Origin of the sequence: Bacillus sp. Hm123, assembly GCF_051842975.2 — a bacterium.
Taxonomy (GTDB): domain Bacteria; phylum Bacillota; class Bacilli; order Bacillales; family Domibacillaceae; genus Bacillus_CE.
Genome location: NZ_CM200277.1, coordinates 3433196 through 3490866 on the forward strand (window position 1 = coordinate 3433196; position 57671 = coordinate 3490866).

Sequence of the window (57671 nt, forward strand, 5' to 3'; positions counted from 1 at the left end):
CTGCATTATTCACTAAAATATCGACCGCCCCAAATTGATCAACCACAAATTGAAGGCACTCTTGTACTTGCTGTTCATTCGTCACATCGCAAGCAACCGCTGCTACGTCAAACCCTTGTCCTTTCAACTGCTCCGCCGCTGCTTTGGCCGCTTCTTCCTTTAAATCAGCGATCACTACTTTCGCCCCTTCTTTCGCAAAAGCACGGGCCACTTCTAACCCAATCCCACTCGCTGAACCTGTCACTAAAGCTACTTTTCCTGTTAACATTTTTCTTTCCCCCTTTACACTAATCCCGTTAAGCTATACATTGCGATAATAAAGAAGACCGCTACTGTTTTAATAATCGTAATGGCGAAAATATCACGATAAGATTGACGATGAGTTAAGCCTGTCACTGCTAATAGCGTAATAACTGCTCCATTGTGCGGCAATGTATCCATGCCTCCAGAAGCCATCGAGATCACACGATGCATTACTTCTGGTGGAATATTGAACTCATTGATAGCAGCTAAATACTTGTCTGCCATCGCACTCAAAGCAATCCCCATGCCGCCCGAAGCAGATCCTGTAACCCCCGCGAGAGCAGTCGTTGTTACCGCTCCATTGACGAGCGGGTTCGTAAACGTTTCAGAAATCCCTTTACTGATGACCGTAAAGCCTGGTAAAGAAGCAATCACGCCGCCAAAACCATACTCGGCTCCCGTATTCATCGCCGCCAGTAAAGCGCCTCCAATCGATGCATTGATCCCCGTTTGGAAATTAAGCTTGACTCGCTTCCAGTTATATAAAAGCGCCGCAATAATCCCCGTTACTAATGCCATTTGTACGGACCAAATCGCCACAACCGACGGCAATTCTACTTTTCCGAACGCCTCTAACCCAATATCAGCAAAATCAAAACCATTCGGATACCATTTCGGCAAAGTCTCTGTAAATACTTTATTCATCACCGCCACGAGAATGAGCGGAACAAATGCCAATACTCTTCTAGCAGTCGATTCTTTTTCGTTTGAAATCCCATCATTTGTTTCTTCTTCAACAATTTCATGATTGATTCCGTAATAACCTTCGCCAGCATTTACCGCTTTTCGACGACGGCTTTCAAGATAAAGCATCCCGATCATAAAAACAAAGATCGCACCAATAATGCCAAGAATAGGAGCAGCATAAATATCTGTTTTGAAAAAAGTTGTTGGAATGACGTTTTGGATTTGTGGTGTACCCGGTAACGCGTCCATCGTAAACGTAAACGCCCCAAGCGCAATCGTTCCTGGAATTAACCGCTTCGGAATGTCCGCTTCCATAAATAAGTTTTTCGCAAACGGATAAACCGCAAATACAACGACAAACAAGCTGACACCGCTGTACGTTAAAATCGCACACATCAGAACAATCGCTAGCATCGCTTGCTTCGCCCCAACCCACTGAACGATCGTCTTCGCAATCGACTCAGCAATCCCGGACATTTCGACCACCTTACCGAAAATCGCCCCTAACAAAAATACAGGGAAATAAAGTTTAATAAATCCGACCATCTTCTCCATGAAAATATTAGAGAAAAACGGAAGCACAAAGTTCGGATCTGTCAAAAACACCGCTAACAATGCGCAAATCGGCGCAAATAAAATAACAGAAAACCCACGATAAGCGACAAACATTAATAGTCCTAATGCCAACAAAATAATGACTAAATCCATTCCTCAACCCCCTTGTTTTTTAACCCTTGCTTTTAACTAAAAATGCAAATTTCGTGCCAAACGGAGAGGATATGTAAATAGTAACCATTTCGAAGTTTTTTCCTGTTTTACGGAAATACCAAAAGTTTATTTTCCAGAATAGCGGAAAATTCCAGAATAATGGAATGTAGAAGGAATCAAGTAACATTAGTTTGATCCATACAGAAAGTCAGACACAAATGACGATGAAGCAGCCTTGATGTTTATAAGAATGATAGATAGAGGGTTTAGATACTAGAGAGGAGAAAAGTGATTGAGGTTTACTGAATTCACCAATTTATACGTCACACATAAAGATAGAAGAAGGCATGATTATACTCTGCCTTCTTCTATGATATTCCTATAGAAATTCTGCTCCAAAAAGGACTTATTAGCCTTAAGAAACTACCTTTCTAAATCACTTAGTAAGCAGCTCTTTCCTTTGTTTCTTTTTCTGTGTGAATGCGTCGCTCAGTTTCTCCATCAAAAAAATGGGCCTTGTTCATATCTAATGCTAAAGCTAATTGTTGACCTTGTTTCACTTCTGTGTCAGCATCAACGCGTGCAACAAAGTTTTGGCCTTTAATATGGGAGTAAACTATGGTTTCAGCCCCCATCAACTCTGCCACATCTACTTTGACATTTATTTTTGTATCTCCTGACACATCAATGAACGCAGGATCATCACGGAAATGCTCTGGGCGAACACCTAAAATGATTTCCTTATTGACATAACCTTGATCACGTAATGCTTTCATTTTTTCTTCTGGCACAGCAATGCTTACTTCACCGATTTGGAAGCTCTCACCTTTTAGCTTGCCTTTAAAAAAATTCATTGCAGGAGAGCCAATGAAACTACCAACAAATACATTTTCTGGTTTTTCGTACACGTCTTTTGGTGCACCCACTTGTTGAATAATCCCATCTTTCATTACAACGAGACGAGTTGCCATTGTCATTGCTTCCGTTTGATCGTGTGTAACGTAAATGGTGGTAGTCTGTAAACGCTGATGTAATTTAGTAATTTCAGCGCGCATTTGGACGCGCAGCTTTGCATCCAAGTTGGATAAAGGCTCGTCCATCAAGAAAACTTTCGCATCTCGAACAATCGCACGTCCTAAAGCAACACGCTGACGTTGACCGCCGGAAAGAGCTTTCGGTTTACGATCTAAATATTTTTCTAGGTCGAGAATGTGCGCAGCATCTTTTACGCGGCGATCAATTTCATCTTTTGAAAATTTACGCAATTTTAAACCAAATGCCATATTATCATATACATTCATATGTGGATATAAGGCATAGTTTTGAAATACCATCGCAATATCACGGTCTTTCGGCGCCACATCGTTTACACGTTGCCCATCGATATAGAGATCACCTTTTGAAATCTCTTCAAGACCAGCAATCATACGGAGAGTCGTTGATTTACCACAGCCTGAAGGGCCAACAAATACAATAAATTCTTTCTCTGGAATATGAAGATTAAAGTCTGTAACAGCTGTAACATTTTTATCGTAAGTTTTATATATGTTTTTCATCTGCAATTGAGCCATTTTGTAATCCTCCACTTGAACTTCCTATAAATATACAAAGCAATTACTTTTTACGCAACTTGAAGAAGCCGAAAGTTTACATGCGTTAATTGCAATTCCCCTCTAATCTAACTACCCAAACTCCACTTGATTGCCATACACCCTATAAATGAATTATTATCAGAATAGAAAGAATATTAAAATGCCAGGAGGAGAAAAATGGACGTTTTTTCAAAAGAGTATGCGAAATCATTAGATCAGCAAGATGAGTTAGCGCATTTTCGTGAGGAGTTTTATTTGAAGGAAGGTCGAACTTACCTTGATGGAAACTCGCTTGGATTGCTATCTAAACGAGCGGAAAGAGCTGTGCTTAATTTGCTTCATTCATGGAAGGAGTATGGAATTGATGGCTGGACACAAGGAGAGCACCCGTGGTTCTATCTATCGGAATCTTTAAGTGAAAAAATAATCACGCTTACAGGGTCGGATGCTGAAGAAGTCATTATCACGGGATCTACTACTTCTAACCTTCACCAATTAGTAGCTAGCTTTTATCAGCCTGAAGGGAAGCGAACAAAAATTCTAGCCGATGAACTGACATTTCCAACAGATATTTATGCAATGAAAAGTCAACTGCAATTAAGAGGTTACGACCCTGCCAAGCATTTAGTGCTCGTTAAAAGTGAAGATGGGCGACTGTTGAAAGAAGAAGACATTATTGCAGCAATGACTGAGGAAATCGCTTTAATTATTTTACCAGGCGTGCTATATCGCAGCGGACAAGTGTTGGATATGGAGCAGCTAACGAACGCCGCTCATGAGCGAGGGATTTTGATCGGCTTTGACCTTTGTCATTCAATCGGTTCGATTCCCCATGAATTAAGTCGTTGGGGCGTTGATTTTGCTTTTTGGTGTAATTATAAGCACGTAAATGGCGGACCTGGCAGTACAGCGGCACTTTACGTTAATAAGAAGCATTTCGGTCAAGCACCAGGACTTGCTGGCTGGTTTGGCTCAAAAAAAGAGACGCAATTTGATATGACGCTAGATTTAGATCCCGCTGAACATGCCGGAGCTTATCAAATGGGTACACCACATGTTTTAAGTACAGCTCCGTTACTTGGAGCGCTAGAGCTATTTAATGAAGCGGGTATCGACCGTATCCGCAACAAATCATTGCAACTGACAAATTATATGATGGAACTAATCGAGCATGAGTTAGCGGAATTCCATTTCACAATTGCGAACCCTCGTAACGATCGTCAGCGCGGCGGTCACTTATTTCTTGAGCATATAGAAGCGGCACGTATTTGCAAAGCGTTAAAAGCTCATGAAGTCATCCCTGATTTCCGAGCACCTAATGGCATTCGATTAGCACCAGTTGCCCTGTATAACACGTTTGAAGACGTTTGGCAGACGGTGAAAATTTTGAAAGAAATCATGGAAAAAGAGCAATATAAGCAATACAAAAATGAACGGGATGTGGTCGCATAATGAGCGCAAAATGGATCGATATTACACAGCCGCTCAACAGCCGAATCGCTCATTGGCCGGGAGATGTGCCTTTTTCCTATGAACTTTCTTATACAAAAGCAGAAACAGGCTCTGTCAATATCGGAAGAATCACAACAAGCCTGCATACGGGCACCCATGTCGATTCCCCTTTTCATTTTGATCATGAAGGGAAACAAATCCATCAATTAGACGTTGAAATTTTTATCGGCAAAGCACTAGTGATTGATGCGTCTAACCTAGATTACATTGGGCCACAACAGCTAGAGGTTTACCGATTAGACAGAGCAGAGCGGGTGCTGCTACGGACAACTTCGAAGATCGTGCCAACATCATTTCCCGGGAAAGTGACTCCCCTTGATCCAGTACTTGGTCCATTCCTGAAAGAAAAAGGAGTTTTTTTACTCGGAGTAGATGTACCTTCAGTGGACGCATTGAATAGTAAAGAAATGGAGGTTCATCATTCATTGCACAAAAACGGGGTCCATATTTTAGAAAATATTGTGCTTGATCATGTCGAACCGGGCTTGTATGAAGTCGTTGCGTTACCGCTGTTCATTGAAGGCGCTGATGGTAGTCCTGTACGCGCTATTATTCGACCAATAGAAGAAGGAGGAATATTACATGACAATGAATGAAAAATCGATTCATACTGATTTCACGAACAACATGACCTACGGAGAATACCTTGGACTCGATCAGCTACTCAGCGCTCAGCATCGGTTGTCTGGTCATCATGATGAAATGCTCTTTATCATCATTCATCAAGTGAGCGAATTGTGGATGAAGCTGATCATTCATGAAATGGAAGCAGCAATTAAGCTTATTGCACAAGATGAGCTACAACCCGCTTTTAAAATGTTAGCCCGCGTGTCTAAAATTCAAACGCAAATTATTCAAGCGTGGGATGTCCTTTCTACGTTAACACCAGCTGAATATATGGAGTTTCGCGAAAAGTTAGGCCAAGCTTCCGGGTTTCAATCGTTTCAATACCGACAAATTGAATTTTTACTCGGCTATAAAACGGCGCACATTTTAACAATTTATGAAAAAGATCCGCAACTTCATGATATATTAGAAAAAGCTTATCATGCCCCAAGCATTTATGATGCAGCGATCGAAGCGTTGGCACGTGCCGGCTTTCCAATTAACCCAGACTTAATCGGCCGTGATTATTCGGGGACTTATACAGGTGACCCGACAGTTGAAGCGGCTTGGCTTTCAGTCTATGCCGATGTGGAAACATATTGGGATCTCTATCAACTAGCGGAAAAGCTAATCGATATTGAAGATTGGCTACAGCAATGGCGATTCCGTCATATGAAAACGGTTGAACGAATTATCGGCTGTAAAATGGGGACTGGCGGATCATCGGGTGTGCAATATTTGAAAAAAGTGCTCGATCATCGCTTTTTTCCTGAGCTTTGGGATTTACGCACAAAGCTTTAATAGAACAGGAGGTATTTTATGGAAAATAAAGAGCAATGGTCCTCACGTATCGGATTTATCTTATCATCAGCAGGAGCGGCCATCGGTTTGGGAGCGATTTGGAAATTCCCGTACGTAACTGGACAAAGTGGCGGTGGTGCCTTTCTGCTTCTCTTTATATTATTTACGCTTTTAATTGGCTTGCCCATGTTAATTTCAGAGTTTATCATTGGTCGCGGCTCTGGAAAAGAAGCGGTCAGTGCTTATAAAAAATTAGCGCCAAGTAGCTTCTGGACGTTGACCGGAAAATTGGGTGTCATCGGCTGCTTTCTATTGCTATCGTTTTATAGTGTGGTTGGTGGCTGGGTGCTCACCTACACGGTCATGTCACTTGGTGGAAAAGTGATTGGAGACGGTGCCGACTACGGGGCAATGTTCGGACAAATTACTAGTTCCCCCATGATTACGATCGGTGGATTGGCGGCGTTTTTACTCATTACTATCGTTGTCATTGCATCCGGTATTCAGAATGGGATTGAAAAAGCGAGCAAATATATGATGCCGCTATTATTTATCTTCTTTATCGTGCTCGTCATCCGTTCACTGACATTAGAAGGAGCAATGGAAGGCGTTCGCTTTTTCTTACAGCCAGACTTTTCGAAAATTACCGGTGAAGCGGTACTTTATGCGCTTGGACAATCCTTCTTCTCATTAGCGGTTGGATTTTCGTGTATGGTGACGTACAGCTCGTATTTAAATAAAAACGTAAGCATTCCAACGTCTGCCGGATCGGTCGCACTCATGAATATTTTCGTATCGGTGTTAGCAGGGCTTGCTATTTTTCCAGTTGTATTTGCGTTTGGCTTTGAGCCGACAGCAGGACCAGGCCTTCTCTTCATCGTCTTGCCGTCTGTCTTTTCACAAATGCCGTTTGGTGAATTATTCTTATTTATGTTCTTATTGCTCTTCTTATTTGCGACGTTAACGTCTGCTTTCAGCTTATTAGAAATCATTGTAGCCGCCTTTCTCGAAAATGGAGCATCAAGAAAAGTGGTCACTTGGATTGCTGGTATAACAGTGTTTATTGCTGGTATCCCTGCTGCGCTTTCTTCTAGCCTACTGGCAGACATGAAAATTTTTGATAAAACCGTCTTTGATGCAACCGACTATCTTGTCAGTAACATCATGCTGCCACTCGGCAACTTGCTCATCGCCCTATTTATCGCTTGGAAGATGAACCAACAACTCGTCAAACGAGAATTTATGCTCGGCCAATCGCTAGCTCCAAGCACTTATACGACTTGGCAATTATTAATGAAATGGATCGTGCCACTGACGATTATCGTTGTCTTTTTAAATTCACTTGGTTTGGTAGGCTAAGGAGTGACATACAATGAGCTTATTAGAACACGAAACATAACAATGCTGTCTATTTATTAGAGGACCTCCTTTTATAAATTGGTCAAACCACATATAAAAGGAGGATTATAATGGTAAAAGATAAACAGTTTTTAAAGTACATTCAAGATGAAAAGCAATGTTTTTCCGGCTGGGACTTCTCATTTATTACAGCAACAGGACGTATGCAAAGCGAGTTGTTATCTTGGTCTTATGGCAGCATGGCTATATCACTTGTCCAAGAAGCCCATTCTATATTAGACATGGGAACCGGTGGAGGGGAATTTCTATCTAAACTAGCTCCTTTTCCACCAAATATATTTGCTACTGAAAGCTATAAACCTAATGTTCCTATTGCCAAGGAAAGGCTTGAACCATTGGGCGTTAACGTGGTCTCCATCAATGAGGATGCCGACCTTCCTTTTGAAGATCACTTTTTCGATTGCATTCTTAATCAACATGAATCTTTCTCTTCCAAAGAAGTAAGACGTATTTTAAAAGATAATGGCATCTTTCTTACTCAGCAAGTAGGCGGTTTCGATTGTTATCAAATAAATGAGAGCTTCGGCGTCCCTTTGAACGAGGAATATTCAAGCTGGAACTTGAAAGCAGCTTTAGAAGATTTAAAAAATAATCACTTTGAAGTTTTAGACTGCAAAGAAGAGTTCCCGATTCAACGTTTCTATGATATTGGGGCACTGATCTACTATTTAATAGCGATTCCGTGGCAAATTCCCTCATTTACAACCAATCGGTACCTTGAACAGCTGTATAAAATTCATCAAATCATCCAGTCTAAAGGATACTTTGATGCAAAACAGCACCGTTTTATTGTTAAAGTGAGAGCAATATAGGAAAAAGGAGACCCCACAAAAAGAGGTCTCCTTTTTCCTATAAAATATCCAACCAAATTTTAATCGCTGTTGCCGCAATTAAAATCGCCAGCAGCCATTGTAAAATTTTCGTGTTCATTTTTTGTCCTGCTTTCGCTCCAAGTGGTGAAGCGATAACGCTCGCGACAATCATGATTACCGCTGGCCAAAACAATACTTGTCCTGTCATGAGCTTCCCAGCTGTTGAACCAATTGAGGAAATGAAAGTAATGGCTAAGGAGCTAGCGATCGTCATTCTCGTTGGGATTTTCAGCACAACAAGCATGATGGGAACTAAAAGAAATGCTCCCGCCGCTCCAACAATGCCCGCACCGATGCCGACAATAAAAGCAAGAGCCGCCGCGAGCCAGCCGTTAAATGTGACTTCACTCATTGGACGATCATCGAGATTTTTCTTAGGAACAAACATCATAATCGCTGCTAATGCCGCAAGAATCCCGTACACGACATTGATAACTTCTTCTGATAGCCCTTCGGAACCGAAGCCGCCGATAAAACTACCGAGGAGAACAGCTCCCCCCATGTATATAATTAATTTTTTATTTAAATAATCGCTTTTGCGATACGCCCACACACCTGCAATCGTCGCAAAGAACACTTGAACCGCACTAATTCCCGATACCTCATGCGCGCTAAATGCTGCAAAGCCGAGCAATGGTGGAATATATAACAACATCGGGTATTTAATAATCGAACCACCGATGCCGACCATACCAGAAATAAATGAACCGATAAAACCGATCATAAAGATCAAAAGCCAATACATGAGATCCATCCGTGCCCCTCCCGTACTCCTTTTACTATGTAAAAAATAGATTAACGTTTGTACTTCTACTTCAGTATAGAAAAAAAAGAAGCATTCATACATAGGGGGGTTCCCCTATCGAAGTAGTAAATATGAAAATTTATTGAAGGTTGTAACTGTTGAAATAGAGAAAATGCTGAAATAGGTGAAGCGATCGATCACTCTCGCAATAAAAAAACGCGAGACTCACCCCCGCGTTAATGGATATCACTGAAATAGTTTTTAATTCCATATTGGATCATTTCGTGTTTTTGTTTTAATCCTAACTTGTTCATAATATTTGCTTTATGATTTTCCACGGTTTTGGCGCTAATGTGCAACTTTTCTGCAATTTCTTTATTCGTATAACCAAGGACGTTTAAACGCAATACTTCCTGTTCTCGCAAAGTTAACGGTGAGACAGGCTGTTCTTTTTTCTTCATCATCTTTTCAATCTGTGCCTCACTCAAGTCTGTGTTGTAGTAACGGCGTCCATGGTAGACATGATAGATCGCTTCATACAGCTCGCTTCCTTGGCTCTTCTTTAAAATATATCCATGTGCGCCTAATTGAATGGCTTTGCAAATATAAGCTTCTTCATCATGCATCGTTAACAGCACAACTTTAATGTTTGGCTGCTGCAGAAGAAGCTGCCTTGTCGTTGTGAACCCATCTAATCCATTAGGCATCGAAATATCCATTAAAACGACGTCTGGCTCCGTTTGCATCGCTAACACCAATGCTTCATTTCCATCTCCAGCATCGGCTGTTACTTCAATATCTTGATAATTTCCTAAAAGTAAAATAATCCCTTTTCTTATTAAATCATGATCATCGACTACCATCACTTTCATTTGCGATTGCCTCGCTTTCATCTATCATCATTGTAGCCATAATTCTCGTGCCTTCACCTGATGCTGATTGAATGAAAAAGCGGCCATTTAACTGCTCAATTCGTTCCCGCATATGTTCAAGTCCAAGTCCACCCTTTGCCTGCTCTAAGTCAAATCCGACACCATCATCGTGCACTTCAACAATGAGCTGCTTCCGTTCTTTCCAAAGAAATAAGTAAACTTCATGTGCTTGTGCGTATTTCACTATATTGTGCAATGCTTCCTGCACGGTACGATACACGTTAATTTCCACCGCAGACGGCAAACGGCCACTAATATTCGTTTTAAAATCGATGACCAGCGAAGAAGTCGATTCAACGGACTGAATGAGTGCCCCTAAAGCAGACACTAAACCTAATCGATCTAAGCTCGTTGGCCGAAGCTGATGAGAATAAGCTTTAATATCAGACATTGCTTTGTCTAATTCGGCTCGAACCTCATTTACATAGTCCAACAGACGGGCATCTTCAACCGTTGATTCGATCGCCTGCAAAGCAACAGAGATCGTATAAAGGGATTGACTCACCCCATCATGTAGCTCATGAGCTAGGCGCTTATGTTCTTTTTCCTGAGCTTCAATCAACTGCTTAATCACCTTTTTGGATAATTTCACCTCTTCTTCTTTTTGTCGCAACGTTTGATCGCGAAGCACAAGTAAATACTCTTGCTCCTGACTGTCTTGATCTTGATAAATTAACGCTGTGCTCATTTCAACATCTAGCTCATTGCCATGGTACACAGGCATTTGTGATAAAAAGTAGGGCACTTCATTCCTTGCGATTAAATAGCAGCGATTTTCTCCGTGAGAAACTTTTCGTTCTTGACAATAAGAGCAAAAGGGAACTTGACCACCAATGTTCCAGCCTGTGAGTCGATGGGCCGCTGGATTCATTAGTAATATTTCCCGATTTTGATTCATTACAATGATCCCATCTTGAATATGTTCAAAAATTTGATGTAAATATTTTTGTTCCACAGGATACTGTTCCATTGATCTATTTCCCTTCTAAAGCGCTTTCTTTTATTGTAAACGAAAAGCCGCCAGTGTTAAATTTTCACCGGCGGTTTTATCAATAATTATTTTACAGCTTCCAGTACGTCTGTTTTCCAGCGGGAGTAGCCACCTAACAAATTCGTTACGTTTTTAATTCCTTTCGCTTGAAGTACACTTGCTGCGATGGCAGAACGGCCACCCGCAGCGCATTGAACAAGAATTGGCTGATCTTGCGGCACTTCATCTAAGCGATCTGGTAATGTGCCGAGCATCACATGGATCGCGCCAGCAATATGCCCTTCATCCCACTCTGTTTGATTGCGAACGTCAAGCACTTGGATATCGCCTTTTTCCACTTTTTCTTGAATCGCAGCTGGTTCAATATTTTCATAGCTTTCAAGCTCAGATACTTGCTCCAACGCGGCATTGACATTCATATAACCCACCGTGTTGTCGATCCCGATTGAACGAAGCGCCTGTAAAATGGCTGGTAGCGTCCCTTCTTCGACGAGTAAATAAAGTGGTGCTTCATAATTGACAAGCCAGCCTGCCCAATTCGTGAAAGACTTATTGAATGGAATGTTAATTGTGCCAGCAATATGACGTTCCGCAAACTCGGAAGAAGCACGAGTATCAATCACCATATCGTTTTCAAGCCATTCATGAAGAGCGGAAGCATCCGTTGCTTCGACTGGTACTTGTAAATCTTTAAATAAAGCAGGACCAACTTTATTGACACGTTTCATCACTGCGAAATATTTTGGTGGTTCTGGCTGCCCATCGAGCAACGCTTTCACAAATGTAGCTTCATCATCGAATTGCAATGCCCAGTTGAACATTTTTTCATAACCGACAGTCGAAGAAGGAATAGCACCTAATGCTTTACCACAAGCACTACCTGCTCCATGGGCGGGCCATACTTGCAAGTAATCAGGAAGCAACTTAAAGCGCTCAAGCGAAACAAACATTTCTTTCGCTCCTGCATCAGCTGTACCCTCATAACCTGCCGCTTTCTCTAACAAGTCTGGACGACCGACATCGCCAACGAACACGAAGTCACCCGTGAAAATGCCCATCGGATGATCCGCACCGCCACCGTTGTCTGTTAGGATAAAAGAAATACTTTCAGGTGTATGACCTGGTGTATGCATCGCTTCTAACGTTAAGTTACCAATCTTAAATTTGTCGCCATCTTTCAGCAATTGATGATCAATGTTTTCAAGATTTTGATACTTCCAGTTTTCATCGCCTTCGTCAGACACATACATTTTCGCCCCAAAACGATCGGCAATATCACGAGATCCAGCGACAAAATCAGCATGAATATGCGTCTCAGCTACCGCTGTTAACTTTAACCCTTCCTTTTTCGCTACTTCAATGTATTGCTCAATATCACGAGACGCATCAATAACGACCGACTCCCCCGTCTTCTGACATCCCACCAAATAAGACGCATGCGCCAACTTCTCATCATAAAAATAACGTAATAACACTTCGATCGCTCCTTTTTTCGGAAGGGAGGTGCCTGTCACTCCCCGGTTTTTGTCGAAAAATCATTATTGCTTTTTAGGCAAGGTGTCAATTAATGCTTGTACGTAAGATAGTCCTCGCTGGACGGATGGGTCTTTCATCCACTTTAAGATCGTGAAAACGGAAATGTGTTGCGTATTGGCTTCCGCTTTCGTTTGGACTTCCTCCCACAATGTCTTGCCTTGTTCTACTTTTTCTTGAATTGGCTCCAAGTACCCTTCTGCGCTCTTTTGCAAGTATTCGATCGACTTTTGATCGCCTAACACTTGCTCCATAAAACGGACAACCGGTTCTAGTTTTTCAATTAGCTGTAAAAACAAAGGTAATTTCTCTAGCAGGCGAAGGCCAGCTTCGAGCGTATCTACATCTACATTAGTGTAATCGAGCTTCGTTTTCACTTTTTCCATCGTGTGCTGATCTTCCATCGCAGCTTGACCAAAAGATAATATGTTATCAACCTGTTCTAGCTTTTCCGTTAAAGCAGGCAGCTTTTCTATTAGCTTTTGAAGAGAAGCTTGTACTTCTGGTTTATCCAGTTCATCGACCCAATCTTGTTTTGATAATGAAGTTGCCATCGCTCTCACTCCTTTCCTGCTATTACATAATTCCTTTCAACATACCGTCCCAATACATAATTGGAAGTAAATCCTTTTTCATAATATACATGCTACGTCGTTCCTTCGCTTGGTTCATCGGGAAGGACTCGCTCGGGATTTTACCATATTTAAACTCGGCTAATACTAAGCTGTTATAGCCTGTGACGAGCGGACAAGAGCTGTAGCCATCATATGTCGCGCTCATCGGCTCTTCTTTCATAAGAGACAGCACATTTTCCGCTACGACAGGGGCTTGCTTGCGAATCGCCGCTCCTGTTTTTGAAGTTGGTAAGTCGGCACAATCACCTAAAGCAAATACATTTTCATACGTTTGATGCTGTAATGTATAAGGGTGAACATCAACCCAACCACCTTCACTCGCTAACGAACTGCTACTAATGAAAGAAGGAGCTCGCATTGGCGGAGTAACGTGAATCATATCGTAATTGATCACCGTTTGTTCATGCGTATCTAAATTTTCAAACACCGCTTCTTTTTGATCTGCTCTAATTTCGATTAGATTCTGACGGAAGCGGGCATCAATTTTTTTACGCGCTACAACTTTCTCCAAAGTGTCACGATATTTCTGAACATCAAAAATCGCTGGATTCGCCGAACCGAAAATTACATTCGTTTGATCTCTCACTCCTGTACGACTAAAGTGATCTTCTGCTAAATACATAATCTTCTGCGGGGCGCCACCACATTTGACTGGTGTAGCCGGGTGAGTAAATACCGCATTCCCACCTTTAAACGTCCGAATAGCTTCCCACGTATAGTCTGTATATTGATACGAATAGTTACTGCAGACGCCATCTTTACCAAGGGCATCCTTCAAACCTTTCACACCATCCCAATGAATCTCAATTCCGGCAGCTACAATTAAATAATCATAGGAAACCTTTTCCCCGTTTCCTAACTCGACGATATTCTTCGTCGGATCAAATGAAGCTGCAGCTTGTTGAATCAATACAGCACCTTCAGGAATTAATTCTTCCATCGTGCGCTCTGTATCTTCTTTCTTTGCTGCTCCACCACCGACTAATGTCCATAATGGTTGATAATAATGATGCTTAGCTGGATCGATAATCGCCACCTCTTTTGCAAGCGATTTCATTCCATTCAACAATCGAGCCGCAGTACTAATTCCTGCTGAACCGCCGCCCACAATTACTACCCGATAATGCTTATTCATCTTTATCTTCCTCCTAGTCATCATCAATGACAAGTTCAGGGGCAAGCCCTGTGAGTTGTTATAGCTGTTTATACATTTATAATAGTGAGAATGTTCTATTCATACCATAGGGGGTTGCCCCTATATTGTTGATAAAAATTACTAATTAGTTGTTAACAGGAAAAAACAGGTTCATCGATACATAAATTGGGTATAAGATGACTAGATACGGTTTCAATACATTTATTTCCTATATCATTTCAGCATTGATTTTATATCTTATTGGCATTGACGATATTAATATTCAGGGATTATTATTTGATTAAAGAAAAAAATTTAAATATTCAAACGAACGGATAGGGGATGAGAGTATGACAGTAACGAAAGAATGGACTCAAAACGCTACGCATACAGCGAAAAAATATGTGCAAGAAGTGTTTGAAACGGTTCAAACACGCAATCCAGGAGAAAATGAATTCCATCAAGCAGTGAAGGAGATTTTCGACTCGCTTGTACCGGTGTTCGCTAAACACCCTAAATATATGGAACAAGGCATATTAGAAAGAATTGTGGAGCCTGAGCGTTTAATTACATTTCGTGTGCCTTGGGTAGATGATCAAGGAAAAGTTCAAGTCAACCGCGGCTTCCGCGTTCAATACAATAGCGCCCTCGGTCCATACAAAGGCGGACTTCGCTTTCATCCCTCTGTTAATGCCAGCATCATCAAGTTTCTAGGCTTCGAACAAATTTTCAAAAACTCCCTAACGAATCAACCAATCGGTGGTGGGAAAGGCGGTTCCGATTTTGATCCGAAAGATAAGTCCGATGCAGAAGTAATGCGCTTTACGCAAAGCTTCATGACGGAGCTTGCTCGCCATATCGGCCCGGATACAGACGTGCCAGCAGGTGACATCGGTGTAGGCGCACGTGAAATTGGTTATATGTTCGGTCAATATAAACGCATTCACAACGCTTATCATGCAGGTGTCTTAACTGGTAAAGGTTTACACTACGGCGGTAGCTTAACAAGAACGGAAGCAACAGGCTACGGTACGGTTTACTTTGTTGCTGAAATGCTAAAGGATAACGGTTTAAGCTTTAAAGATCGCACTGTTATTGTTTCTGGTTCTGGTAATGTTTCGATTTATGCAATCGAAAAAGCAACACAGCTCGGTGCTAAAGTCGTTGCTTGCAGTGATTCTAACGGCTATATTTACGATAAAAACGGTATTGACCTCACAACCGTTAAACGTCTAAAAGAAGTAGAAAGAAAACGAATTAGTGAATACGTTCTCGATCACCCAACAGCAGAGTATGTAGCAGGCTGCTCCGGTATTTGGAATATTCCTTGCGATATCGCCCTTCCATGTGCGACGCAAAACGAAATTGACGAAGCAGCCGCTGCTACGCTCGTTAAAAACGGCGTGAAAGCTATTGGCGAAGGCGCTAATATGCCAAGTACATTAGAAGCAATTGACGTTTTCCTCAAAGCAGACGTATTGTTCGGACCAGCAAAAGCAGCGAATGCCGGTGGCGTCGCCGTTTCCGCACTAGAAATGGCACAAAACAGTATGCGGATGCCATGGACCTTTGAAGAAGTAGATGAGAAACTACACATAATTATGAAAAACATTTATAAAAACAGTGTGCAAGCTGCGAATGAATTTGGCTTTGAAGGAAATCTCGTCGTCGGTGCCAACATTGCCGGCTTCCTCAAAGTGGCTGATGCAATGATCGACCAAGGTGTTGTGTAAAAAAAGCGACAAAGGCAGGCTCTGAAAAAAAGAGCCTGCCTTTTTACATTGAGGGGGAAAATACCTTTTCTTTTTAGAACAAACATACTATGATTAGAAAGCTATTTATTTTCTATTTGATGAAAGGCTGGGAATATTTTGAGGAAATTTCTGAAAAGTTATCAATTTACTTTTCTATTATTAGCTGGCATTATTATCGGCGGTATTGCAGGTGTCGTGTTTGGCCCTAAAGCGGCAATTGTGAAACCGTTTGGGGATTTATTTTTAAATTTAATGTTTATGCTCATCGTACCGCTTGTATTTTTCAGCATCGCCTCAGCGATTGCTTCGATGGACGGAATGAAACGTCTAGGAAAAATTATGGGCAGTATTTTTATCGTCTTCTTCGTTACAGCGATCATTTCAGCTGTTGTAGGCATGGTAGGTGTGACATTGTTTAATCCTCTCGCTAACACTGATGTGTCCGCTATTAAAGAGTTAATGGATCAATTCGAGCCAGCAGAGACTGAAGCGGAAGACTTAACTTTGCTCGGACATCTTGTAAACACATTTACAGTCGCTGATTTCTCTTTACTACTGTCTAAAAGTAATATGCTACAACTTATCGTCTTTTCGATTCTGTTCGGTTTAGCTACCACAATGGCAAAAGAACACGGCAAACCGATGGCGAACTTTTTAGCTTCCGGTACAGCCGTTATGATGAAGATGGTATCGATCATTATGTACTACGCTCCAATTGGATTAGGTTGCTACTTCGCGGCCATTATCGGAGAACTAGGACCACAAATTCTAGGTGGCTATGCTCGAACATTCTTCTTATACCTTGGCTTAACTGTGCTTTATTACTTCGGCTTCTTTACGCTGTATGCGTTTATCGCAGCTGGAAAAGACGGAGTGAAAGTATTTTGGAAGCATGCCGCCGCTCCATCGGTCACAGCGATCGCTACATGCTCAAGTGCCGCAAGCATTCCAGTCAACTTAACCGCTGTGAAAAAAATGGGCGTTCCGAAAGATATCGCTGAAACGATTATCCCACTCGGTGCCAACACTCATAAAGATGGCTCCGTATTTGGTGGCGTGTTGAAAATCGTCTTCCTATTCGCGCTGTTTGGCAAAGACATGACAAGCTTAACGAGCATTTTAAGCATCATCGGCGTTTCCTTCCTTGTCGGTGCGGTCATGGGGGCGATTCCAGGTGGTGGAATGATCGGCGAAATGCTGATTTTAAGCGTATTTGGCTTCCCTCCTGAAGTGTTGCCAATCATCGCCGTTATCAGTACGATCATCGATGCACCAGCAACATTGTTGAACTCAACAGGAAATACCGTTTGTGCGATGCTCGTTACACGACTAGTCGAGGGGAAAAACTGGCTACAGAGACAACTAGCCATGAGCAATTAATCAAAAAGAGTGAAAACCTAACGAGGTCTTCACTCTTTTTTTGATGGGAATAAACGCAAATCTACAAAAACCTCTTCCTAATTTCTGGAGAAGGCAGTACACAATGATCTTTTTTACCGAACCATTTGTATCTATTTTTCGCCACCCATTGATATACTTTATCTCTGATCGGTCGAGGAATGATTAATAGATAATAAAATAACTTCCATCCCCCTGATAAATGTTTGCATATGCGAAGAGCGGCTGTTGATTGGTGATAGCAATGGTCACCATCAATCAATAGCAAACTATCAATATTAGAAGGGACTTGATGCGCTTCCATTAGCCTTTGTCCGATGTCACTTTGTAACGAAGCAAATTTATAGTGCGCCTTCGGATCTCTTTTAATAATAAATTGCACGCTATGTTCACAAAAGTTGCATTCGCCATCAAATAAGATGATCTTACTCATTGACGCTCCTCCTTTGTTATTATTTTAACAATATATAAACATAATTGATAACTATTTTGCTTCCTTATAATTTGTAAAAATACCCCTGAATATTGTAACATATAGGAAATATAAAAATGATGAATAACTACTTATAAGTTGTTATCTACGACCCCTAGCTCTTGTTTGATCAACACTAATTATAAAGAAACGGAGGAATATAAAATGAGTAAGCCAGAGTTAACTGTTGCTTTAGTATGTGGGCCTGATTGTGATATGGATTCTAATGCGATTCGTTCCGCTATTGAATATTTTGGAGGGCGTGTCATTACTTATTGGATTGGAAGACCAAACGATTTGATCGGTGTACTCTCTGGAGAAGAGCTGTACCCAGACACGGATTATATTATTCTTAATTTCCACGGCGATGAAGGTCAATTCGTTATGCCAGAATTAGATGAATCGGTCTATGAGACCAATGAACCAAAAGGCGATTTCGGTCCAAATGATGTAAAGCGCTTTGCCAAATTAAAGGATAAAATTGTTTTAGCGAATGGCTGTACACTAGGGGTACCGCAATTGGCGCAAGCCTTTATGGATAGTGGCTGCCAAACATACATTGGTCCCGATGATTACCCGGATGGAAATGCAGCGCTTATGTTTGCCTTACGATTCTTTTATGAGGTCATTCAGAACAAAAAAAGCATGCGAGAAGCGTTTGAACTAGCGAAAACAACGGATGAAGAAATGTCTATGTACCAATTATATGAGAGAAAATAACGATAAAGGCGAGTACCTATTTTTTCGGCACTCGCCTTTATGAACAGCGGCAACTATGGAGCACCGGTTGTTCTTTTCGCCTTTGGAGCTGTCGGTTTTGATTATGCGGTTATCATGATGGTGTTCCAGTCGCTATTAATGAATACGATTGGGCTATTTTTCGCTTCTCTCGGCGGCAAACAAAGGATGACATTCAAAGAATCATTCTTGCGTGTACTGCGCATGCCAGTTATTTACGGCACCTCTTTAGGACTCGCTTTTCAGCTACTGGCAATTGATCTGTCGAAACCGTTTATGGATGCGATTAGCTTAGTTGCCAACGCCTCGATACCGACAATCATGCTCGTTCTCGGCATGCAGCTAGCAGTGATTGCGAAAAAACGAGTCGCTTATCGTTTTGTGTCTGCTGTCACGACGATTCGTTTGATCGCTTCGCCAGCGCTTGCGGTCATAATCACATCGTTTCTTCCTCTGAACGACTTGTTAAAAGACGTGCTCATTTTGCAAGCGGCAATGCCCGCAGCGGCCAACACAACATTAGCAGCGATTCAGTTCGGCACGGAGCCCGATCTCGTTTCTTTTAACACGTTAGTTACGACGTTATTAAGCATCGTCACCGTACCTGCTACGCTATTCTTTTTAGGTGTCTAACTGGAAAAGGCTGTCTTCACAACAGCCTTTTATCGTCTTACTAGCAATTCTTCTCCTCGTTTACATCCGTTACTCGGCTGATCGACCATAGCAACCTCTGCTTTCGTTTCTTCCTCTTTTTCCTCTTCTTTTTCGTTCGAAGTCAGCTTTGAAAAAGGAATCGGGGCTGGCAAAGTGTTTAACACTTGTTCTGGTATATCAGGACTACCTGGTGCGTACACATCGAGAAAACTATTGGCCATTTGCAAATAGCCGGCCGTGCTTGGATGAACATCTTTCGGATTAGGAAGCAAAGACTTCGCACTATTGCCAAAATGCGCGCTCACCGGCACAAAATGAGCACCTGCTCGTTCCGCCTCTTGTTTAATAATTTGGTTTAAAATCCCCAATTGTTTTTCGACAGATGGCTTATGCTGCTCTTTCACATGCGGATATGGAAAATAATATCCCATCGCATACACCTCTGCATGAGGATTCAATTTTTCAATTTTATCAAGCAATTGAATATACGTTTTCCGCACACGATTGAGGGCAAATGCTGCGGGAATCGGCTCGTAGCTAAGCATGCCGCGGACGGAATCATTGCGAATGAGCGGCAATAAATCATTTGCTCCAGCGGAAATCGTAATAATATTTGCTTTACGAACATCTTGCTGAGCTCCTTTTTTATCGAGCTGCTTGAGTACTTGTTCTGTTGTATAGCCTGGAAATGCCCAATTTTTTGAAAAGCTTGCTAAGCTACCGGACTGCTGCAAAGAGAGGGCAATTAAGTCCGCATACCCCGCTCCAATTTCTTTGTTCGGGGTTTGTCCAGCTGCTAACGAATCACCCAATGCTACGTAGTGAAGCCCCGCCGCCTCTGCTTTCACCGGCAAGATCGTAGCAACCGTTAGCAAAAGAGCAATAGCGTATAAACAAATTCGCTTCGTCATAGAATTCTTCCTTTCTTCACGATATGCTATAATTGAATCTTATCATAATTCAAATACATGGAGGCTATATGCTAACTTTTGAAGAAAAACTGGAAATTATTGAATCTTTCTCACAGCTTGAGCGTAAAAATGTTTCTCTTGGCCGCGTCAATTTTCACTTTGAAGACAGTGTAACAGATAAGAAAAATATTGTGTATCATCTACATCCAAACGGAAACGGCTTTGTTTATGCTGGTGAGTTATCTCATTATCCAACCGACTCCAAAGGCATGATCAATATTCGTGATTTTTCAGCGGAAGAACTACGAACGATCCTAGATGAAGCGATTCTTTCGCTATCACCGAAATCAAATGAAGAGCAAGCGATTGTTGGAGATGCTTACGAAGAGAAATGGGTTAGTGAAGATGGACATACGTTGATGCTTATTGAAGAAGATGAAATGTGGAATGTATATGCTGGCTTGAATTTAGACGGTACGTTCCATACGTACGAAGCCGCTTTGCAATACTTAGATGAAGAGGGCTTTCATCGACTTTCTTAATACTCAAAGAGCGTAACTGCTTGACTATAAAAGTGGCAGTCACGCTCTTTCCGTTATTTCGTTCTGTCTTGCAAATGAGCCAGCAACTTCTCGGTAATGAGCCCTGGCTTCCCATCTCCGACCGCTCGATGATTAACAGCCGTTACTGGCAGCACTTCACACAGCGTACTCGTTAGAAAAGCTTCATCTGCTTCAACAAGCTCTGCCTCCGTAAATGCCCGCTCGATAAACGGAATCCCTAGCTCCTCAGCGATGGCCTTAACCGCTATTCGTGTAATGCCAGGTAAAATATAGTTCGTTAAGGGGGCCGTTTGAATACTTCCTGCTTTCACAATAAAAAAATTAGAGCTCGATCCTTCCGTAATAAATCTATCTCGCACTAGCACCGCTTCAAAACAATTTTGCTCAAAAGCTTCTTGCTTCGCCAACACATTCGGCAACAAATTCAGCGATTTAATATAGCAATTTTTCCAGCGTTCATCTTCTAATAGTAAGACTTTAACGCCTTGCTGACGTAGCTCCTCTGAAATAGGCGAAGAAGCCTTAACCGTCATAGAAATCGAAGCAGGGCATTGAGGGAATAAATGCTGTCTCGGTGCCACTCCCCTCGTTGCCTGCATATACAAATCCGCATTCTTTAGCCCACTATTCTCCACTAGTTCAATCATCGTCTTTTCCAACTCTGTCGGCTCACTGCCAATCACAAGCTTAATCGCCTTTGCACTAGCATATAGCCGCTCTACATGCTCTTTCATCATAAACGGCTTCTTGTTGTAGAAACGAATCACTTCATAGACACCATCACCGAACTGATGACCACGTTCCTCAATCGGAATGACCGGCTCCTCCCCATCAATGAACCTTCCATTAAAGTAAGCGAACGTCACATCCATCCCCTTTCCACATCTACTGCTTATTGTATGCATCGCAGCTGCTGTTTTTTCTAATCTACAAAAAAGAACCCTAGATTCATATCTAGAGTTCTCCAGTTCATTATCCAAGCGCTACATCTAAGATCATCATAACGGTAAAGCCACACATCACACCTGTTGTCGCAAAGTCGGTGCTTCCAGAGGATTGCGATTGCGGAATCAATTGTTCCACAACGACAAAGATCATCGCTCCAGCCGCAAAGGCAAGCGCATATGGTAGAATCGGTTGCACAGCAAGCACCGCAACCGCTCCAATCACAGCCGCCACGGGTTCAACAATAGCCGATAATTGTCCGTAGTTAAAAGCTTTCACACGAGACATCCCTTCTCCTCGCAACGGTACAGAAAGAGCGGCTCCTTCTGGCATATTTTGAATACCAATCCCGATAGCAAGCCCAATCGCTCCAATTACAGAAGCATCGGACAGCCCTAAAGAAGCGGCACCGAAAGCTACACCGATTGCTAACCCTTCAGGAATATTATGAAGCGTAATCGCCAAAAACAATAACGTCGACTTATTTAATTTCGTTTTAGGGCCTTCTGCGTCGTGTTCCGCTAAACCAATATCAAGATGGGGCACGACCACATCGAGCAAGCGAATGAACAAGCCTCCTGCTAAAAATCCAATCGCCGGCGGAAGCCATGGAATTTGACCATTTTGCTCACTGAAATCAATCGCCGGAGCTAACAATGACCAGAAAGAAGCGGCAATCATTACACCTGCTGCAAAACCAAACATCGCGTTCATCAAGTTTTGATTCATTTGACGAAAGAAAAAGACAAGGGATGCCCCAAGTGCCGTCAACCCCCACGTCATTAATCCGCCAAACAACGCCTGAATGGCTGGATTTAACTGAGAAAACCACTCCATAAACATTTGTACCGGTCCCTTCTGGCAAGCTTATTTCTTTTTATTGTGCATCAAGGAAAGTTTTACTGTCAATGAACAACTTACCTTTCACTCTTCATTTTACGATAGTTTTGAACGAAATGAACCCCTTTATTCTTTCAATTTTTGCTAGACTTATAGAAAAACTACCCATTTCGGAGGTTAAGATGAATTCATTTCAAAGTAGTCCCTTTATTAGAGCTCTTGAGTTCAGAAAAGAAAACATTCCTTCTTTTCAACAATATCCCTTTCACTTTCCTTTTATTCAATCGGATCGAATCTCTTTCCATCCGAAAGTAACTTATATTATTGGAGAAAATGGAATGGGCAAATCCACCTTATTAGAAGCGATTGCCATCGCCTCAGGATTTAATCCAGAAGGCGGTACATTTAATTTCAATTTTTCTACTCATGACTCTCATTCAGAATTAGAGAAATACACAAGATTGATTAAAGGTATCTCGAAGCCGAAAGATGGCTTTTTCTTGCGTGCGGAAACCTTTTATAATTTAGCATCGAATATTGAAGAGTTAGATAAAGAAGGGTTTGGCGGATGGATCATCGATTCCTACGGTGGCGTTTCGCTTCATGAGCAATCCCATGGGGAATCATTTTTTGCCGCCTTTACCCACCGATTCAGCGGAAATGGCCTTTATATTCTCGACGAACCAGAGGCTGCCTTATCACCGTTAAGACAACTGTCGATGTTATCGCGAATGCATGAGTTAGTAGCGGAGAACTCACAATTTATTATTGCTACTCACTCTCCTTTATTAATGGCTTACCCTGAGTCAAGAATCTTAGAATTAACCTAGGATGGTCTGCAAGAGAAAACACTAGAAGAAACGGGGCATTATCAAATTATGAGGCAGTTTTTTGATGATAAAGAGCGGTTGTTGCATCATTTATTGAAGGAATAGACAAACTAATTTGCAACCATTTTTTCATAAAGTAAAAAATATAATTTGAAAAGTTATTTATTTTTTTACTATTTTCTCCTTTTGACTTCCGCAACTGACTTTCATAAGGCTACAAAGTTTCCCTAATGCCAACCTTGTTGCTCTAGACCCACACGATTTTCACCTGTTATGCTAATGTCTAACAGTTGAACGAAAAACTGGAGGAATGAAGAAATGGAAACATATGAAGATATAAAAAAGGGGGAAAAGGGCGCGTGGATCAGCATTATCGCTTACATTTTCCTCTCGGTATTAAAGCTAACAGTTGGTTATATCGGAGGCTCTCAGGCTCTCCAAGCTGATGGATTAAATAACTCAACAGATGTAGTTGCCTCGATTGCGATTTTGATAGGGTTAAAAATCGCCCGTAAGCCACCAGATGAAGATCATCGATACGGTCATTTTCGTGCAGAAACAATCGCTTCTTTAATCGCGGCTTTTATTATGATGGCCGTTGGATTTCAAGTACTCATTGAAGCAGGCCAGTCCTTTTTTACAGAAGAACAGGCTACACCAAGTATGCTTACTGCTTGGGTCGCTTTATTTAGTTCTGTATTTATGTTCGGCATTTATTTTTACAACGCTAAACTAGCTAAAAGTATTAATAGCAAATCACTCATGGCTGCGGCACAAGATAACCGTTCAGATGCACTCGTTAGTATCGGCGCTTTCATCGGAATTATAGGGGCACAGCTAGGTATCGACTGGCTCGATGTACTCACAGCCTTCATCGTTGGACTCATCATCATTAAAACTGCTTGGGAAATTTTCAGGGAAGCGTCTCATGCCCTGACTGACGGCTACGACGAAGTAGAATTGGAAAATATTAAAAAAACCATTCAACAAGTCGTTGGCGTTCAAGACGTGCGAAGCGTCAAAGCTCGCTTACACGGCAACTTAACTCTCGTCGATGTCGTCGTCTGCGTCAACCCCGAACTCAACGTTATCGAAAGCCACACAATCACCGAAAACATCGAAGCTATACTCTTAAAGAAATACAAAATCCGCGACGCCATCATCCATATCGAACCGGCGGACGATCACTTCCATCCGATTTAAGAGAAAAGCGGAAGGTGCCGTTTAGCGACGTATGGACTGGAATGATCCGATCGAGATAAAGGAAACACGATGAACGATAGTGAATCGATGTTGACTTATCGCAAGGAGGAGCATGGAAGTACACTAGTCGCTGGCGCCTGGAGCTGGACACTCGAAAAGCGGAAGGCGCTGTTTAGCGACGTATGGACTGGAATGATCCGATCAAGATAAAGGAAAACGAAATGCGGAGCCGACTGTTCAGACACGACAAGCAAATGACAAAAAAGAACAGACGCAACAGCTCTGTTCTTTTTTCAATTTATGCTTAAATTTGATGATATGCCGATTTTCGACAAAAACCGGGGAGTGACAGGCACCTAAATTTGCCGCCGGTGTTTGCGCAAGTATTGTTCTACATCGTTGTAAAGGCCGCTTTGGTTGGCGTATTTGACGTAGTTTTTGGCTGTACGAAGCCATTCTAGTGTAGAAGGTTGTTGTGTTTTGAGGACGTTTAATAAGTCTTCCATACAAATTGGCCGTTCATTTCCTGTTGTCAGAATTTCCGCTAGTACATTTTCAACAGCCAATTCGCATACATTCTCAATATCTGCGCCCGAGAAGAATTCGGTTTGGGCAGCTAACTTGGCGACATCGATGCTCTTAGCAAACCTTCCTTCAAGCTTTAATTGGAAGATTTGCTCCCTTGCTTTTTCATCCGGAGGGGCAACAAAAATTAAGCGATCGAACCGCCCCGGTCGTTTCAAGGCGTTATCTACGTCCCAAGGCATATTTGTCGCGCCAATCACTAGCATTTGATCGGTGCTCGTATCAATCCCTTCCATTTCTGCAAGGAGCGTATCAATCATACCTCTTGTATTAGCAGAAGATTTGGCGCGATTGAAGCCGATAGTATCGACCTCATCAAAAAACATAATGCTTGGTTTTTGAAAGCGAGCTTTATCAAATATCGCTTTTAAATTCTGTTCGCTTACTCCGATATACGGATCGAGAATATCTGTGATATGTACCGGATAAAAATGAGCACTACACTCACCAGCGGTCGCTCGTGCGATAAAGGTTTTCCCACAACCAGGAGGCCCGTAAAGTAGAACGCCACCACCTGCTTTTTTGCGAAATTTAGCAAATAACCCTTGATTGAAAAAAGGACTAATAATTCGCAAGTGGATTGTTTTTTTCAATTCATCTAACCCTGCCACATCGGCAAATGTCACCTGGCTAAGTGTGGATTTTTCTTGCTTCTGTTCCCCACCGCCATTAATGACTTTCAATTTAGATGAACGATCCATCCATTTCCTTGATTGCTCAACTTCTTCAGGAATCGGATGACCGTCCACTTTCGGTGAAATATCTTCACTTAGCGCTGGAGCAGCGTCACTTGGCTTTCCTTGTTGAAGCTGTACACTTGCATTGGTGATCTCGTTAATAATCTCTGCCCGCAGGTTTTCATCCGAGCAATGAATGGCCCCCATAGAAAAAGATTGAATAGCTTCAAGCCAGGAGCCTTTTTCTGCCAATTCTTTCCCCAGCCAATAATGAGTTTGCGCATCTTCTGGATTTTGTTTAACTTGCTCTTGTAACCATTTTACTTTATCCACATAATTACCCTCTTATTTTTTTAATTATTTTAATAAGCGGTTCTGACATCCACGAATAGATGACAATCGCCATATACGCAAACGCAAAAAGTACACTAGCTGTTGTAAACTCTAACATCCCTAGAAGAAGAACAAGTCCCACACCCAATATCCAAAATATAGCAGGTCCACCTACCCGTTCAATCCAACGGTTAGGTGCATATAACGGATGACTAGCTAATTCTAATTCTTCTAATAATTCCAAGAGCTGTTGATCATCAGGCTTCATTAAAAAGGCCTGTCGAAAATATTCTCGCGCTTCTTTCACTCGATTTCGAAAAATAGCATCGAGCCCAAGATGAATCACTTTCGCTAGGTCACTATCCGCCGAATGTATGTATTGCTCTAGTGCCAGAATTTGCTGTTCTCGATTGCCACTTCTGCCTTCTAACATATAGCGACTACGAAGCACTTGCGGATTTTCTGGATCGAGCTCTAATGCTTTTTTGATTAATAAAGTGGCCTTTTTTCGATGACCAACTCTTTTCATTAAGGTCGCATAACCAGCGTGAGTAACAGCATGATTAGGCTCAAGGCGTAATGATTCCAAAAAAGCTTTTTCCGACTCACCCCAACGCTCCGTTTCCATGTATACATACGCCAATATGAACAAGACAAATTCCGGTTGATAGCCTAATCTAATCGCCTCAATTAAGTGCTCTTCCGCCTCTTCATAGTGATTTAAAGCATAATAGCTGTACCCTAACACATACCAAATGCGCCCATTTTCTAAGTGCTGATCCATTTCCTCATTTGCTAAGGCAATAACTTGCTCGTAACGTTCTATGTCAAAATAATGCTCAATGACCTCTAAGCTAACCGCTTCATTCTCACTCATTTCTCCCTCTTCCTTTTCCATCAAATATTTAAGCTAGCAACAGCAACGACAAGTCCACCTTCTACAAACGCCGAAATCAAAACCCATATAATTCCGTCTTTCATTAATGGCTTTGTTTCCCCTCCAAGTGCCAAGTGATCATTAAACGCTCTTTTTAGTACAAAATAATAGACCAGATATACAAGGATCCCCATGCCTCTTCCTATCACTTTCATAAAAGAGTCCTCCATCTCTAACACTCCATGGGAAACGGCATATACACCCCACAACTTTAAAAGCAAGGCAAACACACTAAATGCCGCTAGTTGTAGGATATATTTCTTTTCTAACAATAGCCATTTGGCATTTCTCAATCCAAGTACAGTGACAGCAAAAACACCACCAAAAAAAGCAACAACAAATAAACTGCCAAGATTATAGCTTTTGGTTTGCTGATCCTTTCCTTCCGACAAACTTGCCGTGTATAAACTTTCCTCCTGCATGCCTTTCACCTCCTAAATTACCAATTTACCATTTATATATAAATAAGGTCAATATTTTACAACGAATAGGTAACTATGGTTAAATGAAGAGTATCGCCATGTTATTACCACAAAATAAGAGGAGGTGTTCGCTTTGTTTGTACTCACATTACTTTTGGCAGTCGCCATTTTAGGTGCATTCATTTTTAAATACCGCACGAATAAAACCATGGTAATCTTATCATCAGCCGTTTTAGTTCTTTTATTAATAGCTGGCGTTATATTTTTTAGGTATATCGGGCAAAACTTCGCCCCTTAACTGTACATAAACAAGAGGCTGCCCATTTCGATGCAGCCTCTTGCGAAAATTTATTTCTTTTTTCCTGCCCAATAAGTAGCCAAGATCGGTCCTGAGATATTATGCCAGAAACTAAAGATGGCACTTGGAACGGCTGCAATCGACTAACTCTTTCTAAAACATTCATGATGAAGCACCTCTTTTTTTCGTTGTTGTCATATTATATCCATAAAACACTAAGTATTCAATAAATTTTTATAATTGGGATAATTATAAAAAATGAGACAAAAAAATTCTTCCCAAAAAAGCTGACTCCAAAAAGACGTTTTTTCAATGACCTTGGAAGTCAGCTTTTTTGACTTACACGAGCAAACTCTTTATTATCGAATTTTCCGACAAAAACCGAGAAGTGATGGGCCCCCGGTTACTATCGCCGCTGCCTAACATTGGGAATCGTACGCAGTACTTCTGAAACAATGAGCCCCATCGCAATCGCTCCGGAGATCATGAAGGCTTTAGCCGCCAATGCCAAGGCGGTGTTGTAATCATTTTGAACAAAGCTGCGCATCGCATTGTAAGAAATCCCGCCAGGCACAAGCGGAATAATGCCCGCCACCGTAAAAATAATAATCGGCATTTTGTATCTTTTGGAATAAACATGACTAATAATAGCAATCACAAAAGCGGATATACCAGTCGAGAGCACGGCATTGACTCCTTCTTTCCAAAACAGATAATAGACGATCCAGCCAATCATCCCAACGAATCCGCTTGTAAGCAGAGATTCTTTCGGCGCGTTAAAAATAACACCAAAAGCGGCGGCAGCAATAAAGCTCGTGACTAGCTGTACAACAATGTCCATCTAAAACCCTCCATTCTGAAAAAAAGTGACGACAACAGCGATCCCTGTGCCAATCGCAAAAGCAGTCAAAAATGCTTCGGCTCCCCTTGCCAAGCCGGAAATTAAATGCCCTGCCATTAAATCACGCACCGCATTAGTGATTAGCAAACCAGGCACAAGCGGCATCACCGAACCAATAATAATTTTATCCAATTCCTTCCCGATGCCCACCCAGACAAAAAAGTAAGAAAGTAAACCGATAATCACCGCCGCCGTAAATTCAGAGAAAAATTTGATCGGTATCATCCGATGCAAGTAGATGGCTGAGACAAACCCCACTCCTCCAGCAATCATCGTTGGCACAACGTCGTACCAACCACCTTGGAACATCATCAAAAAACAACCGCTAGCAATAAAAGCAGCCATAATCCGCATGGAAAGCGAAAAAGCCCTATCCACCTTTTGTAAATCCTTTAACTCCTGATACGCTTGCTCCACCGTAAGTTCATCAGCACTAATTCTTCTCGAAATGCTGTTCACCATACAAACCTTTTGCAAATCGACCGTTCTCTCAGAAATACGAATTAACTTCGTCTTCGTCGGCTTTTGCGCCTCTATCGAAAACATAATGCCCGTTGGTGTCACGTAACAATGTGACTCCTTAATGCCAAAAGACTGAGCAATTCTTATCATCGTATCCTCTACTCGGTACGTCTCTGCTCCGCTCTCTAACATCATCTTGCCCGCCAGCAAGCTCACATCCATAATGTCGTATTTTTCTTCTAATTGACGTTCCATCGTATCTCTCCATAGTTTTTTTATCATTATACCCACCAAAGTGGTGAAACGAAAACTAGGTTTATTGCAATTTTTTTATTATTTTGAAATTATCCTCAATAGTACTTCTTGTTAAGGTGACTGATTTATACAAAAAAGGCGCCAATCTCTGGCACCTTCTCTTTTATTAGTTCTCCAACATCATCTGTTCTAATGTCAACGGCTCAATATACTCACCATGCTTATAAGCACGCATATTACCACCAGAAATCTCGTCAATTAATACAATTTGCCCATCAGCTAAACGGCCAAATTCAAATTTGATGTCATATAGTTCGATGTCTTTTTTCGCTAATTCCTCTTTCACTGTGTGAGCAATTTTCTGTGTTAGCTCTTTCAACACTGCATATTCTTCTTTTGTCAAAATCCCCAACATATCAAGAGCGTCCTCTGTAATTGGCGGATCTTGACGATCGTCATCCTTTAATGTCACTTCCACGAAAGCGTCTAACGCTTGACCTTCTTCTGCATACATGCCATAGCGACGAAGAAAGCTTCCAACTGCTCGGAAACGGCAAATCACTTCTAGCCCTTTACCGAATACAGTCGCTGGTTTCACGGTCATAGTCGCTTCTTCAATATTGGCATCGACATAATGAGTCGGAATCTCTTTTTCTTGTAAAACTTCAAAAAAGTGTTTCGTTAAGCGAAGCCCCGCGCGGCCTGCGCCTTCCATCGTTAAACCAACTGTGTTAGCTCCTGGGTCAAACACTCCATTTTCTCCCGTGACATCGTCTTTAAATTTTAAAAGATAATTGCCATCCTCTAGTGCATAAACATCTTTTGTTTTCCCTTTGTAAGTTAGTTTCATCAATTATTCCCCTTTTATAAATTTTTCGAATCCTTTCTTATTATGCAATAATTTCATTCCAAAAAGAATCGTAAAAATGAAGATTCCTGTCACTCCGATTGTAGAAATTTGATATGCTTAAGAAAAAAGTCGAGAAAGGAGTGGAACAAACTGTGGAATTGTTAGAAAAAGCACGAACCGCAAAAGACAGTCAAACCGCCGTGCCGTATTATGAACAGGTCGAACATAAATGGTTTGAAGCGAAAGACTTTGCTGTGTATGCAGAAGGCCTCCACTATATAGGGCGAACACCTGAAGGCATCGCTATTATTGAAACGGGGCTAAAGCGCTTTCCAGATGATGCTTACTTAAACGGGGTGGCTGGTCATATTTTTAGAGAAGATCATCGCGAGGAAGAAGCGCTGATCCTTTTAAATAAAGCAATTAGCCTAGCAGATTATTATTGGTATTATTATACAAGAGCGCTCGTTCATCAAGATTTAGGATGTATTGATGAAGCATTAGCTGACTATAAACAAGCGATTAAGCGTGAAGAGGAGCTCGGTCACCCACAAGTGAATTCTTCTTGGTATGAATATGGCTGCGTGTTATTTGATCATGGGTTTGTCGACAAAGCACTAGCTGCTTTTCAACAGGCTGTTCAATCAGAAGATCATGCTGTTCCGATGTTTTATTACCGTTTAGCGAAAACCTACGAGGAAAACGATGAACTAGATGCTGCTTTAGAGAACATGGAGAAAGCCCAACAGCTCCTTACCCTTTTTCAATCCATGGAGGATGAAGGCTTGCAGCTATATTGGGATCGAGCCCGCTATTCCGCTGATGCCGTACATACTTTTCAATCGATCATTAAAGAGGGCTTTGACTTTTTGCCCGATTACGCTCATTTGTTGCTTGAAACCGGTCAAGCAGAAGCGGCGGAACAAACATTAAATGAGGCGATCCATCGCTATCCCGATGCCTTTAGCTTATATATTGAACGCGGAATCCTTCTATTTGAACTAGAAAAATACGAAGAAAGCTTGGCCGATTTTCATCGAGCACAAGAGCTAGATTCAAACGATCCCGACCCTCAATATTGGTTAAGCCGCGTGTATTATTTCTCGGGAAATTTACATCAAGCACTCGTTCATTGTCATGAGTTAGTCAAGTTAGATAGCGAAGATACGAGCGTATACAAGCTAAGAGCCCAACTTTATGAAAAACTCGGTCGCTTTGAAAAGGCAGAAGCTGATTACACCACTGCTTTAGAAAAAGAAGAGGTTGGCAAGGATCAAACGTTACGCGAAAGAAGCTTCGTACGCTATCAGCAAGGAAAGTTTGAACAAGCCTACGATGATTTACGATCCGCTTTACAAGAGAATCCATCACTAAATGAAGTGAGCGAGTACGCGCTCGACGAAGGAATGGCACTGCTTGGAATGGGATTTTTAGAAGAGGCGGAACAAGCCTTCACGAAAGGAATCGAGCTAGAGCCTGATTCACCTGTCATTTTAGAAAAACGAGCACGCTGTCGACTTTCCCAAGAGAAACTCCAAGAAGCACTAGAAGACTGCGATGTAGCGATAGAAATAGCGCCAGAATATACAGCTTTATATCATTTGAGAGGCTTTATTCATTTACGTATAGGACAGTTAGAGCAGGCGCTAACTGATATTGAGCAGTTTATTGAACGCGCTCCAAGTAGCTTTCAAGGATATGTCACTTTAGGATTGATCTATGAATCACTCGGGAAAGATGAAGAGGCAGAGGAGCTATATAATATGGCTATCACGATTAATGCTTTTATACCCGAACCCTACTATCGAAGAGCCTTCATCCGTGCAGAGCAAGGGCGGCTCGATGAGGCTGCCTCCGACTACGTGCAATGGGTGTCTTTATACGGTAAAGAACTGTCTACCGATACATGGCCCTTGCTACTTGAACAAATTGAAAACATCGATAAGGCTGTACTCAAACTAGCTCAAAAGAAAATGAAACAACTTTACGGAAAAACCCCGCATCTTCTATCGTGAAGAATGCGGGGCTTTTATTAATAGGCTATATCCAATGAAACAGTCACTTTGAACAGGTCACCGTCTACTTCAATATCAAGCTGCCCGTCGTGTAAATCAATGATGGATTTAGCGATAGCGAGCCCTAGGCCTGAACCATCTGTATGACGAGAGCGATCACCACGTTTAAAGCGTTCAAATAGTTCATCGAGATTGTCACCGAGCTCGTATTTCGTCACATTTTTAAACGTGATTATCGCTTGATCCCCCTCCGTTTTCATCGAAATATACACTCTCGTATTTTCCAACGAATATTTCAAGATGTTGCCGATTAAATTATCAAACACTCGCCAAACTTTCTGACCGTCCACATAAGCGTAAACAGGCTCCTCTGGATTGGTCACTCGAAAATGCAAGTCAGATTCACCGATCGTTTCGTTGTATTCCGCTAATGCTTGCTGAAGCAGTTGAACGAGATCGGCTTTTTCTTTAACCAATTCAGCATTTCCGCTCGCCATTTTCGATGCTTCAAATAAATCATCAATCAATACTTTCAGCCGCTTCGATTTACGGTCGATAATCTCGGTATAAGCTGCTCGTTCTTCTTCTGCCAGACCCGGTGTTTTCAACAGCTCCGTATAAGAAATAATCGAAGTGAGTGGTGTGCGTAAATCATGACTGACATTCGTGATTAGTTCCGTTTTTAGCCGCTCACTTTTCGCTTGTTCTCTTTGCGACACCTTGACCCCTTGCTTCAATTGATTCATATTTTCCGCCATTTTCGCAAACACTGACTTCCCTTTGACCGGAAGATCCGATTCTGGATATCCAGCCGCCACCCTCTCTGTATGCTGAGCGATTTGGTTAAAATAAGCGATACGCTTAAATAATAGAAAAAGGGTAGGTGTGGTAACTGTTGCAAATAAGAATAGATAAATAACGAGAACTTCATAACTGTTATAAGCAATGACGATCGGCACCCCAAAACCAGTGAAAAAGAACACCGACAACAAAAGGAATAATTGCACACCAACCGAACGAACTTCAAAGACATTTTTCACTAACTCGATGAATCTCATGAACAAACTATTTTGCCACTCTACTTCTATCCCTGAGCCTTCTTTGGCGCGTAGCCATAATAGCTTTACTTGAAACCATACAACTACAGTACCTATCACTGATGGAAGTAAATTAAATAAAAGAAGTTCCATCCATAATGATGGGGTATCTATATAATAAAAAGACTGATACGAACTTAACACAATGAGTGTAATAAAAGCGGTAATCATCAACATGATGATACTCACATCTACCGGAATTCTATTGTAATAAAACCCCATTTTATCAACAATAGCAACTGGGAGCACGGTCGTCTTGCGGCTTATTAGTATGCTAATGACTAATGCAAGCAACCCGCCAATGACAAAAATATAAAATTGCCTCTGTTCATTTTTGAAATAATGATAATCTATGATAACGGGTGCTGTATCACGCGCATGTTTCGTAACGGCAATCCTGCCTTCATACGTGCCCCCTGCTGCTGCCTCAACCTCTATCCCAAAGTCTGTATGACCGTAAGAACTGTCCGTCATTAAGTAGTTCGGCGAATCATACTTTTTAATATGAAACATATCCTTTTCATTAAATACATCACTAAGCGAGCCGCCTGCCAAATTAACATTCGTATACGCTTCACCTGTAGCCGTATTTTTCAAATAATATTTAAATACTTCCCCATAATCATCAAATTGACGACGTTCATTTTGATGGGTCACATAAAACTCATCAATCGCTTTTTCTTTTTCTGCTTGAATTTTTTTACGCACGTAGTCATCACTTTTAAAGTTATTCGTGACGTCTTTAATTTTCTTATCTCTTTCCTCTTCGTACATTTTGGCCACTTCTTGATTTTCCGCTAAAAGAGCCTCTTGAATCTTCTCTGCATACTGCTCTTTAATCGTCGTTACTTGCTCTGATAAACCTCCATAGCGAGTGCGATGCTCTTCAATTTCCTCTTTCGTAACGGTAATCTTCTTCTTCGCTTCTTCCGCTGTTACACTATTTAACTCATACATATTTAAATTGTTGATAAACTCGTCAAGTTGATCTTCAAATTGACGAGTATCAAAATAATCTTTTTTCAAATACATACTTCCATGATTTATGAATGCCATAACCGCACTTAATCCATATGTAAATAACAATAGCCAACCAATAAACTTTAAGCTACTTTTCCATTTTGTATCCAATTCCCCACACCACCTTTAAATATCTTGGATTTTTCGGATCGATTTCTATTTTTTCTCTAATTTTACGAATATGAACAGCCACTGTATTTTCAGCATTATAGCCAGGCTCTTGCCAGACACGTTCATAAATTTCATTAATCGAAAACACATGACCAGCATGAACCATTAACAATTCCACGATTCTATACTCGGTCGGCGTCAATTTAACTGCCTCTCCATTGACCGCCACTTCCCTTGCCGACTGATCAAGCGTTAATCCATTTAAATCAATGACCTGCGTCACGCCTTCATATGTGCCTAATCTGACGTATCGACGCAGCTGCGACTTCACTCGCGCCACTAGCTCCATCGGGTTAAACGGCTTCGTCACATAATCATCCGCCCCGACTTGCAAGCCTAAAATTTTATCGGTATCTTCACTTTTGGCACTAAGAATAATGATCGGAATATTTTTTTGTTCCCGAATTTTGAAGGTCGTCGCAATCCCATCGAGCCGCGGCATCATCACATCCAAAACAATGAGATGAATCGGGTGCTCATTCAACTTTTCAATCGCATCGATGCCATCCTCCGCTTTGATAACGGTTATGCCTTCATTTTTTAAATATATTTCGATCGCATCGCGAATTTCTTTTTCATCATCGACAACTAGCACATTGTATTGGGTCATTTTTCCTCACACTCCTTTCGAAAGTATATCATGCGTTCGTTACTGTGATTATAGCGAGCAAATCTTAATAAACGCCCAGCATAATTCTTAAGACTTTCTTAAAAAAAAGAACCTGCTTCGCGACAGGTTCTTTACTGATTTCCAATATACGCATGGACCAACCCATGGCCATTGTCCTCTAAATCTTTAGCGAGCTTCTCAAGAGCAACTAGAAAGGCTTCTCTACTTCCGTCACAAATGGCCAGCACCGGCCAGCTATAATCCTCTCTTCCTTCCTTCAAAAAACGAATGAGATGCTCGCGGTTGCTATTAAAGCCAAAGCGCCCGCACATATAGCCTTGTTCCCCGCTATGACGATATTTAATTGCTCTCAGTAATTCAAAAATGTCATAGTATCGCTCAAACTCCGCTTCATCAAAAGCCAGTTGTGTGTCAATGAACACTTTTTTCATATATGGATAAATAAAAACGGTTTCCATCGGCAAATGATAGGCTTTGTCGGAGGAAACGTAGTGAAATAAACGTCCAAGACCTAACGAGGGAGAGGTGTATTTCAAAAAGGAAAGCTGATGACTGTAAGGATCATGCACTTTCGGGCGGGTAAAAAGCAAGTTGAGCAGGTGATAATTTTTCTTCATCACAGCCGCAATGCCGACGCTGTAAAGAGCAGCTTGAAGCGGCATTTGCTGCAAGCTAAGCAGATGAGGTTGTCCACGATGCCGTCTCGACCCGGTCAACCGCTCTAATGTTTGCATGAGGAGTACCTCTTGCCCCTCTCTCTTCATATAATACGACAGAACCGCAAGCAACATCGATAACGCTCGACTTTGCTCCTTCACCGTTTCAATTTTTTCCGTCACAGACTCTGGAGTAATATGACCGTCATATTTTTGCTGTACAAGAAAAGACACAACCTCTTTCGTATGCTCCGTCACCATCTCACGCAAGTCGATTTCTTGATCATCCGTTATATACCGCTTGATTCGCTTCATTTTAATTTGAATATGCTCAGGGCTGATTCGCTTCACCTTTGATATATTGGACACATTTTCATACAAGTCGCCAAAGAAATGATCGGCGCCACGCGTATCAACAATTTTGCATGCATCACGAAATTTAATGAGTTCCTCCGCATGAGGAGTTAAGTTTTCTGTAAAGGCTTGCCAGTACCACGAATAGCGCCGTCCCTTCACCGATTTAATAATATCGCGCAAAGCGGTATCCCATTCAGCGGACCAGCCTGAGACAATGACACCATATTCATCAAACACCCGATGAATCATACTTTCGAGTGATTCCGAATAGTGATCCAGTTCATCTGTCACATTTTTAAAACGTGTATCACGATAATCTCCGTTAATTTTCAAAATCGTACATTGGGCGTGAGCGAGCGGCTTCATCCCTTCGATATCCGTTTGATGATATACCGTTTGATATTGAATGCTGAGCTCGTCTAAGGCATGCTCCAATAACCGATCAAAATTGGTCGTCACAATCACTTTTACATATCCTTTTTGAACTAATTTAGCGATCGCATGATGAGCATCGGTTGGGATCTTTTGCTGCTCCTTCATCTCTTCAGCTGTCGGTTCGAAAAATTCTTTTAACAAACCGTTGCGCTCTGACGATGTTTTCGCCAATATTTCAATCACTTCATTATATAAAGGTGCTTTCCCATACTTTTTTTCATACCATTCCATTGAATCTTCCTCATTGTCACCGCTCACCTGCATCATCCGCCGACAAAGCTCACGCAACACCCCACGGCCTGTAGGGATTCCCGCTGCATAAGAAATACCAGAGCCAAGCAGTAATGCATATACCCCTTTATTTGCTTCTACTGAAAAAGCTAACGATAATAATTTCTCATCCACTCTATGGCGGCCTCCTCTCTAAACGAAAACATGGAACAATCAATGTAAATATGTATATGAATCACTTCTCGAATCTATACCCGAAACCCTCTAATTTTACTTTTATTTAACATAGAAAAGGCATCCCACTCAATCACAGCAGGATGCCTTTTCGACCATTATTTTTCTTTGCTATTTTTCCCAAGAACAAGTTGATCCAATGAATAAAGGGAACTACCTGCAATAGCGAGATAAGCAGACATTGCCATTAAGGCTAGATCGAGTTCGTAACCAGCCATTTCGCCATTTCCCATAAATCCAGCTGCTAATTTCACTTTTGAAATAGCTACAAGCATCACAATGACAAGTAGACCAGCAATAATACGTGTACCTAATCCTAAAATTAGTGCCGCACCGCCAACTAATTCAACGGCAGCCACAATGTATGCCATAAAGCTTGGAATCCCAATGCTATCAAACCAACCAGCAATGTTCTCAATTCCTCCTTGAAACTTCGCCAACCCGTGAACAAAAAATGTCAAACCTAAAATCACTCGTAAAATAAGTGCACCTAACTCATGCTTCTTCGTCATGTTGAAAATCCCCTTTCTGAACAAATAATTAATTGATTACTTTTCGTAACTTACTCTACAATAACAATTTTGTTTCGTCAAGTAATAAAAACAAAAAAAGTTAATAGCCACTATTTCGACTATTAACTGAATTTGGTTTGAGACTCTTGAATTATATAGTTGGATCTAAGTGCAGAAGCTATTTCTTTATTATATTCTGCTTTGAAAAGGATGATTTCCCCGCTAAATCCACCCTTTCTCCTCCGCAATTCGCGTCGCCTGTTGTCTCGAATCTGTTTCTAGCTTTTGAATCGCAGAAGATAAATAATTACGGACAGTTCCATTAGTTAGAAACAATGTCTTGGAAATTTGTCTGGTTGTCATCCCCGATCCAGCCAATCTTAATACTTCCTGCTCCCTTTCCGTCAAAGGATTGGCTTCATTTATAAAAAGGGCTGCCGCCAAATCCGTGCTGATGGCTCGTTCGCCATTCATGACTTTTCGAATCGCAGCAATTAAAAAATCAATCGGTTCGTCCTTTAACAAGTATCCTTCAACCTTTAAATCCATTGCCTTTTGCAAGTAGCCGGGACGAGTAAACGTCGTGACGATCATGATTTTGCATGGATGACCTTCACTTCGTAACTTCTCTGCAATTTCCAGTCCTGTAACATAAGGCATTTCAATATCAAGCACACACACATCTGGCTGCAGTGATTCAATGGCTACTAATGCTTGTTTGCCATCTGCTGCCTCCGCAACCACTTCAATATCCTCTTCTAACTTTAACAGTGAGGCTAGTGCACCGCTTAACATTTTTTGATCTTCCGCTAGAACCACTCGTATCATCTTGCTTCTTTCCTTTCTTTCTAAACTGGAACTTGTAATGTCACTGTGACGCCACCCTTTGCGCCTTCTTCAATAACCGCCTGTCCGCCAATTAATTTCATTCGTTCCTTCATGGATGACAAACCACTCCCACTCGATACTTGTTGTAGTCCTATACCATTATCAATTAATCGGATTAAAACAAAATCATCTTCATCTGTAACCGTTAACTGACAATCTCTCGCCTGACTATGCTTCATAATATTCGTCACAGCCTCTCTAATAGACAAAGCCGTCATCGTTTCATTTAATTTTGACAAAGGTATATGTGCAATCTGTCTATCCACTTCAAAGTTCACACCAGCAACAACCAATGCTTTTTCCGCATACCGCAACTCTTCATCCAATGACACCCATCTCATCGTCTCCACCATTTCTCGCACTTGCTTCAGTGCCGTTCGCGATGTATTCCGAATATCTGTCAGTTCCTGCTTTGCTTGCTCTACATCTTTTTCCATCAACCTCATAGTTAATTCACTTTTTAATTTAATCATCGTTAACGTTTGACCAAGCGTATCGTGAAGATCCCTAGCAATTCGGTGACGTTCCTCTTCTTGAATTAAGCGTTCATTCGTACTGCTTAACTCTTGCTTCAACTGTTTCGCTTGCTCTTTGGCAAAAATAACGATCGGTAGCGCTAACTGAATCATCATGATAGGTAGTTCCACTGTTTGCAAAAAAGCGATCGGGTTATCATCTACCATCCCATGCACAGTAAAAAACACACCCACAATCGCAATTATTCCAATGACCAGATGTCGTTTCAAATAAGAGCGTCCTAATAAATCCGCAAAAATCATACCGTAAAGCAGTAGCCAACTATCTATCACCACACTCAAGATACCAAGGACCATGAATCCTAATAAACAGGCACCTAGTAGCTTTCCATCTCGGTGCCATAGCCCCATATAAAAGGCAAACAAAAACACCATAAATAATAATAAATGCCCCGTTAAGCCAATCGTACTTTCAATCGTCACTAGATGATAGAATAAGAAAACGATCGCAATGACATCAATTAGCAAGTATTTCTCCATTTGATCAGATGGATATATTTTATTTCTCATCACATGTTGCCTCCAGAAGTTACACCTTTATTAAGCGAACTGCATATTTACGTGCTGTCTCCATCGGGCCAAAGGAAAGCTTCTTTAACCAAAGCGAGGCAAAAGTAAGCTGAAAGATCACGATCAAAAACCAAATCAGCACAACATCAAGCCCTCCTACTTTCCCACCAAGACCTATGCCCCATCCATAAAAAATAGTCGTTCCTAAAATATTTTGTAGCACATAACAAGTAAGCGACATTTGCCCTACTTGTTCAAGGCGATGCCATAACCAAAAACGCTGATGACGTTCCACAAGCCAAGCAATCAGTCCGACATAGCCAAGCGACAACACCGGTGCAAACAAGTAACGAACAGGAAAATCAAAGACACCGCCAGGCACGAAAATCAGCAAATTCAGCGGTACACCAACAATAAGTCCCCACTTCAACATGCGTGATCTCCACACTTTCCCTGTTTGATCTGGAGAAAACGCTCCTTTCCTCATCAAAGTAACCCCAAGTAAAAACAAAAAGATATTCATTGGAATCGTAAAAATTACTTCTCCTCGTAGCCACATAAAGTTGTTGATTCGGTATTGAACTTGCGCAAGCCAGCTTCCTTCTTTATACAGCCGAACCGCCTCATCCATATTTCCGAACGAAATATTAGCACCTTGTAAATTGGCAAATATCGTACTAACCATTATCAGCACAATCATGATAACGTGGAAGCTTCCCATCCCGATCATCGCTCTTTTGATCGCACGATCTCCTCGCTTCACAATGAAGGCGACAATCATCGCCGTCACGCCATAGCCCATCAAAATATCGTACTCCATAACTAAAATGAAGTGGATCAAGCCCTCGAGACATAAAATCAGCGATGTCCATAAATAAATACCAGGCCAAGCAGCTTTTTTCCTTAAGGATTGCTGGTACTTCATCTCTAAACCGACCCCAAACATAATCGTCAATAATCCAAGTAGCTTCCCATTGACTAAAAATAAAACAAACAGACGGATGAAATCATTGAAAGAAGCCCACCATTCATTGTGATCAGCTGTAAAGAGATATGACAAATCGCCTAGATAAGCAAAGATCCAAATATTCGTCCCTAACGTCCCCAGTACCGCAAATCCTCTTAAAATATCAAGAAGGCGAATCCTTTTTGTTTTAACTTCCACTTAGTTCCCCTCATTTCCTGCATTTGTATCTTCATTCTATCTTTTTAAAAAAAGATTGGTATTTACAGGAATAAGCAGTTTCAAATGACAGCTGTCATATAATAAATTGAACCCATTGTACAAAAAAAGAAGCCTTCGCTTTTACACGAACACTTCTTTCTACGGTTTATCCCCTGTCAACCAAGCTATCAAATAACCAATGAACATTATAATAAAAAACAATAGTTTCATGAGCCAAGAACTAAGCATGGTCCTCACCCTTTAATTTTTTCCATTATTATACCATTTTGCAATTAATCATTGAAATATTTGTCCTAATAACCAACAAAAAGGAATCGATGTTGTCCACTATTCCGATGAGAGCGATAATTCCTGGGAAATAAAAACGTCAACGGCAAACTGTTCGTTCAGGAAGTGATTAATAAAGCTCAAAACGACGGCGGATTTACGACTTATGAATGGAAGCTACCGAACAGCTAAACGAAGCGGGTGATGAACTGAAACAAAAAATTTATAAACTGCGACTATAAAGTATGAAAGACGAGACCATCCTCGGTCTCGCCTTTAGCTTTCTATTTGTTGTTTATAATTTTTTCGCTTTTTATATTTTTTATACAGTTCAAAAATAATTTCTTGATCAATCGGTAAATCGTTCTCATAAGCGTATTTGACTCCATACCCTAGTGCGAGAGTAAGAGATGAAGCAACTAGTCCACCTGCGATCGATCCAGCTCCAGGGACGAATTTAACAATTTGTCTATATGCCGTTTGCCCTGCTGTTTTTGTCGCTGTGACAATAATTAACTCTTTCGCCGCCTTTTTCGTCAATGGCTTGTCGTAAAGAGTCGCTAACTTCAATGTAAGCCCCACTTGAAGAGCAGTTAAAGGAACGACATCCGACCCAGGTATCGGTGAGGCACCAATCACTCCTGCAGACACTCCTGCCGCGTTAATCCAGCGTTTAGCAGCAGTAGATTTATCTTGTAAGCTTTTTGCGAATAGGATGTCTTTCCCCTTTTTTTCGAGTAGCTCCAATATCCGGTCCTTTAATATATCAATGTTTTGCCCTGTTTTAGAAGAGATCGGCACCACATCGTACTGACTGCCTGCATGCTGTTTAATAAACGTCACTAAGCTGTCTATATCCTCAGCGGCATCAATCTTATTTAGTATGATCAAGATATTTTCATTATGAGCCGCAATCTCTTGAAACTTCGCTTTTTCGCTATCCGAGAACACAGTACCTGCCGCATTCGTGAAAAACAGAATGATGTCTGCTTCGCTAATAAATGCTTCTGTTTTCTTCGGATTCTCATCATTTGGATCATTTAACCCTGGGGTGTCCATTAATTTTATTTTTTCCAATCCCACTAAATTGTAAGGATCTATACTAACCGTCTCTCCCGGTTGGGGATTGGTTTTCGCGACATCCTTGCCGATGATTTTATTAATCGTTGATGACTTTCCCGCATTCACTTCTCCAACGAGTGCGATCAATAAATCTTGATCGAGTTGCTCATGAATCTTCTTCACTTCTTCATCAAATGCTGTATCTACACTTTGGTGGAACGCTTTCTCCTCATTCATGCCACAACCTCCATTTGTATTCTCTATCTATACGTTGCCCTATACTCTCATCTTGTACTAATCCCATATAAAAATCAAACGATTCAAAAATATATTTTTCCACTAATGCCTACTTGAATTATCGGATTAAAAGGATTATACTACTTTTACTAAACATTTACGTAAGGAGTGTTCATATGCTTCAGCTGATTTTAACAGGTTTATTATGCGGAGGTTTACTCGGATTCGTCATGCAGCGTGGACGTTTCTGTGTTACTGGAGCATTTAGAGATATGTATGTAACGAAAGATCACCGGATGTTTGTCGCTTTTTTAGTGGCAATTTCGATGCAAAGTATCGGGGTCTATTTGCTCCATTCATTCGGAATGATTCAATTTGAATTAGGAAATTTCATGTGGTTCGCCACTATTTTCGGCGCATTCGTATTTGGAGTTGGTATTATCTTCGCTGGTGGTTGTGCGACAGGTACATGGTATCGAGCTGGTGAAGGATTGATTGGTAGTTGGATCGCACTTGCTACTTATATGGTGTCAAGTGCGATGATGAAAAGCGGGCCTCTTAGCTCTTATGCCGCTTCCATGCAATCTCATCAAGTAGAAGCACAAACGATTCACGGAACACTTGGCGTTTCTCCATGGGCATTAGTTGCTCTTCTTGTTGGTATTACAGGCTTGCTCGTCTGGAAGCAATTATCGAAGCCAACCGTGAAAATTCCAACAATGAAGCCTAAGAAAACAGGGCTTGCTCATCTTTTATTCGAAAAACGTTGGAACCCTCTATTCACTGCGATCCTCGTCGGTTTGATTGCTATTGCTGCTTGGCCGTTAAGTGAAGCGACTGGAAGAATGTTTGGACTTGGAGTCACAACGCCAACAGCTAATATCTTGCAATACGCCGTGACAGGTGATAGCTCATTTTTAAACTGGGGTGTGTTTTTAGTCATCGGTATTCTCATCGGCTCATATGTAGCCGCTAAAGGGAGCGGCGAATTCCGTTTTCGAGTACCTGATGTGAGCACTTGCCTTAAAAGCGCGTTCGGCGGTATTTTAATGGGCGTTGGTGCGAGTCTTGCTGGTGGCTGCTCGATCGGAAACGGCTTAGTCGAAACCGCTCTATTCACATGGCAAGGATGGATTTCCTTACCGTTCATGATTCTCGGTACTTGGACAGCAGCTTACTTCACTATCGTTAAACCGAGACAAAAAGCAATGAAAAAAGTAAAAGTGAGCACGCAAACGGCGTAATCATACACATAGGAGGAAAACATTATGCAAAAGAAATTAGAGGTACTAGGAATGGTTTGCCCTTTCCCATTAGTAGAGGCAAAGGAAGTAATGGCGGAGCTTGCTAGCGGTGACGAATTAACGATCGACTTCGACTGCACGCAAGCAACCGAAGCAATCCCGCGTTGGGCGGCTGAAGAAGGACACGAAGTCACGAACTTCGAACAAAGCGGCGATGCTCAATGGACGATTACGGTGAAGAAAAAATAACATAGCAACTGCTGCTACTTTACGAAAGCTAAGCCACAACGGTTTAGCTTCTTTTTTTCACTTGAAATTATATTCAAAACAATCAATCTTCAATCTAATGGATTGAAGATTGATTATGGTAAAATAAAAGATAAACATTTCCAAAAGGAGTTGTATTTACAGTGAAAAACGAATTACTGAAACGCTTTACTTCCTATGTAAAAATTGATACACAATCAGATGAAAATAGTCCAACGACTCCTTCCACTGAAAAACAGTGGACGTTGATTCACATGCTTGAAGAGGAGCTAAAAGAAATCGGCATGGAAGAAGTGACCGTTGATGAATACGGGTATTTGATGGCAACATTGCCTGCTAACACAGAAAAGGACGTCCCTGTCATCGGGTTTTTAGCTCATGTCGATACAACGCCTGATTTTACCGGAAAAAATGTTCAGCCTCAAATCGTTGAAAATTACGATGGACAAGATATCGTCTTAAACGAAAAATTACAAATCATCTTGTCGCCAAAGGATTTCCCCGAATTACCACAATATAAAGGGCATACACTTGTAACAACAGACGGCACGACTTTACTCGGTGCCGACAATAAAGCCGGTGTAACCGAAATCATGACGGCGATGGCTTATTTAATCAACCATCCAGAAATTAAGCATGGAAAAATCCGTGTAGCGTTCACTCCAGATGAAGAGATCGGCAGAGGACCGCATAAATTCGATGTCGATGCGTTCAATGCCGCCTTTGCCTACACGATTGATGGCGGACCGCTCGGTGAACTTGAATATGAAAGCTTTAATGCCGCTGGAGCGAAAATCATCATTAAAGGAAAAAATGTTCATCCAGGAACCGCAAAAGGAAAAATGATTCACTCCTCTAAAATCGCAATGGAACTACATGCGCAATTACCAGCAGAGGAAGCACCGGAATATACAGAAGGCTACGAAGGCTTCTATCACCTTCTTGCCATCAATGGTGAGGTAGAACAAACGGAAATGGAATACATTATCCGCGACTTCGACAAATCCAACTTCCAAGCAAGAAAAGACGCGATGACTCACATCGTCAAAAATTTGCAAGAAGCTTACGGTGAAGACCGCATCATTCTCGAAATGAACGACCAATATTACAATATGAGAGAAAAAATTGAACCTGTGAAGGAAATTGTCGACACGGCGTATGAAGCGATGAAAAACTTAGGCATCGAGCCAATCGTCAAACCAATCCGAGGTGGCACTGATGGCTCGCAACTATCTTATATGGGATTGCCGACACCGAACATCTTCACTGGCGGCGAAAACTTCCACGGTCGCTTTGAATATGCTTCCGTAAATAATATGGAAAAATCCGTACAAGTCATTGTCGAAATCGCGAAATTATTTGAAGAAAAAGCATAACATTGCAACACCGATTTATCAGTATCCTAAGCCAACCTAGCCATAGAAGCAGGTTGGCTTTTATGTACGTTAACGCATGAAAGGCTTTAGCTGTTGATAAGCTGTACGCTCAGGCTCCCAATATAACAGAGCCGCATGAAAATCATGCTTGTAACGATAGGTTCCATTTTGTTCTGTTATATATTTTTCAAGCACTTTTTCCACATGCCGATCATCTACATATTCACTTAAAATCTTCGCTTTATTTTTCGTGATTAATTGTTCAAAGGAGCTGAATTGATAGGTTCTTTCAAGGGGAATGATTTTACAATTGGCGTAAATACCCATTTCATACAATATATTTTGTAAATGTATGTAATCTCTGCGCGGATATTTAATTTTATAGCCGTACTCTTTTTCTAAATCCAAGTAATGAGGCTGAATCGGTCCTGATGTCATGCCGATGATCGCCAAGCGCTTAGCTGATTCTTGAATATTTCTTAACGTCTTTTCGATCTGATACATGCGATAAAAACAATTCATTCCAAACACCACATCATATGTTTTGGAAACGACATGCTCTTCCCATTTGTCTGCAATAAACTGCATATGATGGAATTGCTTTTTTTCACTAGCTCGCTTTAAAAATTCTAATACACTCGCCGAGCTATCTACACAGGTCACATTGTTGGCCTTTTCAGCTAGGAAAAACGTGTAATTCCCCCATCCCGGACCAATTTCTAACACCTCATCTTCCGGCAAAATTAATGTGTCCAAAAAGCCTTGAATCTTTTTCGCATAAGGATCTTCATTCGCCTCCACCGTTTTCTTGTCTATTAATTGCTGCCAAAAGGCTTCTTCCAGTTCATCGTTCACGATGCGCTCCGGGAGCACTCCGTCCCAATTCCTCATTCCCTCTTTCCATAATTCAACAAAATTAATGTTGTCATTTACATCAATTTTCATGATTCCACCTCCAAATCATCCACTAGTTTTTCTGCTACTTTTCTATATAAATTGCTCATATGGACAAGCGAAGCAATCATAAGAACTTGCTCAAGATCTTGATCCACCTCTTCCATTTCTTGTTGAACTGCTTTCATCTGTGTTTGGATATCGTTCTTGAAATGCTCCACATTTTGATTCGCCAGACTCAAATAGCTATTATAGAACGAATCTAAATCTAACTGTTCATTTTCAACTTTTTCATTGACCCCTTGAAGCGTCTGCTTAATATCATTAATCGATAACGCTCCCTTTAGCTGATAAATCAAGCTAATTAACAAAATATGCTCCTTGGAATATTTCTTTTGTTTAATCGGGAAAAATAGCTTTCCTTTCGCATAGTTGTTAATCATTGTTTTCGTTAACACTTTCTCTTCTTCACTTCGCTTTGAACTGCTGAATGTATTTTCAAAAAGTTGAATCACTTGATCCATATACAAGTCAATATTCGGTATATCCTCTAAAGTCACTTGATTGTCTAAACCTAGCTTCGTCATAATTTCATTGATTTTCTCCATGTAAAACCTCCACCTTTCCCGATTATTATACATAAATATAATTTACGGGTAAATGTTGACTACATAATGAAATTATAATATTATTTTATGTAGTATCAATAACTACTTAATAGAACTAGGAGGTATAAGATATGAATCTTTATATAAGAGAACCGATTAACGGTTTAACCCACTTAGCTGGAGCGATATTATCTTTTGTCGCCTTGTTAGCCATGGTCATTAAAGCCTCGCTCACTACAGGTTCAGCGATCGCCATCGCAGCAGTCACCATTTTTGGCATTAGCATGATGTTGCTTTACAGTGCATCCGCCACGTATCATATGGTTATTGCCAAAAATCATGTCATTGCGGCATTAAGACGACTCGACCACTCGATGATTTTCGTATTAATTGCTGGTTCTTACGCTCCTTTTTGTCTCATTAGCCTGAACGGTGCTGGCGGTTGGAGCTTATTTGCAATCATCGCCCTTACTGCTATATGTGGTGTCGCTTTTAAGCTGGTTTGGTTTCAATGTCCGAGATGGCTTTCTACGATGCTATACATTGTGATGGGATGGATGATTATATTTGCGATCTCGCCGCTATCAACTAATTTAAGTACTTCCGGTTTGCTTCTATTAGTCCTCGGAGGCATATTCTATACAATTGGCGGCATCATTTACGCCTTTAAACCGAAATGTCTTTCATTTAAACACATGGGCTTCCATGAAATATTCCATATCTTCATTATGCTCGGCAGCACCGCTCATTTTCTAAGCGTTTTTCTCTACGTTTTATAAAAATAAGGTCATATTTTCATCATTTTAAAACGATGAAAATATGACCCTCTTATTATTGGAACAAGTTAATACTCGTAAGGATGATTGGTACCGCGAATACGTCGATAAGAAAGGCACCAACGATCGGTACGATTAAATAAGCCTTTTGCGAAGGACCAAATTTTTGCGTAATCGCTGACATGTTCGCCATTGCATTTGGTGTTGCACCTAATCCGTGCCCAGTAAACCCTCCGACCATGACAGCGGCATCATAGTCTTTACCTAGTAAACGGAATAATACAAATACGCCCATAATAACAACAAACACGACTTGGACTGCAACGATAATGAAAATCGGAAGAGCTAAGTCGGCCACTTCCCATAATTTAACGCTCATTAACGCCATGGATAAGAAAATACCTAGCGTGACATCGCCAATCAAATTCACGCTTCTCATATCGATCACACGGTCATTTACACGGTCTAATACATTTCTTACAATGACGGCGACAAACATCGCGCCTACATAACTCGGAAGAACTAATTTTGTTTTCTCAGAAAATACTTCTCCTAAATAAGTACCTAACGCCATACAAAACGTAATTAATAACACTTGCATAATAAACGTATCCGAATGAATAGCTGCTTTCTCTTTGTCTTCAAGTTCAACAGCAGCTGCTACTTCCTGCTCAGCAGGTGTTAAATTGTATTTGGAAATTAAATATTTCACTGTCGGCCCACCGATTAGTCCTCCTGCTACTAAACCGAGCGTAGCAGCCGCCAAGCCAATCGTTAATGCTGAATCTACCCCCATCTCTTCCAGTGTCGTTCCAAAAGCAGTAGCTGATCCGTGTCCACCTTCCATTGAGACCGCCCCCGACATAATTCCAAGTAACGGATCAATATTTAATAGAGAAGCGACTGAAATACCAATTACATTTTGCATAAGAGCTAAAAACCCACAAGCAAGCCAATAAATGACGAGCAGCTTCCCTCCTAATTTCACAAGTTGGAAGCTCGCACCTAAACCAACTGTCGTGAAGAAAGCTAGCATAAACAAGCTTTGTAAAGAAGTATCTAATGTGAGTTCAACAATACCCGTCGCTTTTAAGATCGTCGCAATCAGAGCAAAAAGCAAGCCGCCAACGACCGGTGCTGGTAAACAAAACCTTTGAAAGACGCCTACTTTTTTTACTAAAAAGGAACCGATAACGAGTAACGCAACTGCTAAAAATATAGTTGTGACTTGATCGAATTGAATGTTCATCCTGTTTCCCCCTTAAAAAAACTCATGATGGCTTCGTTAACTAATTGAGCGGCTAGATTGACTGTACGGCTGTTTTCATCTAATGAAGGATTCACTTCTGACACATCAAATGAAAGGGTTTTTTCTAGCTGTGTAATGTAGCTGATCAACGTGCGAACAGCAAATGGGTCTAATCCAAACGGCGAGGGAGCACTTACTCCCGGAGCATAAGCGGCATTTATGACATCCGTGCAAAGGGTAAGAATGACATAATCATGTTGAGCTGCAAACTGATCGATCACTGAGAAAATATGAGGAAAGTTCCCATTCGTCACTTCATCTTCTAAAATGTAATCGCATTCAAAACGGCTCGCAGTTTCAAATAACGCTTTCGTATTTCCGTATTTTTGAATGCCAATAGGTAAATATCCGCAATTCGAATCTTGATCTAAAATTTGTTTAAACATCGTACCAGATGATGTCTGTTCATCATAAGGTCTTAAATCAAAATGAGCATCGATATTAATGATTCCTAAAGAAGCATCCTTGCCGATAAATTCTCTTACTCCTAAGTAATGTCCATATAATGTTTCATGCCCGCCACCTAAAATAATTGGTGTGACTTTACTAAATAATAGTTTAGCGACATAATTCCCTACTTCTTGCTGAGCCTGCTCAAGCTGTCCGTTTTCACAAGTCACATTTCCCGCATCAACAATCGAACCCTCCTCTGGGCCATGCCAAGGAAGCTTAGCTAATGAAGTTCTAATCGCATTAGGTGCAGCGGCCGCTCCTATTCTTCCTTTATTTCTTCTTACTCCCTCCTCACATTCAAAGCCGATGATGGCACATTTGTTGCTCTCATCCTGCACAAGCTCTTCTGCTTTTAAATCACATAATTGAACTACTTGATGAAGTCGATAGCTTGTTTGATCTGTCACACTATCTACTCGACCTATCCATACATCTTGTTTTGCAGCGTTATACATTACTCTCTCCCTTTCTGAAATTTCCGATTAAATATATTGTTTAAAAAAATTATATAGTAATTTATTTATATTTTCTAATATAATTATTTTATAATTTTATAATTAAAAACTATAAATAGGAGGTACTCTGATGGATTTAAGAAAAATGCGCTACTTCATTACCGTTGTCCAACAAAAAAGCTTTTCAAAAGCCGCTGAAATTTTACACATTTCTCAACCTTCACTAAGCAACGCCATTATGAAACTAGAAGATGAAGTCGGCTTTCCTTTATTAGAAAGAAACACAAGAAACATTCGCCTCACGCAATCGGGTGAAATGATGTATATGCGAGCACTTGAACTGATTAACGATTTCGACAATTTAAAACAAGAAATGAGAGAGGTGAAGGAAATAGGGAATGGACAATTATCGCTAGGTTTGATCGAATCCGCTAACTATTGGTTACCTAAAGTGATTCATCGATTTAAAGCTGATTACCCTCAAGTTCAAATAAAGTTCAGCGAATTGCTCGGTGTAGATGAGGTCCAAAAATCATTGCTTAATTATGAAACACATGCAGTCATTACGAATCAATTAGTTTCTCATGAAGCTTTGTTGACACACCCTATTTATCATGAACGCCTTGTCCTACTCTTCCATCGAGATAGTCCATTGGCAAAATTACAACAAATCACGATGAAAGACTTAGAGAAAGAGCCTTTTATTGTTAGTACGACGGGCTTTCAAACTCGACAAGATATTTTACAAGCCTTTGAAAAAGAACAAGCTACACCCCGTCTGATGTACGAGATTGAACGCTTTGAAACAGCCTGTAGCCTAGTGGAAGAGGGGCTAGGCATTACGATCATTCCAGAGAATTACGCAAATAACGCCATCTTTCCAACTATTTGCATGCGTTACATTGACTCAGAATGTTTAACAAGGACTGTCTATCTTGCCTATTCTAAAGATAGATATCTTCCTCCATATATCCATAGCTTCTTAACTCATACGAAAACATACTTTGGAGCCTAGACGAGACATTTCTCCCCTTTTTCAAGTAGACTAGAAGGTGAGGTGAAAGAATGAAACAAAAATTAACAACTATACTCAGCTTTTCTTACTTTATTTTCATGTTTGGCTGCTTTTTATTTTTTTGGTTCGCAGAAGATGTGTATCGCTATCAAATCGGGCTCGGCGGGATGATTGCCGGCTTAGTTCCAATAATTATCGAGCGCTTTACTCGTTCGTCATTAAAAAAACCGTTAGTTATCTCTTATTTTATTTTTCTAATTGGCTCTCAAATATTAGGTTCGCTTATGCGCTTTTACAGCCTTGGCTGGTGGGATACATTTCTCCATTTTTTAAGCGGTGGACTGATTGCCTTTGCTGCTTTAGAACTGATGGATCGTTTAACGACTCCAGCATCTAGAGAAGGCATGTCTCCTTCCTTTGTTCTCTTATTCCTGTTTTCAGTGTCTGTACTAGGCGGTGTATTTTGGGAAATCTATGAGTTTTCCGCAGATCAACTATTAGGAACTACAACCCAAGGTGGCGGAAACGTCGATACAATGGGCGATTTAATTGCAGATAGTATAGGAGGCTTACTCGTCGCCATTGTCATTGCCTTTAATAAACAGCGAATATAAGCTCAAACCCTTTATAAAAACCAAAAGGAAGCCCGTCCAACGAACAGGCTCCTTTTTTATTTTTTCGACAAATTCCGGGGAGTGACAGGCACCTATTCTTCTTTCATCTTGTCTAACATCGTGATCGTGTCGACTAGGTGGTTGTTAAAGATTTGGCGCGCAACGGCGAGAAGTTCGATGATCATCGGGTCCCTTAAAGAATAGATGACTCGATTTCCGTCTTTTGTTCCTGTGACAATGTTTTTGCCTCGCAGGACAGTGAGCTGTTGAGAAACGGCTGAGCCTTCGCTTCCCGCTAGACTTTGAATTTCGTTAACGCTTTTATCTCCTTCAGCTAATATCTCAAGAATTTTGATCCTAAGCGGATGTGCGAGCGCTTTAAAAAACTCGGCTTTAAATTGCTGCATTTCAAGAACCAATTTCTTTTCCTCTCTTTCTATCATGTGATAGACATCGCTCTTGTTTCATCCTTTTTCTTCTTCAAGCCTGAAAGATTTTCACATTCTCTAAAAGCAAAATGCTTACAACCAAGGCATTGATCTTTTTTCAAGTGCTTGAGAGCATAATTGATCGCCTCTCCTGTATGGTCAAAAAAGTGTTCTTCGCCAATGAACTCATAGAGCCCCGTCTTCATTAGTACTTCTTTCGGTTGAGACTGAATCCCTGAAATAAGTACAATCCCATGCTTGGAGAAGTTTTTAACAATGCTTAAGAAATAGGATTCCCCAGTTGTATCCATAAACGGGACTCTTCCCATTCGTAGCAGCAATACTCTAGGCTTGTAATCAATCGTCTTCATAATCGTTTGCTCAAAAGAATGCGCCGCTCCAAAAAACAGCGGTCCTTCCACATTATAAATACTAATTTGAGGGCAATCATGAGTATCGGACACGACCTGACTCTCTACTTTTTCATGCTTATTATGAGGATTTGGCAACGCCTTTTCTGTCACCATTATATCACTCATCCGCTTCGTAAAAAGAATCACCGCTAAAACAAGACCAACTTCCACTGCTACCGTCAAATTTACTAAGACGGTTAGTAAAAAAGTGATCAACAAAACGAATGAATCTTCCGTTTTCGTCTTCAGCACATGATAAAATACACGCCGCTCACTCATATTCCAGGCCACCACCATCAAAATCGGCGCCATACTAGCTAACGGAATTTCTGATGTATAAGGAGCTAGCAGCAACAAAACCAAAAGAACGACACCCCCTTGAATCACACCAGAAAGTGGAGAAGCTGCCCCATTTTTAATATTCGTCGCTGTTCTAGCAATCGCACCAGTAGCCGGAATCCCCCCGAACATCGGCGTTACCATATTAGCAATCCCCTGCCCTACCAACTCTCGATTGCTGTTATGCTTACTGTTCGTCATCCCATCTGCGACTACCGCCGATAAAAGCGATTCGATCGCACCCAAAATCGCAATAACAAACGCTGGCTGAATCAAAGGTTGTACCTTCTCCCACGTCAAATCAAGGAAGTCAAACTTCGGCAATGTATTAGGAATTCCACCATAGGTTGAACCAATTGTCGCCACCTGACCAGGGTAAAAAATAGTAGCTATCATCGTTGAAAACAAGAGACCAATTAATGGTCCCGGAATCTTTGGTAATAGTTTAGGCGTATACAATATCGTCACGAAACAAATAACTGCTGTTAAAATACTGTAGAAGTTAAGACTACCAAAATGAATCACAATTTCGTTTACATTTTTCACAAAAGATTCATGCTTCTCTACATCCGTTAGCCCTAAGAAATTCGGGATCTGTCCAACAAAAATAATGACCGCAATTCCAGTCGTAAATCCTATCGTCACCGGCTTAGGAATAAATTTAATTAATGACCCTAGCTTAAAAATCCCCATCAATACTAAAAGAATTCCCGCCATAAATCCGGCAATTAATAAATTTTCATACCCGTACGTCATGACAATTCCAAGTAAAATCGGAATGAATGCACCCGTAGGACCACCGATTTGATACTTAGATCCGCCAAACAACGAAATCAAGATTCCTGCAATAATTGTCGTATAAAGACCATACTCAGGCTTTACCCCTGAAGCTATCGCAAAAGCCATCCCCAATGGAATTGCAATGATACCTACGACAACACCAGACATGACATCTTTTTGAAACGACCCTAGAGAATAATTTTCATATCTCCCCGTCCAGAACTTGCGCTTTCTCATTTTATCCCTTCTTTTATTAACTGTATTTGTATATCTGATTATTTGAATATACTATAATACGAAAATACACCCCATTATGTGTAAAGTCAAAGGGAAATATAAAAAGACAACAAAACGGGACATGCTTTGTACAATGCCTTTTGATTTTAATCACTCATGATATTGCTTCATTTAATAGTGCCAACCTTGATCCAAATGCATCAGTAGGTTGTGTTCCTTTAATAATCGTTCTAAAGCTTGTTCTAACATTGTTGAAACAAGAGAGTATGTAGATCTAGAGTCGATTGTATAAGTAATTAACCATAGAAAAACTGCACCCCAATTGTTAGACGCAATCTAACAATTGGAATGCAGTTCATTTTCACTTCTGTGTTTTTTATACATTTATTGAAAATTACTTTGCGCTTCACGGCACAGTTTCTATATAATAATTCCTTGGCTTTCAAAAAATTCTCTAGTGAAATTTGGGCTGGAATTTTCATGTCTATTATATATTGGCTCCCAAGGGCTCAATTTAGCAGTTACAACTTTATTTTTAACAAGCGGATCATTGTTTATTATATCATAGGCTTCCTCTTCATTAGCGACTTCAAGAAGAGAAGCTCCTCCCGTATGATCTTCAAATGGGCCTGCAAAGATAATTTTACCTTCGTTAAATCTGTTTTGAATATGCAGAGCATGTTGATTAATATATGGCTGCTCATTTGTTGTCTTTCCAGCAATCCAAGCCTCTCCATGTGTATAATATACTAAAAATCTCATAATAATTATCCTCCTCTAATTTATTTAATTTGCGATCATCAATTAATATTTAACAACATCGAATAATTTAATTAAAACCATTCGTTTCGTGATATTTTCACGTGGTGTAAGTGCTCCTTTTTTATATTATTTGACCCATCAATAATTGACCCATCAAATAATATAGTATGAATTTAAGAAATATGCAATATATAAGAATCGACTACATAAATTTACTAAAAATAAATCAGCAATATAACATGCACCTGACTATAACTAACGATCACGCGTGTCACAGAATAAACCTTTTCGGTTCACAAATCCTTCATTTTATTCTGGACGTTTTAAAAATTCCATGCATATTTTTCATATATTATGTAACAATAATTCTTCTTCAATCGATTATTTGCTAATATTACTAATAGATAAATATTTTACCAATCTTTTTGTTTGCTAATAATATTATTTCGGAATAGAATATCCATGTATATACAATCATTTCAGACATTTCATAGCATGCTATCAAGCTTTAATTTCATCTATTTCTTTTATCACTCATAAAGGTATTATTAGGAGGAATTATTCATGGCAAACAAAACAAGTGAATTTCATATGCCCGCAGTTAATCTATTCGGTCAAGGCTCTGTTAATGAGATAGGCACTCGATTAGCTGGTCTTGGCGCAAAGAAAGCATTATTAGTAACGGATGCTGGACTACACGGCTTAGGTATCTCTGAAAACATCGCGAAAATCATTCGTGAAGCAGGGGTAGAAGTTTCGATTTTTCCAAAAGCTGAGCCAAATCCAACTGATAAAAACGTAGCGGAAGGTCTAGAAGCTTATCATGCAGAAAATTGTGATAGCGTTGTCACTCTTGGTGGCGGAAGCTCTCACGATGCCGGAAAAGGAATTGCGTTAGTCGCAGCAAATGGCGGAAAAATTCATGACTATGAAGGTGTAGACGTTTCAGAAAAACCGATGGTAACGCTAGTTGCTATCAACACAACAGCGGGTACAGGAAGTGAAGTCACAAAATTCACGATCATCACAGATTCTGAACGCAAAGTAAAAATGGCGATCGTCGACAAACACGTGACACCTACACTATCTATCAATGACCCTGAACTTATGGTTGGAATGCCACCAGCTTTAACAGCGGCAACAGGATTAGACGCTTTAACTCATGCGATTGAAGCTTATGTTTCAACAGCAGCAACACCAATTACTGATGCATTAGCTATTCAAGCGATTAAGCTTGTTCCTAAATACTTACCACGTGCGGTTGCTAATGGAGCCGACATGGAAGCTCGTGAACAAATGGTATACGCTCAATCATTAGCAGGTATGGCATTCAATAACGCTTCTTTAGGTTACGTTCATGCGATCGCTCACCAATTTGGCGGATTCTATAACTTCCCTCATGGAGTTTGTAACGCCATCTTACTACCGCATGTATGCAAATTTAACTTAATTGCTAGAATGGATCGTTATGCAGAAATTGCTGCTTACCTTGGCGAAAATGTCGAAGGGCTAAGCACACGTGAAGCAGCGAAAAAAGGAATTAAAGCCATCGAGCGCCTAGCTCGCGACCTAAACATTCCGAAAGGCTTTGAAGAATTAGGTGCAAAAGAAGAAGACATCCCAACATTAGCCGAAAACGCAATGAAAGGTGCTTGTGCACTAACAAACCCACGCAAACCAAAACTAGAAGAAGTCATCCAAATCATCAAGAATGCGATGTAACTAGAAAAGCGGAAAGCGCCGTTTAGCGACGTATGAACTGGAACGAGCCGATCGAGATAAAGGAAACACGATGAACGACAGTGAATCGATGTTGACTTATCGCAAGGAGGATCGTGGAAGTTCACTAGTCGCTGGCGCTTGGAGCTAGACAAAGAAGAAATGCGGAAGGCACTGGTCAGCGACGTATGGACTGGAGCGATCCGCACGAGATAAAGGAAACACGATGAACGACAGTGAATCGATGTTGACTTATCGCAAGGAGGATCGTGGAAGTCCACTAGTCGTTAGCGCCTGGAGCTGGACAAAGAAAAGCGGAGCCGACTTGGTCAGCCGCGACAAGCAAAAGACGAGCCAGCTGAAAGGTTGTTCTTTAACCTTTTGGATGGATTGGCTTTTGACCTCGAGCGGCTAGTTGGCGGAGCTAGACAATAGAAATGCGAAAGAGGCTGTCCCTAGTCCGTTCACCGGGAGCAGCCTCTTTCGCGTTAAATAGACACACATCTTTCCATCTGGAACTAAACGAACCGTATAAAAACAAAAGGTCTCCAAAAAATAAATATAGAAAACCATTCCATATCCCTTTTTTGTTCGCTTCATTCCCATTATAATTAAATTCTTCAACATAAATTTTTTTAAAATCTAAATAAAGGATGCGATTAACCTGCGACTGAATAAATACATTAGTGAATCTGGGAAAACATCTAGACGCGGAGCAGATAAATTAATTAGTGAAGGCAGAGTCACGATTAACGGGAAAGTGGCGAAAATAGGTAGCCAAGTCGAGCCTGGAGATGACGTTCGAGTGAGCGGGGAACAAATTCGATTGGCGAGAAACAACGTATATATCGCCTTAAATAAGCCTGTAGGCATTACAAGTACAACTGAGAAAAAGGTCAAAGGAAATATTGTCGATCTAGTCAATCACCCTTTACGAATTCACCATATTGGCCGTCTTGATAAAGATTCTGAAGGCTTAATTCTCTTAACAAACGATGGAGACATTGTGAATAAAATCTTGCGTGCTGAGAATAAACACGAAAAAGAATATATCGTGTCCGTAGACAAGCCAATCACCCCTGAATTCCTAAAGGAAATGGCGGCAGGTGTGCATATTTTAAATACAAAAACATTGCCTTGTAAAGTCGAGCAACTATCAAAGTATGAGTTTCAAATCACTTTAACTCAAGGACTAAACCGACAAATTCGCCGTATGTGTGCTGCTTTAGGCTACGAAGTATATCGCCTGCAGCGAACACGCATCATGAATATCCAATTAAACAACTTACCAATTGGGCAGTGGCGCGATTTAACGAAAAAAGAGAAAAAACAATTATTTGCTGATCTCAATTACGAGCCAAATGAATGGTGAAAAAAATGCCCCGAAACTAATTGCTTCGGGGCATTTTCTCATTTCATCATCTGCTTTACTAATTCT

Annotated in this window: 58 protein-coding genes and 1 pseudogene (2 of these 59 running past the window's edge); 24 read left to right on the forward strand and 35 right to left on the reverse strand. The window is 40.9% G+C overall.

Going from position 1 to position 57671, the window contains the following annotated elements; genetic code table 11:
- The 3 genes from ACSVDJ_RS17900 to msmX all read right to left on the reverse strand — a co-directional run.
- Positions 1 to 268, reverse strand: the 5' end (the start) of a protein-coding gene (locus tag ACSVDJ_RS17900; protein ID WP_439167713.1) for a 3-hydroxybutyrate dehydrogenase. Its footprint begins 509 nt before the window's first position; 268 of the gene's 777 nt are visible here — the first part of the coding sequence; the start codon lies at positions 266 to 268; its stop codon lies off the left edge, out of view.
- Positions 269 to 282: 14 nt separating this feature from the next.
- A complete protein-coding gene (locus tag ACSVDJ_RS17905) occupies positions 283 to 1698 on the reverse strand; it encodes a GntP family permease (protein WP_439167714.1) in 1416 nt (471 codons plus the stop codon).
- 440 nt (positions 1699 to 2138) lie between these two features.
- On the reverse strand, positions 2139 to 3269 hold the full coding sequence (msmX, locus tag ACSVDJ_RS17910) for an oligosaccharide ABC transporter ATP-binding protein MsmX (protein WP_439167715.1): 1131 nt from the start codon (positions 3267 to 3269) through the stop codon (positions 2139 to 2141).
- 198 nt (positions 3270 to 3467) lie between these two features.
- Between msmX and kynU the strand changes: the two genes are divergently transcribed.
- The 5 genes from kynU to ACSVDJ_RS17935 all read left to right on the forward strand — a co-directional run bounded on the left by kynU (position 3468) and on the right by ACSVDJ_RS17935 (position 8440).
- Positions 3468 to 4742: a kynureninase gene (gene kynU, locus ACSVDJ_RS17915; protein WP_439167717.1), complete on the forward strand. Its 1275-nt coding sequence runs from the start codon at positions 3468 to 3470 to the stop codon at positions 4740 to 4742.
- A complete protein-coding gene (gene kynB, locus ACSVDJ_RS17920; RefSeq protein ID WP_439167943.1) occupies positions 4739 to 5398 on the forward strand; it encodes an arylformamidase in 660 nt (219 codons plus the stop codon). Before kynU ends, kynB begins: the two co-directional genes overlap by 4 nt.
- The gene (gene kynA, locus ACSVDJ_RS17925) at positions 5385 to 6209 is read left to right on the forward strand and encodes a tryptophan 2,3-dioxygenase (protein ID WP_439167719.1); all 825 of its coding nucleotides are present in this window, start codon (positions 5385 to 5387) and stop codon (positions 6207 to 6209) included. Before kynB ends, kynA begins: the two co-directional genes overlap by 14 nt.
- An 18-nt stretch (positions 6210 to 6227) precedes the next feature.
- The gene (locus ACSVDJ_RS17930; protein WP_439167721.1) at positions 6228 to 7568 is read left to right on the forward strand and encodes a sodium-dependent transporter; all 1341 of its coding nucleotides are present in this window, start codon (positions 6228 to 6230) and stop codon (positions 7566 to 7568) included.
- Positions 7569 to 7678: 110 nt separating this feature from the next.
- On the forward strand, positions 7679 to 8440 hold the full coding sequence (locus ACSVDJ_RS17935) for a class I SAM-dependent methyltransferase (RefSeq protein ID WP_439167723.1): 762 nt from the start codon (positions 7679 to 7681) through the stop codon (positions 8438 to 8440).
- Between the two features lie 37 nt (positions 8441 to 8477).
- Here the strand turns inward: ACSVDJ_RS17935 and ACSVDJ_RS17940 are convergent, their stop codons facing one another.
- From ACSVDJ_RS17940 to ACSVDJ_RS17965, 6 genes are all read right to left on the reverse strand, one after another.
- Entirely contained in the window at positions 8478 to 9254 is a 777-nt protein-coding gene (locus ACSVDJ_RS17940) for a sulfite exporter TauE/SafE family protein (RefSeq protein ID WP_439167724.1), read from the reverse strand.
- 227 nt (positions 9255 to 9481) lie between these two features.
- A complete protein-coding gene (locus tag ACSVDJ_RS17945; protein WP_439167726.1) occupies positions 9482 to 10117 on the reverse strand; it encodes a response regulator in 636 nt (211 codons plus the stop codon).
- Positions 10095 to 11147: a sensor histidine kinase gene (locus tag ACSVDJ_RS17950; protein WP_439167728.1), complete on the reverse strand. Its 1053-nt coding sequence runs from the start codon at positions 11145 to 11147 to the stop codon at positions 10095 to 10097. Before ACSVDJ_RS17950 ends, ACSVDJ_RS17945 begins: the two co-directional genes overlap by 23 nt.
- An 86-nt stretch (positions 11148 to 11233) precedes the next feature.
- Entirely contained in the window at positions 11234 to 12643 is a 1410-nt protein-coding gene (locus ACSVDJ_RS17955) for an MBL fold metallo-hydrolase (RefSeq protein WP_439167945.1), read from the reverse strand.
- A 63-nt stretch (positions 12644 to 12706) separates the two neighbouring features.
- The gene (locus ACSVDJ_RS17960; protein ID WP_439167730.1) at positions 12707 to 13255 is read right to left on the reverse strand and encodes a hypothetical protein; all 549 of its coding nucleotides are present in this window, start codon (positions 13253 to 13255) and stop codon (positions 12707 to 12709) included.
- A 22-nt stretch (positions 13256 to 13277) separates the two neighbouring features.
- Positions 13278 to 14471, reverse strand: coding sequence for an NAD(P)/FAD-dependent oxidoreductase (locus ACSVDJ_RS17965; RefSeq protein ID WP_439167731.1), 1194 nt, complete (start codon positions 14469 to 14471; stop codon positions 13278 to 13280).
- A 350-nt stretch (positions 14472 to 14821) separates the two neighbouring features.
- On the opposite strand from ACSVDJ_RS17965, the gene gdhA reads away from it, so the two are divergent.
- Both gdhA and ACSVDJ_RS17975 read left to right on the forward strand, forming a co-directional pair.
- Positions 14822 to 16204, forward strand: a complete 1383-nt coding sequence (gene gdhA, locus ACSVDJ_RS17970; protein ID WP_439167733.1) for an NADP-specific glutamate dehydrogenase — start codon at positions 14822 to 14824, stop codon at positions 16202 to 16204.
- A 138-nt stretch (positions 16205 to 16342) separates the two neighbouring features.
- A complete protein-coding gene (locus ACSVDJ_RS17975; RefSeq protein ID WP_439167735.1) occupies positions 16343 to 17605 on the forward strand; it encodes a dicarboxylate/amino acid:cation symporter in 1263 nt (420 codons plus the stop codon).
- Positions 17606 to 17666: 61 nt separating this feature from the next.
- On the opposite strand, the gene ACSVDJ_RS17980 is transcribed toward ACSVDJ_RS17975, so the two are convergent.
- Positions 17667 to 18056, reverse strand: coding sequence for a thiol-disulfide oxidoreductase DCC family protein (locus ACSVDJ_RS17980; protein ID WP_439167737.1), 390 nt, complete (start codon positions 18054 to 18056; stop codon positions 17667 to 17669).
- A gap of 204 nt (positions 18057 to 18260) precedes the next feature.
- On the opposite strand from ACSVDJ_RS17980, the gene ACSVDJ_RS17985 reads away from it, so the two are divergent.
- Both ACSVDJ_RS17985 and ACSVDJ_RS17990 read left to right on the forward strand, forming a co-directional pair.
- Positions 18261 to 18815 (forward strand): delta-aminolevulinic acid dehydratase, encoded by a 555-nt coding sequence (locus ACSVDJ_RS17985; protein WP_439167738.1) that lies wholly within the window; start codon positions 18261 to 18263, stop codon positions 18813 to 18815.
- Positions 18816 to 18833: 18 nt separating this feature from the next.
- Positions 18834 to 19466: an AEC family transporter gene (locus ACSVDJ_RS17990; protein ID WP_439167947.1), complete on the forward strand. Its 633-nt coding sequence runs from the start codon at positions 18834 to 18836 to the stop codon at positions 19464 to 19466.
- A gap of 29 nt (positions 19467 to 19495) precedes the next feature.
- Here ACSVDJ_RS17990 and ACSVDJ_RS17995 read toward each other — a convergent pair whose 3' ends face one another.
- Positions 19496 to 20398, reverse strand: coding sequence for an SGNH/GDSL hydrolase family protein (locus tag ACSVDJ_RS17995; RefSeq protein WP_439167740.1), 903 nt, complete (start codon positions 20396 to 20398; stop codon positions 19496 to 19498).
- A 68-nt stretch (positions 20399 to 20466) separates the two neighbouring features.
- On the opposite strand from ACSVDJ_RS17995, the gene ACSVDJ_RS18000 reads away from it, so the two are divergent.
- Positions 20467 to 20940, forward strand: coding sequence for a hypothetical protein (locus tag ACSVDJ_RS18000; RefSeq protein ID WP_439167741.1), 474 nt, complete (start codon positions 20467 to 20469; stop codon positions 20938 to 20940).
- Positions 20941 to 20993: 53 nt separating this feature from the next.
- On the opposite strand, the gene dat is transcribed toward ACSVDJ_RS18000, so the two are convergent.
- Positions 20994 to 21866, reverse strand: coding sequence for a D-amino-acid transaminase (gene dat / locus ACSVDJ_RS18005; RefSeq protein WP_518619581.1), 873 nt, complete (start codon positions 21864 to 21866; stop codon positions 20994 to 20996).
- A gap of 67 nt (positions 21867 to 21933) precedes the next feature.
- Positions 21934 to 22749 carry a ZIP family metal transporter gene (locus ACSVDJ_RS18010; protein ID WP_439167744.1) on the reverse strand — a complete coding sequence of 272 codons (816 nt, stop codon included), beginning with the start codon at positions 22747 to 22749 and terminating at the stop codon, positions 21934 to 21936.
- 179 nt (positions 22750 to 22928) lie between these two features.
- On the opposite strand from ACSVDJ_RS18010, the pseudogene ACSVDJ_RS18015 reads away from it, so the two are divergent.
- The 3 genes and pseudogenes from ACSVDJ_RS18015 (at position 22929) to ACSVDJ_RS18025 (ending at position 24989) form a co-directional block, all read left to right on the forward strand.
- Positions 22929 to 23681 (forward strand): annotated as a pseudogene (locus ACSVDJ_RS18015) (AAA family ATPase).
- A 213-nt stretch (positions 23682 to 23894) separates the two neighbouring features.
- Positions 23895 to 24779 (forward strand): cation diffusion facilitator family transporter, encoded by an 885-nt coding sequence (locus ACSVDJ_RS18020; RefSeq protein ID WP_439167746.1) that lies wholly within the window; start codon positions 23895 to 23897, stop codon positions 24777 to 24779.
- 69 nt (positions 24780 to 24848) lie between these two features.
- The gene (locus ACSVDJ_RS18025) at positions 24849 to 24989 is read left to right on the forward strand and encodes a hypothetical protein (protein WP_439167748.1); all 141 of its coding nucleotides are present in this window, start codon (positions 24849 to 24851) and stop codon (positions 24987 to 24989) included.
- A 146-nt stretch (positions 24990 to 25135) separates the two neighbouring features.
- Here the strand turns inward: ACSVDJ_RS18025 and ACSVDJ_RS18030 are convergent, their stop codons facing one another.
- The 6 genes from ACSVDJ_RS18030 to ACSVDJ_RS18055 form a co-directional block, all read right to left on the reverse strand.
- Positions 25136 to 26374 (reverse strand): AAA family ATPase, encoded by a 1239-nt coding sequence (locus tag ACSVDJ_RS18030; RefSeq protein WP_439167749.1) that lies wholly within the window; start codon positions 26372 to 26374, stop codon positions 25136 to 25138.
- Between the two features lie 4 nt (positions 26375 to 26378).
- Positions 26379 to 27251, reverse strand: a complete 873-nt coding sequence (locus ACSVDJ_RS18035; protein WP_439167750.1) for a tetratricopeptide repeat protein — start codon at positions 27249 to 27251, stop codon at positions 26379 to 26381.
- A 20-nt stretch (positions 27252 to 27271) separates the two neighbouring features.
- Positions 27272 to 27733 carry a hypothetical protein gene (locus tag ACSVDJ_RS18040; RefSeq protein ID WP_439167752.1) on the reverse strand — a complete coding sequence of 154 codons (462 nt, stop codon included), beginning with the start codon at positions 27731 to 27733 and terminating at the stop codon, positions 27272 to 27274.
- A 704-nt stretch (positions 27734 to 28437) separates the two neighbouring features.
- Positions 28438 to 28872 (reverse strand): threonine/serine exporter family protein, encoded by a 435-nt coding sequence (locus ACSVDJ_RS18045; RefSeq protein WP_439167753.1) that lies wholly within the window; start codon positions 28870 to 28872, stop codon positions 28438 to 28440.
- A complete protein-coding gene (locus ACSVDJ_RS18050; RefSeq protein WP_439167949.1) occupies positions 28873 to 29649 on the reverse strand; it encodes a threonine/serine exporter family protein in 777 nt (258 codons plus the stop codon).
- A 166-nt stretch (positions 29650 to 29815) separates the two neighbouring features.
- Entirely contained in the window at positions 29816 to 30499 is a 684-nt protein-coding gene (locus tag ACSVDJ_RS18055; protein ID WP_439167755.1) for a phosphoribosylaminoimidazolesuccinocarboxamide synthase, read from the reverse strand.
- Positions 30500 to 30612: 113 nt separating this feature from the next.
- Here ACSVDJ_RS18055 and ACSVDJ_RS18060 point away from each other — a divergent pair, with 113 nt between their 5' ends.
- Positions 30613 to 32514, forward strand: coding sequence for a tetratricopeptide repeat protein (locus ACSVDJ_RS18060; RefSeq protein ID WP_439167757.1), 1902 nt, complete (start codon positions 30613 to 30615; stop codon positions 32512 to 32514).
- 17 nt (positions 32515 to 32531) lie between these two features.
- Here the strand turns inward: ACSVDJ_RS18060 and ACSVDJ_RS18065 are convergent, their stop codons facing one another.
- The 7 genes from ACSVDJ_RS18065 to ACSVDJ_RS18095 form a co-directional block, all read right to left on the reverse strand.
- A complete protein-coding gene (locus ACSVDJ_RS18065) occupies positions 32532 to 34742 on the reverse strand; it encodes a sensor histidine kinase (RefSeq protein ID WP_439167759.1) in 2211 nt (736 codons plus the stop codon).
- Positions 34720 to 35412 (reverse strand): response regulator transcription factor, encoded by a 693-nt coding sequence (locus ACSVDJ_RS18070; protein WP_439167761.1) that lies wholly within the window; start codon positions 35410 to 35412, stop codon positions 34720 to 34722. Before ACSVDJ_RS18070 ends, ACSVDJ_RS18065 begins: the two co-directional genes overlap by 23 nt.
- Before the next feature lie 131 nt (positions 35413 to 35543).
- A complete protein-coding gene (locus ACSVDJ_RS18075) occupies positions 35544 to 37286 on the reverse strand; it encodes an SIR2 family protein (RefSeq protein ID WP_439167762.1) in 1743 nt (580 codons plus the stop codon).
- Positions 37287 to 37444: 158 nt separating this feature from the next.
- Positions 37445 to 37858 (reverse strand): DoxX family protein, encoded by a 414-nt coding sequence (locus ACSVDJ_RS18080; RefSeq protein WP_439167764.1) that lies wholly within the window; start codon positions 37856 to 37858, stop codon positions 37445 to 37447.
- Between the two features lie 222 nt (positions 37859 to 38080).
- Positions 38081 to 38686, reverse strand: a complete 606-nt coding sequence (locus ACSVDJ_RS18085) for a response regulator transcription factor (RefSeq protein WP_439167766.1) — start codon at positions 38684 to 38686, stop codon at positions 38081 to 38083.
- 20 nt (positions 38687 to 38706) lie between these two features.
- Positions 38707 to 39792, reverse strand: coding sequence for a sensor histidine kinase (locus ACSVDJ_RS18090; RefSeq protein ID WP_439167768.1), 1086 nt, complete (start codon positions 39790 to 39792; stop codon positions 38707 to 38709).
- A gap of 19 nt (positions 39793 to 39811) precedes the next feature.
- A complete protein-coding gene (locus tag ACSVDJ_RS18095; protein WP_439167769.1) occupies positions 39812 to 40957 on the reverse strand; it encodes a DUF418 domain-containing protein in 1146 nt (381 codons plus the stop codon).
- 372 nt (positions 40958 to 41329) lie between these two features.
- On the opposite strand from ACSVDJ_RS18095, the gene ACSVDJ_RS18100 reads away from it, so the two are divergent.
- The gene (locus ACSVDJ_RS18100) at positions 41330 to 41437 is read left to right on the forward strand and encodes a cache domain-containing protein (RefSeq protein WP_439167950.1); all 108 of its coding nucleotides are present in this window, start codon (positions 41330 to 41332) and stop codon (positions 41435 to 41437) included.
- Between the two features lie 84 nt (positions 41438 to 41521).
- Here ACSVDJ_RS18100 and ACSVDJ_RS18105 read toward each other — a convergent pair whose 3' ends face one another.
- Positions 41522 to 42544 (reverse strand): GTPase, encoded by a 1023-nt coding sequence (locus ACSVDJ_RS18105; protein WP_439167770.1) that lies wholly within the window; start codon positions 42542 to 42544, stop codon positions 41522 to 41524.
- Positions 42545 to 42720: 176 nt separating this feature from the next.
- Here ACSVDJ_RS18105 and ACSVDJ_RS18110 point away from each other — a divergent pair, with 176 nt between their 5' ends.
- The 3 genes from ACSVDJ_RS18110 (at position 42721) to pepT (ending at position 45431) form a co-directional block, all read left to right on the forward strand.
- The gene (locus tag ACSVDJ_RS18110; RefSeq protein WP_439167772.1) at positions 42721 to 43788 is read left to right on the forward strand and encodes a YeeE/YedE thiosulfate transporter family protein; all 1068 of its coding nucleotides are present in this window, start codon (positions 42721 to 42723) and stop codon (positions 43786 to 43788) included.
- 24 nt (positions 43789 to 43812) lie between these two features.
- Positions 43813 to 44037: a sulfurtransferase TusA family protein gene (locus ACSVDJ_RS18115; protein ID WP_100401396.1), complete on the forward strand. Its 225-nt coding sequence runs from the start codon at positions 43813 to 43815 to the stop codon at positions 44035 to 44037.
- A gap of 161 nt (positions 44038 to 44198) precedes the next feature.
- Positions 44199 to 45431, forward strand: a complete 1233-nt coding sequence (gene pepT, locus ACSVDJ_RS18120; protein WP_439167774.1) for a peptidase T — start codon at positions 44199 to 44201, stop codon at positions 45429 to 45431.
- Between the two features lie 69 nt (positions 45432 to 45500).
- On the opposite strand, the gene ACSVDJ_RS18125 is transcribed toward pepT, so the two are convergent.
- Together ACSVDJ_RS18125 and ACSVDJ_RS18130 are read right to left on the reverse strand one after the other, a co-directional pair.
- Positions 45501 to 46376 (reverse strand): class I SAM-dependent methyltransferase, encoded by an 876-nt coding sequence (locus ACSVDJ_RS18125; RefSeq protein ID WP_439167776.1) that lies wholly within the window; start codon positions 46374 to 46376, stop codon positions 45501 to 45503.
- Positions 46373 to 46933 (reverse strand): DUF1836 domain-containing protein, encoded by a 561-nt coding sequence (locus ACSVDJ_RS18130; protein ID WP_439167777.1) that lies wholly within the window; start codon positions 46931 to 46933, stop codon positions 46373 to 46375. Before ACSVDJ_RS18130 ends, ACSVDJ_RS18125 begins: the two co-directional genes overlap by 4 nt.
- A gap of 131 nt (positions 46934 to 47064) precedes the next feature.
- Between ACSVDJ_RS18130 and trhA the strand changes: the two genes are divergently transcribed.
- On the forward strand, positions 47065 to 47712 hold the full coding sequence (gene trhA / locus ACSVDJ_RS18135; protein WP_439167779.1) for a PAQR family membrane homeostasis protein TrhA: 648 nt from the start codon (positions 47065 to 47067) through the stop codon (positions 47710 to 47712).
- A gap of 52 nt (positions 47713 to 47764) precedes the next feature.
- Here trhA and gltS read toward each other — a convergent pair whose 3' ends face one another.
- Together gltS and hutG are read right to left on the reverse strand one after the other, a co-directional pair.
- Positions 47765 to 48958 carry a sodium/glutamate symporter gene (gene gltS, locus ACSVDJ_RS18140; protein WP_439167781.1) on the reverse strand — a complete coding sequence of 398 codons (1194 nt, stop codon included), beginning with the start codon at positions 48956 to 48958 and terminating at the stop codon, positions 47765 to 47767.
- Entirely contained in the window at positions 48955 to 49926 is a 972-nt protein-coding gene (gene hutG / locus ACSVDJ_RS18145) for a formimidoylglutamase (RefSeq protein WP_439167782.1), read from the reverse strand. The genes gltS and hutG overlap by 4 nt, the downstream gene beginning before the upstream one ends.
- 130 nt (positions 49927 to 50056) lie before the next feature.
- On the opposite strand from hutG, the gene ACSVDJ_RS18150 reads away from it, so the two are divergent.
- Entirely contained in the window at positions 50057 to 50941 is an 885-nt protein-coding gene (locus tag ACSVDJ_RS18150) for a LysR family transcriptional regulator (protein ID WP_439167783.1), read from the forward strand.
- Positions 50942 to 50991: 50 nt separating this feature from the next.
- The gene (locus ACSVDJ_RS18155) at positions 50992 to 51555 is read left to right on the forward strand and encodes a DUF2238 domain-containing protein (protein ID WP_439167785.1); all 564 of its coding nucleotides are present in this window, start codon (positions 50992 to 50994) and stop codon (positions 51553 to 51555) included.
- A 92-nt stretch (positions 51556 to 51647) separates the two neighbouring features.
- Here the strand turns inward: ACSVDJ_RS18155 and ACSVDJ_RS18160 are convergent, their stop codons facing one another.
- The 3 genes from ACSVDJ_RS18160 to ACSVDJ_RS18170 form a co-directional block, all read right to left on the reverse strand.
- Positions 51648 to 51974 (reverse strand): ArsR/SmtB family transcription factor, encoded by a 327-nt coding sequence (locus tag ACSVDJ_RS18160; protein WP_095477903.1) that lies wholly within the window; start codon positions 51972 to 51974, stop codon positions 51648 to 51650.
- A gap of 20 nt (positions 51975 to 51994) precedes the next feature.
- Entirely contained in the window at positions 51995 to 53752 is a 1758-nt protein-coding gene (locus tag ACSVDJ_RS18165; protein WP_439167787.1) for a SulP family inorganic anion transporter, read from the reverse strand.
- Positions 53753 to 54172: 420 nt separating this feature from the next.
- Complete coding sequence (locus tag ACSVDJ_RS18170; protein ID WP_439167789.1) at positions 54173 to 54514, reverse strand: YciI family protein; 342 nt, start codon at positions 54512 to 54514, stop codon at positions 54173 to 54175.
- Between the two features lie 564 nt (positions 54515 to 55078).
- Between ACSVDJ_RS18170 and ACSVDJ_RS18175 the strand changes: the two genes are divergently transcribed.
- The 3 genes from ACSVDJ_RS18175 to rluF all read left to right on the forward strand — a co-directional run bounded on the left by ACSVDJ_RS18175 (position 55079) and on the right by rluF (position 57605).
- Positions 55079 to 56236 (forward strand): iron-containing alcohol dehydrogenase, encoded by a 1158-nt coding sequence (locus tag ACSVDJ_RS18175; RefSeq protein ID WP_439167791.1) that lies wholly within the window; start codon positions 55079 to 55081, stop codon positions 56234 to 56236.
- Between the two features lie 223 nt (positions 56237 to 56459).
- On the forward strand, positions 56460 to 56648 hold the full coding sequence (locus tag ACSVDJ_RS18180; protein WP_439167793.1) for a hypothetical protein: 189 nt from the start codon (positions 56460 to 56462) through the stop codon (positions 56646 to 56648).
- A gap of 249 nt (positions 56649 to 56897) precedes the next feature.
- Positions 56898 to 57605 carry a 23S rRNA pseudouridine(2604) synthase RluF gene (gene rluF / locus ACSVDJ_RS18185; RefSeq protein WP_439167952.1) on the forward strand — a complete coding sequence of 236 codons (708 nt, stop codon included), beginning with the start codon at positions 56898 to 56900 and terminating at the stop codon, positions 57603 to 57605.
- Between the two features lie 38 nt (positions 57606 to 57643).
- On the opposite strand, the gene ACSVDJ_RS18190 is transcribed toward rluF, so the two are convergent.
- On the reverse strand, positions 57644 to 57671 hold the 3' portion of the coding sequence (locus ACSVDJ_RS18190) for an NAD(P)/FAD-dependent oxidoreductase (RefSeq protein ID WP_439167794.1). Its footprint extends 1022 nt past the window's final position; 28 of the gene's 1050 nt are visible here — the last part of the coding sequence; its start codon lies beyond the right edge, outside the window — the gene reads right to left on this strand; its stop codon occupies positions 57644 to 57646.

Bases quoted from the DNA above. Each gene is read 5' to 3' on its own strand.
- ACSVDJ_RS17930 (WP_439167721.1), top strand. From the start codon at position 6,228: ATGGAAAATAAAGAGCAATGGTCCTCACGTATCGGATTTATCTTATCA.
- kynA (WP_439167719.1), top strand. From the start codon at position 5,385: ATGACAATGAATGAAAAATCGATTCATACTGATTTCACGAACAACATG.
- ACSVDJ_RS17960 (WP_439167730.1), bottom strand. From the start codon at position 13,255: ATGGCAACTTCATTATCAAAACAAGATTGGGTCGATGAACTGGATAAA.
- ACSVDJ_RS18090 (WP_439167768.1), bottom strand. From the start codon at position 39,792: ATGAGAAATAAAATATATCCATCTGATCAAATGGAGAAATACTTGCTA.
- ACSVDJ_RS17905 (WP_439167714.1), bottom strand. From the start codon at position 1,698: ATGGATTTAGTCATTATTTTGTTGGCATTAGGACTATTAATGTTTGTC.
- ACSVDJ_RS18085 (WP_439167766.1), bottom strand. From the start codon at position 38,686: ATGATACGAGTGGTTCTAGCGGAAGATCAAAAAATGTTAAGCGGTGCA.
- msmX (WP_439167715.1), bottom strand. From the start codon at position 3,269: ATGGCTCAATTGCAGATGAAAAACATATATAAAACTTACGATAAAAAT.
- ACSVDJ_RS18000 (WP_439167741.1), top strand. From the start codon at position 20,467: ATGCTAACTTTTGAAGAAAAACTGGAAATTATTGAATCTTTCTCACAG.
- ACSVDJ_RS17940 (WP_439167724.1), bottom strand. From the start codon at position 9,254: ATGGATCTCATGTATTGGCTTTTGATCTTTATGATCGGTTTTATCGGT.
- gdhA (WP_439167733.1), top strand. From the start codon at position 14,822: ATGACAGTAACGAAAGAATGGACTCAAAACGCTACGCATACAGCGAAA.
- ACSVDJ_RS18025 (WP_439167748.1), top strand. From the start codon at position 24,849: ATGAACGATAGTGAATCGATGTTGACTTATCGCAAGGAGGAGCATGGA.
- ACSVDJ_RS18080 (WP_439167764.1), bottom strand. From the start codon at position 37,858: ATGACGAAGAAGCATGAGTTAGGTGCACTTATTTTACGAGTGATTTTA.
- hutG (WP_439167782.1), bottom strand. From the start codon at position 49,926: ATGTATAACGCTGCAAAACAAGATGTATGGATAGGTCGAGTAGATAGT.
- ACSVDJ_RS18105 (WP_439167770.1), bottom strand. From the start codon at position 42,544: ATGAATGAGGAGAAAGCGTTCCACCAAAGTGTAGATACAGCATTTGAT.
- ACSVDJ_RS18020 (WP_439167746.1), top strand. From the start codon at position 23,895: ATGGAAACATATGAAGATATAAAAAAGGGGGAAAAGGGCGCGTGGATC.
- ACSVDJ_RS18050 (WP_439167949.1), bottom strand. From the start codon at position 29,649: ATGGAACGTCAATTAGAAGAAAAATACGACATTATGGATGTGAGCTTG.
- ACSVDJ_RS18130 (WP_439167777.1), bottom strand. From the start codon at position 46,933: ATGGAGAAAATCAATGAAATTATGACGAAGCTAGGTTTAGACAATCAA.
- ACSVDJ_RS18175 (WP_439167791.1), top strand. From the start codon at position 55,079: ATGGCAAACAAAACAAGTGAATTTCATATGCCCGCAGTTAATCTATTC.
- ACSVDJ_RS18170 (WP_439167789.1), bottom strand. From the start codon at position 54,514: ATGAGATTTTTAGTATATTATACACATGGAGAGGCTTGGATTGCTGGA.
- ACSVDJ_RS17965 (WP_439167731.1), bottom strand. From the start codon at position 14,471: ATGAATAAGCATTATCGGGTAGTAATTGTGGGCGGCGGTTCAGCAGGA.
- ACSVDJ_RS18155 (WP_439167785.1), top strand. From the start codon at position 50,992: ATGAAACAAAAATTAACAACTATACTCAGCTTTTCTTACTTTATTTTC.
- ACSVDJ_RS18125 (WP_439167776.1), bottom strand. From the start codon at position 46,376: ATGAAAATTGATGTAAATGACAACATTAATTTTGTTGAATTATGGAAA.
- ACSVDJ_RS18115 (WP_100401396.1), top strand. From the start codon at position 43,813: ATGCAAAAGAAATTAGAGGTACTAGGAATGGTTTGCCCTTTCCCATTA.
- ACSVDJ_RS17995 (WP_439167740.1), bottom strand. From the start codon at position 20,398: ATGACGAAGCGAATTTGTTTATACGCTATTGCTCTTTTGCTAACGGTT.
- ACSVDJ_RS18165 (WP_439167787.1), bottom strand. From the start codon at position 53,752: ATGAGAAAGCGCAAGTTCTGGACGGGGAGATATGAAAATTATTCTCTA.
- ACSVDJ_RS17935 (WP_439167723.1), top strand. From the start codon at position 7,679: ATGGTAAAAGATAAACAGTTTTTAAAGTACATTCAAGATGAAAAGCAA.
- ACSVDJ_RS18110 (WP_439167772.1), top strand. From the start codon at position 42,721: ATGCTTCAGCTGATTTTAACAGGTTTATTATGCGGAGGTTTACTCGGA.
- ACSVDJ_RS17980 (WP_439167737.1), bottom strand. From the start codon at position 18,056: ATGAGTAAGATCATCTTATTTGATGGCGAATGCAACTTTTGTGAACAT.
- ACSVDJ_RS18150 (WP_439167783.1), top strand. From the start codon at position 50,057: ATGGATTTAAGAAAAATGCGCTACTTCATTACCGTTGTCCAACAAAAA.
- kynU (WP_439167717.1), top strand. From the start codon at position 3,468: ATGGACGTTTTTTCAAAAGAGTATGCGAAATCATTAGATCAGCAAGAT.
- dat (WP_518619581.1), bottom strand. From the start codon at position 21,866: ATGCATACAATAAGCAGTAGATGTGGAAAGGGGATGGATGTGACGTTC.
- ACSVDJ_RS18055 (WP_439167755.1), bottom strand. From the start codon at position 30,499: ATGAAACTAACTTACAAAGGGAAAACAAAAGATGTTTATGCACTAGAG.
- ACSVDJ_RS18040 (WP_439167752.1), bottom strand. From the start codon at position 27,733: ATGCAGGAGGAAAGTTTATACACGGCAAGTTTGTCGGAAGGAAAGGAT.
- ACSVDJ_RS18060 (WP_439167757.1), top strand. From the start codon at position 30,613: ATGCTTAAGAAAAAAGTCGAGAAAGGAGTGGAACAAACTGTGGAATTG.
- ACSVDJ_RS17945 (WP_439167726.1), bottom strand. From the start codon at position 10,117: ATGAAAGTGATGGTAGTCGATGATCATGATTTAATAAGAAAAGGGATT.
- trhA (WP_439167779.1), top strand. From the start codon at position 47,065: ATGAATCTTTATATAAGAGAACCGATTAACGGTTTAACCCACTTAGCT.
- gltS (WP_439167781.1), bottom strand. From the start codon at position 48,958: ATGAACATTCAATTCGATCAAGTCACAACTATATTTTTAGCAGTTGCG.
- ACSVDJ_RS17950 (WP_439167728.1), bottom strand. From the start codon at position 11,147: ATGGAACAGTATCCTGTGGAACAAAAATATTTACATCAAATTTTTGAA.
- ACSVDJ_RS17985 (WP_439167738.1), top strand. From the start codon at position 18,261: ATGAGTAAGCCAGAGTTAACTGTTGCTTTAGTATGTGGGCCTGATTGT.
- ACSVDJ_RS18010 (WP_439167744.1), bottom strand. From the start codon at position 22,749: ATGTTTATGGAGTGGTTTTCTCAGTTAAATCCAGCCATTCAGGCGTTG.
- ACSVDJ_RS18070 (WP_439167761.1), bottom strand. From the start codon at position 35,412: ATGACCCAATACAATGTGCTAGTTGTCGATGATGAAAAAGAAATTCGC.
- ACSVDJ_RS18180 (WP_439167793.1), top strand. From the start codon at position 56,460: ATGAACGACAGTGAATCGATGTTGACTTATCGCAAGGAGGATCGTGGA.
- ACSVDJ_RS18035 (WP_439167750.1), bottom strand. From the start codon at position 27,251: ATGAGTGAGAATGAAGCGGTTAGCTTAGAGGTCATTGAGCATTATTTT.
- ACSVDJ_RS18045 (WP_439167753.1), bottom strand. From the start codon at position 28,872: ATGGACATTGTTGTACAGCTAGTCACGAGCTTTATTGCTGCCGCCGCT.